At 48.0% G+C, this 57671-nt stretch carries 47 protein-coding genes and 2 pseudogenes (2 of these 49 cut by a window edge); 24 read left to right on the top strand and 25 right to left on the bottom strand.

The window, feature by feature from the left end:
• From QZ367_RS08350 to QZ367_RS08340, 3 genes are all read left to right on the top strand, one after another.
• A protein-coding gene (locus tag QZ367_RS08350; protein ID WP_291939552.1) for a hypothetical protein crosses the window boundary here: on the top strand, window positions 1-4462 show its 3' portion. It extends 1940 nt beyond the left edge of the window; the window shows 4462 of its 6402 coding nt (coding positions 1941-6402); its start codon lies beyond the left edge, outside the window; the stop codon is at window positions 4460-4462.
• A gap of 752 nt (window positions 4463-5214) precedes the next feature.
• On the top strand, window positions 5215-7011 hold the full coding sequence (gene lepA / locus QZ367_RS08345; protein ID WP_291939549.1) for a translation elongation factor 4: 1797 nt from the start codon (window positions 5215-5217) through the stop codon (window positions 7009-7011).
• Window positions 7012-7618: 607 nt separating this feature from the next.
• Window positions 7619-8323 carry a DUF6882 domain-containing protein gene (locus QZ367_RS08340; RefSeq protein WP_291939548.1) on the top strand — a complete coding sequence of 235 codons (705 nt, stop codon included), beginning with the start codon at window positions 7619-7621 and terminating at the stop codon, window positions 8321-8323.
• A gap of 68 nt (window positions 8324-8391) precedes the next feature.
• Here the strand turns inward: QZ367_RS08340 and QZ367_RS08335 are convergent, their stop codons facing one another.
• The 3 genes from QZ367_RS08335 to QZ367_RS08325 are packed head-to-tail and all read right to left on the bottom strand — an operon-like array spanning window position 8392 to window position 9279.
• Entirely contained in the window at window positions 8392-8562 is a 171-nt protein-coding gene (locus tag QZ367_RS08335; RefSeq protein WP_291939545.1) for a hypothetical protein, read from the bottom strand.
• Window positions 8537-9052 (bottom strand): hypothetical protein, encoded by a 516-nt coding sequence (locus tag QZ367_RS08330; RefSeq protein WP_291939543.1) that lies wholly within the window; start codon window positions 9050-9052, stop codon window positions 8537-8539. The genes QZ367_RS08335 and QZ367_RS08330 overlap by 26 nt, the downstream gene beginning before the upstream one ends.
• 41 nt (window positions 9053-9093) lie before the next feature.
• The gene (locus QZ367_RS08325) at window positions 9094-9279 is read right to left on the bottom strand and encodes a hypothetical protein (RefSeq protein WP_291939540.1); all 186 of its coding nucleotides are present in this window, start codon (window positions 9277-9279) and stop codon (window positions 9094-9096) included.
• A gap of 302 nt (window positions 9280-9581) precedes the next feature.
• Here QZ367_RS08325 and QZ367_RS08320 point away from each other — a divergent pair, with 302 nt between their 5' ends.
• Complete coding sequence (locus QZ367_RS08320; protein WP_291939537.1) at window positions 9582-10100, top strand: hypothetical protein; 519 nt, start codon at window positions 9582-9584, stop codon at window positions 10098-10100.
• A gap of 780 nt (window positions 10101-10880) precedes the next feature.
• Here the strand turns inward: QZ367_RS08320 and QZ367_RS08315 are convergent.
• Window positions 10881-11810, bottom strand: coding sequence for a ribose-phosphate pyrophosphokinase (locus tag QZ367_RS08315; protein ID WP_005873085.1), 930 nt, complete (start codon window positions 11808-11810; stop codon window positions 10881-10883).
• A 775-nt stretch (window positions 11811-12585) separates the two neighbouring features.
• Between QZ367_RS08315 and QZ367_RS08310 the strand changes: the two genes are divergently transcribed.
• Together QZ367_RS08310 and QZ367_RS08305 are read left to right on the top strand one after the other, a co-directional pair.
• The gene (locus QZ367_RS08310; RefSeq protein WP_291939533.1) at window positions 12586-12870 is read left to right on the top strand and encodes a hypothetical protein; all 285 of its coding nucleotides are present in this window, start codon (window positions 12586-12588) and stop codon (window positions 12868-12870) included.
• Between the two features lie 18 nt (window positions 12871-12888).
• Window positions 12889-13062 carry a hypothetical protein gene (locus QZ367_RS08305; RefSeq protein WP_291939530.1) on the top strand — a complete coding sequence of 58 codons (174 nt, stop codon included), beginning with the start codon at window positions 12889-12891 and terminating at the stop codon, window positions 13060-13062.
• A 65-nt stretch (window positions 13063-13127) separates the two neighbouring features.
• Here QZ367_RS08305 and QZ367_RS08300 read toward each other — a convergent pair whose 3' ends face one another.
• From QZ367_RS08300 to QZ367_RS08275, 6 genes are read right to left on the bottom strand one after another with little or no spacing between them, the layout of a single operon-like run.
• Window positions 13128-13925 carry a YgcG family protein gene (locus tag QZ367_RS08300; RefSeq protein ID WP_291939528.1) on the bottom strand — a complete coding sequence of 266 codons (798 nt, stop codon included), beginning with the start codon at window positions 13923-13925 and terminating at the stop codon, window positions 13128-13130.
• Window positions 13922-14515, bottom strand: a complete 594-nt coding sequence (locus QZ367_RS08295; protein ID WP_291939525.1) for a hypothetical protein — start codon at window positions 14513-14515, stop codon at window positions 13922-13924. Before QZ367_RS08295 ends, QZ367_RS08300 begins: the two co-directional genes overlap by 4 nt.
• Before the next feature lie 15 nt (window positions 14516-14530).
• On the bottom strand, window positions 14531-15244 hold the full coding sequence (locus tag QZ367_RS08290; RefSeq protein ID WP_291939523.1) for a LemA family protein: 714 nt from the start codon (window positions 15242-15244) through the stop codon (window positions 14531-14533).
• Window positions 15241-16254 carry an alanine racemase gene (locus QZ367_RS08285; protein ID WP_291939520.1) on the bottom strand — a complete coding sequence of 338 codons (1014 nt, stop codon included), beginning with the start codon at window positions 16252-16254 and terminating at the stop codon, window positions 15241-15243. The genes QZ367_RS08290 and QZ367_RS08285 overlap by 4 nt, the downstream gene beginning before the upstream one ends.
• Window positions 16247-16492, bottom strand: coding sequence for a CmeU family protein (gene cmeU / locus QZ367_RS08280; RefSeq protein WP_291939517.1), 246 nt, complete (start codon window positions 16490-16492; stop codon window positions 16247-16249). Before cmeU ends, QZ367_RS08285 begins: the two co-directional genes overlap by 8 nt.
• Window positions 16489-17859: a phosphomannomutase/phosphoglucomutase gene (locus QZ367_RS08275; protein ID WP_291939514.1), complete on the bottom strand. Its 1371-nt coding sequence runs from the start codon at window positions 17857-17859 to the stop codon at window positions 16489-16491. The genes cmeU and QZ367_RS08275 overlap by 4 nt, the downstream gene beginning before the upstream one ends.
• Before the next feature lie 98 nt (window positions 17860-17957).
• Here QZ367_RS08275 and QZ367_RS08270 point away from each other — a divergent pair, with 98 nt between their 5' ends.
• The 15 genes and pseudogenes from QZ367_RS08270 to QZ367_RS08200 all read left to right on the top strand — a co-directional run bounded on the left by QZ367_RS08270 (window position 17958) and on the right by QZ367_RS08200 (window position 36571).
• Window positions 17958-18452, top strand: a complete 495-nt coding sequence (locus QZ367_RS08270) for a CreA family protein (RefSeq protein ID WP_291939511.1) — start codon at window positions 17958-17960, stop codon at window positions 18450-18452.
• 301 nt (window positions 18453-18753) lie between these two features.
• Window positions 18754-22167, top strand: a complete 3414-nt coding sequence (gene ccsA, locus QZ367_RS08265; protein WP_291939508.1) for a cytochrome c biogenesis protein CcsA — start codon at window positions 18754-18756, stop codon at window positions 22165-22167.
• 609 nt (window positions 22168-22776) lie between these two features.
• On the top strand, window positions 22777-23283 hold the full coding sequence (gene petA, locus QZ367_RS08260) for a ubiquinol-cytochrome c reductase iron-sulfur subunit (protein ID WP_177387024.1): 507 nt from the start codon (window positions 22777-22779) through the stop codon (window positions 23281-23283).
• A gap of 9 nt (window positions 23284-23292) precedes the next feature.
• Window positions 23293-24552 (top strand): cytochrome bc complex cytochrome b subunit, encoded by a 1260-nt coding sequence (locus tag QZ367_RS08255; protein WP_291939503.1) that lies wholly within the window; start codon window positions 23293-23295, stop codon window positions 24550-24552.
• Window positions 24553-24554: 2 nt separating this feature from the next.
• Complete coding sequence (locus QZ367_RS08250; RefSeq protein ID WP_291939500.1) at window positions 24555-25658, top strand: c-type cytochrome; 1104 nt, start codon at window positions 24555-24557, stop codon at window positions 25656-25658.
• Between the two features lie 219 nt (window positions 25659-25877).
• Entirely contained in the window at window positions 25878-27809 is a 1932-nt protein-coding gene (locus tag QZ367_RS08245) for an FTR1 family protein (RefSeq protein ID WP_291939498.1), read from the top strand.
• A gap of 14 nt (window positions 27810-27823) precedes the next feature.
• Complete coding sequence (locus tag QZ367_RS08240; RefSeq protein WP_005869331.1) at window positions 27824-28345, top strand: iron transporter; 522 nt, start codon at window positions 27824-27826, stop codon at window positions 28343-28345.
• A gap of 415 nt (window positions 28346-28760) precedes the next feature.
• On the top strand, window positions 28761-30179 hold the full coding sequence (locus QZ367_RS08235; protein WP_291939489.1) for a Fe-S-containing protein: 1419 nt from the start codon (window positions 28761-28763) through the stop codon (window positions 30177-30179).
• Window positions 30179-31423 (top strand): ABC transporter permease, encoded by a 1245-nt coding sequence (locus QZ367_RS08230; RefSeq protein WP_291939486.1) that lies wholly within the window; start codon window positions 30179-30181, stop codon window positions 31421-31423. Before QZ367_RS08235 ends, QZ367_RS08230 begins: the two co-directional genes overlap by 1 nt.
• Window positions 31410-32543 carry an FtsX-like permease family protein gene (locus QZ367_RS08225; protein WP_291939483.1) on the top strand — a complete coding sequence of 378 codons (1134 nt, stop codon included), beginning with the start codon at window positions 31410-31412 and terminating at the stop codon, window positions 32541-32543. The genes QZ367_RS08230 and QZ367_RS08225 overlap by 14 nt, the downstream gene beginning before the upstream one ends.
• Window position 32544: 1 nt before the next feature.
• Window positions 32545-33183 (top strand): annotated as a pseudogene (locus tag QZ367_RS08220) (ABC transporter ATP-binding protein); the annotation flags it as partial.
• Window positions 33184-33411: 228 nt separating this feature from the next.
• Window positions 33412-33753 (top strand): hypothetical protein, encoded by a 342-nt coding sequence (locus tag QZ367_RS08215; RefSeq protein ID WP_291939480.1) that lies wholly within the window; start codon window positions 33412-33414, stop codon window positions 33751-33753.
• Window positions 33750-34244: a TlpA disulfide reductase family protein gene (locus QZ367_RS08210; protein ID WP_291939478.1), complete on the top strand. Its 495-nt coding sequence runs from the start codon at window positions 33750-33752 to the stop codon at window positions 34242-34244. Before QZ367_RS08215 ends, QZ367_RS08210 begins: the two co-directional genes overlap by 4 nt.
• A gap of 72 nt (window positions 34245-34316) precedes the next feature.
• Window positions 34317-35003: a tetratricopeptide repeat protein gene (locus QZ367_RS08205; protein ID WP_291939475.1), complete on the top strand. Its 687-nt coding sequence runs from the start codon at window positions 34317-34319 to the stop codon at window positions 35001-35003.
• The gene (locus QZ367_RS08200; RefSeq protein WP_291939472.1) at window positions 35000-36571 is read left to right on the top strand and encodes a subtype B tannase; all 1572 of its coding nucleotides are present in this window, start codon (window positions 35000-35002) and stop codon (window positions 36569-36571) included. Before QZ367_RS08205 ends, QZ367_RS08200 begins: the two co-directional genes overlap by 4 nt.
• 950 nt (window positions 36572-37521) lie before the next feature.
• Here the strand turns inward: QZ367_RS08200 and QZ367_RS08195 are convergent.
• The 7 genes from QZ367_RS08195 to QZ367_RS08165 all read right to left on the bottom strand — a co-directional run bounded on the left by QZ367_RS08195 (window position 37522) and on the right by QZ367_RS08165 (window position 45786).
• The gene (locus tag QZ367_RS08195; protein ID WP_291939471.1) at window positions 37522-38418 is read right to left on the bottom strand and encodes a radical SAM protein; all 897 of its coding nucleotides are present in this window, start codon (window positions 38416-38418) and stop codon (window positions 37522-37524) included.
• 549 nt (window positions 38419-38967) lie between these two features.
• Window positions 38968-40014: a uroporphyrinogen decarboxylase gene (gene hemE / locus QZ367_RS08190; protein WP_291939468.1), complete on the bottom strand. Its 1047-nt coding sequence runs from the start codon at window positions 40012-40014 to the stop codon at window positions 38968-38970.
• Window positions 40015-40016: 2 nt separating this feature from the next.
• Complete coding sequence (locus QZ367_RS08185) at window positions 40017-40508, bottom strand: YqhA family protein (RefSeq protein WP_291939465.1); 492 nt, start codon at window positions 40506-40508, stop codon at window positions 40017-40019.
• 304 nt (window positions 40509-40812) lie between these two features.
• Window positions 40813-41844, bottom strand: a complete 1032-nt coding sequence (locus QZ367_RS08180) for an aspartate-semialdehyde dehydrogenase (RefSeq protein ID WP_291939463.1) — start codon at window positions 41842-41844, stop codon at window positions 40813-40815.
• Window positions 41837-44569 (bottom strand): DNA gyrase subunit A, encoded by a 2733-nt coding sequence (gene gyrA, locus QZ367_RS08175; protein ID WP_291940144.1) that lies wholly within the window; start codon window positions 44567-44569, stop codon window positions 41837-41839. The genes QZ367_RS08180 and gyrA overlap by 8 nt, the downstream gene beginning before the upstream one ends.
• Window positions 44570-44619: 50 nt before the next feature.
• Window positions 44620-45237, bottom strand: a complete 618-nt coding sequence (locus QZ367_RS08170) for a ComF family protein (protein ID WP_291939460.1) — start codon at window positions 45235-45237, stop codon at window positions 44620-44622.
• A complete protein-coding gene (locus QZ367_RS08165) occupies window positions 45238-45786 on the bottom strand; it encodes a YajG family lipoprotein (RefSeq protein WP_005873082.1) in 549 nt (182 codons plus the stop codon). It abuts the gene before it with no gap.
• A gap of 93 nt (window positions 45787-45879) precedes the next feature.
• Between QZ367_RS08165 and QZ367_RS10410 the strand changes: the two are divergent.
• Window positions 45880-46917 (top strand): annotated as a pseudogene (locus QZ367_RS10410) (DNA polymerase III subunit gamma/tau); the annotation flags it as partial.
• A 2028-nt stretch (window positions 46918-48945) separates the two neighbouring features.
• Here the strand turns inward: QZ367_RS10410 and QZ367_RS08155 are convergent.
• Entirely contained in the window at window positions 48946-49842 is an 897-nt protein-coding gene (locus tag QZ367_RS08155) for a radical SAM protein (protein ID WP_291939450.1), read from the bottom strand.
• A 501-nt stretch (window positions 49843-50343) separates the two neighbouring features.
• Here QZ367_RS08155 and QZ367_RS08150 point away from each other — a divergent pair.
• Complete coding sequence (locus tag QZ367_RS08150) at window positions 50344-51402, top strand: DUF3137 domain-containing protein (RefSeq protein WP_291939447.1); 1059 nt, start codon at window positions 50344-50346, stop codon at window positions 51400-51402.
• An 88-nt stretch (window positions 51403-51490) separates the two neighbouring features.
• Here QZ367_RS08150 and QZ367_RS08145 read toward each other — a convergent pair whose 3' ends face one another.
• The 7 genes from QZ367_RS08145 to ribA all read right to left on the bottom strand — a co-directional run bounded on the left by QZ367_RS08145 (window position 51491) and on the right by ribA (window position 56844).
• Window positions 51491-52012, bottom strand: coding sequence for a hypothetical protein (locus QZ367_RS08145; protein WP_291939444.1), 522 nt, complete (start codon window positions 52010-52012; stop codon window positions 51491-51493).
• A 554-nt stretch (window positions 52013-52566) separates the two neighbouring features.
• A complete protein-coding gene (gene lysM, locus QZ367_RS08140) occupies window positions 52567-52989 on the bottom strand; it encodes a peptidoglycan-binding protein LysM (RefSeq protein ID WP_291939442.1) in 423 nt (140 codons plus the stop codon).
• A gap of 199 nt (window positions 52990-53188) precedes the next feature.
• Window positions 53189-54391 carry a chloride channel protein gene (locus QZ367_RS08135; protein WP_291939440.1) on the bottom strand — a complete coding sequence of 401 codons (1203 nt, stop codon included), beginning with the start codon at window positions 54389-54391 and terminating at the stop codon, window positions 53189-53191.
• 572 nt (window positions 54392-54963) lie between these two features.
• The gene (locus QZ367_RS08130) at window positions 54964-55506 is read right to left on the bottom strand and encodes a hypothetical protein (RefSeq protein WP_291939435.1); all 543 of its coding nucleotides are present in this window, start codon (window positions 55504-55506) and stop codon (window positions 54964-54966) included.
• Window positions 55503-55709, bottom strand: a complete 207-nt coding sequence (locus tag QZ367_RS08125) for a hypothetical protein (protein WP_291939433.1) — start codon at window positions 55707-55709, stop codon at window positions 55503-55505. The genes QZ367_RS08130 and QZ367_RS08125 overlap by 4 nt, the downstream gene beginning before the upstream one ends.
• Window positions 55709-56287 carry a 16S rRNA (guanine(527)-N(7))-methyltransferase RsmG gene (rsmG, locus tag QZ367_RS08120; protein ID WP_291939431.1) on the bottom strand — a complete coding sequence of 193 codons (579 nt, stop codon included), beginning with the start codon at window positions 56285-56287 and terminating at the stop codon, window positions 55709-55711. The genes QZ367_RS08125 and rsmG overlap by 1 nt, the downstream gene beginning before the upstream one ends.
• Window positions 56284-56844, bottom strand: coding sequence for a GTP cyclohydrolase II (gene ribA / locus QZ367_RS08115; RefSeq protein ID WP_291939429.1), 561 nt, complete (start codon window positions 56842-56844; stop codon window positions 56284-56286). Before ribA ends, rsmG begins: the two co-directional genes overlap by 4 nt.
• Window positions 56845-56907: 63 nt before the next feature.
• On the opposite strand from ribA, the gene hemB reads away from it, so the two are divergent.
• Window positions 56908-57671, top strand: partial view of a porphobilinogen synthase gene (gene hemB, locus QZ367_RS08110; RefSeq protein ID WP_291939427.1) — the 5' portion only. It continues 214 nt past the right edge of the window; 764 of the gene's 978 nt are visible here — the first part of the coding sequence; it begins with the start codon at window positions 56908-56910; its stop codon lies beyond the right edge, outside the window.

Here is a 57671-nt window from a genome sequence, read left to right as displayed (position 1 = left end):
TGAGCAGATAAAAAACGGCGTCGTAGCTGGTGAAAATATCTATTACAGAATAAGATTTGAAAATAGATATAATGGAGGTAATAGCGAAGATGCGGTAGGCTCTATAGTAAGCGTAAATTTCAATAGAGCAGGCGCCACTTATACTCCAAATAGTGCTACTATCAACAACCGTCTTGACGATAGCGAATATAGTGGCGTTACTACCAAAATAAACGCTATACCTATGAAAGCTAGTCAAAATTTAGTTTATTTGCGCGATGGACAATTGGGCGCATATCAAACTATGAAAGATGTTATTACGGATGGTAAAGCTCCAAATGTTACTGATGCAATATATAAGGATAAGCAATTCACTACTTTAGAAAATGGTCTTTTGAAAGTTTATATAGGTGAAGGCGCAGGTAAGTTGATCCCTTCTAAGAAGCCTAATGAAGATCCTAAGCCTGTAGGCGGTAGGATGGAGCCGAAAAAGGCTGTTTATGCAGAATTTAACGCCACCGTTAATACCGGTGCAAAAATTTTACAAGCTCCTGAGATGCTACTAAGCTATAAGATTAGCTTGGATGTAGGTACTGGAACTCCAGTAGAGATTAGTTTGGAAGGCGCTTCTGAGCTAGAGATATGCGATGATAAATTACTATCTGATAGCGTCAATATCCAGCCTTTGGAAGGCTTGCAGGTCGTAAATAAGAATTTTAAAAATAGCGACGATGACGATAGGCTTTATACTCAAGTATCCGAAATGCCTTTTGACGGTAAATTGATATTCAGACCGGACTACGAAAGTCATTTTTGCAAGAAATATAACTCTGCAGGTGAATGCGAGCAATATACTGCCGAAGCTGCGTCTAGAACCGACATTTTCGTTAAAGACCCTGCTACTGGTAAACTTAAGTATGTAGGTGGCAAGAAACAACTAGAAAAATTTAATTTGGATGGAAAGCTCTATCTATCTGTCGTAAGGGCAAAAAATGCTGCGATGACTGCAGCTAAAGCGGATAGAAATGGAACTAGTACCGCATATTCGTGCCGAGCGATAACCGATAATTTAAAAATTCCGTTCAGATTAAAGCAGAAAGGTGGCACCGTATCAAACTATGCTTTGGATCATGAGCTTGATTTCAGGGATAAATCCATTTTAGATCTAGAAAATATAGAGATAGGAGATGCATATCGAGGCGTAACCTTTATGCTTAGCTATCGTCCGGACGGGCAGGCGAATAAAACTACTAAAAACGACTATGCCGTGGACGAAGACGATCCGGTTAAGTATTATTTAGCGCTTAAAAAGATGGAACTTCGTGAGAAATACGGAGTGTGCTATACGGGTGATACATATGGATGGTGCAAGCCTTTAAGTGATGCGGAAAAAGCTGAAAAAGAAGAGCTGATAAAAAAAGAGCTAGCAAAGCTTGCAAATGCTATGAGCAAGGCATCCGAAACATTTGGTATTGCGATGTCCAGTGACGGTTCATTCCACGTTTGCGGTAGTGATAACTTTGTAATTCGCCCAGCATATTTTAATGTAGATACTGCTAAGTTAACGAAATACGGCAAGTTAGTAGATACTAGCGCTGATGGTGATATAACTAAGAAGGGAAGTAGTGATGCAAGCGTTGTAAGCCATCCTAAAGACTTGCGCGTAGGTGGTGATTATACTGAGAATGCGGATATCTTGGCTAAGGTAATTTCGGCTAGAAGTTATAAGGGTAACGGCGTACCTAACTATAATGCCGTAATAGGTGGCGATTTAGGAAATGAAAGATATCATATACGCGATAGCTACAAATACTCCGATGCCGATAGCGCTCAAGATATTTCAACTAAAGTTCGCGGCATCCAGACCTATTTGCGTCCATTTATATCTAATCAATGCGCAGCCGAGCTCTCTACTCAGTCATATTATATAAAAAGAGCTGGAGGCAACGCCACCTTACAAACCGGCCATAAATTAGACGGTTGCTATGGTGGTACCCAGACAGAATATAACGGCATAGAATATGATAGCAAAACCGGATCATATTCCGTTAAAAAAGGCATTAGTGATGCTGATATTAAAAAGAATACTTTTGGTAAAGGCAATACGCAGTGCAAAACGACGTCTGGTGAGATAAATTTTGACGAAACATACAGAAGAATCTGGGATAAAAATGCCATTAGTTTGTGGGCTGATTTTAATGCAAGAAATGTAAGTGTGACGGATGCAGTGGCTACATATAAGTCAAAAGGTAATGCGGAAGGTTCGTATCTATTAACTCAGTCTAGAATGAGTCCTGAACAAAAAGATAAAGTTAATGGTGTTTTATATACCGAGATGGCATATACTACTACAGAGCCTAAAATTGCTAAGCATTACTTTAATTATTATAATGTAGGTGATGTTTTAGTCAATGTGTATGATAACTCATGGACCGATGCTTACGCAGATCAGACATATTCTACGAAGTGGAAGAGCGCTAAATGTGTAATTAACTCTTCTAGCAACGTGCCTAATAATAAAGGCATGGTAGGTTGCGACGTCGGAATGAAAAATAAGAGTATCGCCGAAAGCAGTGATCCTAAAATTTCAGCTACTAATACTAATTTAGTATTGCGATACCGACCGGATCGTATCAGAGTATCACTAGTAAGCCTAGATAACGGTGTGACAATCGGCGTAGGTGATAATAATATCTCGGGTGGAATATCTGCGTATACATATTTCAACGCACCGGACATCGAAAACGATGTCGTAGTATATGCTGACGAAAATTCTAGCCAGAATCTAGCGGTAACTAATCAGCTAAGCCAACTGGCTATGCTTAAGGTTAATGCCGTAGCATATCTATCCGACAAGGTTTATAAAGATGTCATTGCTACGCTTTATGACGGATATAAAATGGAAATTGGCGACAAAGGTAAGGAGAAACTTCAAGCCGTGTGCGGATTTGCAAGCGACCTTGACTTCGCGCTAGATTTCGGATTTGATTGCGCTAAAAATATGGATGATGGGCGTTGCGGCGCCGGTTACAAGTACAAGACTGAAAAAGACGTCGATTACGTGCCGTATCCCGATAGATCTACCGTTATCTACAAGATTCCTGCCGGTACAGAATATGTTTTTGACCAATGTGAAGACTCTAGGGGATATGACAGCAGATGCTATAGGTATAATGTAAGAACTCTAGGCGCCAGTGGCGTAAACCGAGACTGGGAGGAAGCTGCTTCTAGCAGTGATGCGGGTTATGGCATGTATCTACCGCTTAGAATAGCTCTTAATTACTACTCCGATGCTTCACTAAGAGCCGGGCTTATAAATAGACCGAAGGGCGGTACGGGAATTAATTATGACTCTAAGTCGAATTTATTTAGAATTTTGGCGCAAGGATTTAGAGAGGGGCAAACTCCTGGTTCGACCGTGTATTTTAATTTCGATAGAATGCATAAAACCCCTAGTAGACCGGTACTCATTTATGCTAGCGACTTCAATATCCAAGACGGAACAGCTCTTAATACCTTTGGAGAATTTTGGCCGTCGAAATTCGATAGCTCATACAATGCTATATCAGATACTACTTCTGAGTCGTATAATGAGAAAGATATAAAGATATCTCAGGAGAATTTCAATGCTTTTATCACTAGAAAGGTTAGTGAGACCGGCGCTGCAGATAAGACTGCTTATATAGCTGCAGCCAATGCTAATAGCAAGACCTACGCGACCGGCAAGACCGTTACGGATTATAGTGATAATGTAGGTACTTACGCCCTATTTGTCTATGGTACGTCGTACGATAAAAGTTTGGGATCTATAGTGCAACAAACTACTACGGGAGTTCCAATATCCATACCTATTTACGCGCAGATCTATTGCGGTAGAACTGATAAGTGCGCGAATATGCCTGCGCCTAACGCGAATCTTGCCTATGAGGCTCCTAGTTCGAATATATTTACCGTGTTAGCGGCTCAAGATCATAGCTTAACTGACTTTACGAAGTTTGTAGTAAATACGAAAGCTACTTTAAATAACATAGACGAGGAGTTTGTGAGCGACTACGATAGTCTTACTAAGGTTGGCGACGTAAATGTGGATATCAGCAGGGCCAATGTGGTAGAAAATGGCCGAGAGAATATAACCATCAGTGGCACTGCAGCAGGTCATGCTACGATACGTATTATAACCAACCCATGGCTTATCCATACGCCCGCTTTAAACGATAAGACTATGTTTACTATAGGTGGCGGAGGAGCCTACTCTAAAAAGTATCCAGGCGTACGACAGTATTATAATCCTCTTCGTGTACATATAAAGCAGTCTAGACCTACGGTCTGGGGCGGTGAAGGTCAAGTCAAGTCCGGTACGGAAGATGACGTAGGATCGTTCGCCGGCGGTAGCTCGTCGGACAACAGTACTAGCGATACTTCGACTAAAATCCTAGATACGGGCGACACCCGCGATATCTACAATCAAAAGATCGATTGGTAGTATCTGCGTAAGCTCGTAGCACGAAGGCTAGCCTTCCGGCTAGCCTTTTTTATGGGCAGAATTTTGATTTTCTTAACGACAGATTTTTTAAAATTCTACATTTGCAAATTTTTGTATGTAAATTCCACGAGATAAAATTTTTTGAAATTTTAAATTGCGAAATTTTACTACGAAACTTGGCGATAAAATTTTACTCACAAATATTTGCACATCGTAGCGCATAGAATTTTATGCGCTAATTTTAAATAGCAAAAACCCTAAAGCGAAATTTTGTACCGAATTCTACTCTGCAAAATCTCGCCAACTATCATCATAAATGGTGTGCGCAATGCCATCGCTTAAGATTAACGCAAATTTATAGCGTGAAATTTTATACTTTAATGCAGTCGCAGAATTTCCGCTCGTAAATGTAGCGTCTAATCCTCGCCATTAATCTTGCCTCATAAAATTTAGTCTAATCCTTGCCGCTAAATTTCATTGTAGTAAAGCATACCGCTAATAATTTTTTAAAATTCTATCGCTTTGAATTGCTTACGAATTCCGCTTCTTGAAATTTTATTTAACAAATTTCGCTTGATTTGCAATAATAAATTCTGGCAAAATCTAGCTCTTTAAAATTTCATTTCGTAATTTTCTATCCGTCTAGTAGTTTATCGCATAAAATTTCATCTCATGGATTCGCCTCCTCATTTACCCGTTTTTAAATGAAATTTCGGCACAATGCGGCTTAAAATTTTATCAGGGAAAGCCACTTGAAAACAAAAAATATCAGAAATTTCAGCATCATCGCGCATATCGACCACGGCAAATCCACACTCGCAGACCGCCTGATTAGCGAGTGCAACGCCGTTGAGGCGCGCCAGATGAGCAGCCAGATCATGGATACGATGGATATCGAAAAGGAGCGCGGTATCACGATCAAGGCGCAGTCCGTGCGGCTCGAGTATGAGCTCGGCGGCGAGAAATACGTTTTAAATTTGATCGACACCCCTGGCCACGTGGATTTTAGCTACGAAGTCTCGCGCTCGCTGGCTAGCTGCGAGGGGGCGATCCTCGTCGTGGATGCGAGCCAGGGCGTGCAGGCGCAGACCATCGCAAACGTCTATATCGCGCTGCAGCACAATCTCGAAATCATCCCCGTACTTAACAAAATCGATCTGCCCGCCGCCGATCCGCAGCGCGTAAAAGAGGAGATCGAGCACGTCATCGGGCTTGATTGTAGCAGCGCGATCGAGGTCAGCGCCAAAACGGGCGCGGGCATCAAGGAGCTTTTAGAGGCGATAATCACTCGCATCCCCGCGCCCAAAACGGACGACGCTGCGCCGCTTAAGGCGCTTATCTACGACAGCTGGTTTGATAACTACCTAGGCGCGCTCGCGCTCGCGAGGCTCTACGACGGCGTGCTGAAAAAGGGCGACGAGGTCTATATCATGGGTAGCGAGAACCGCCACGAGGTACTTGATCTGATGTATCCCAACCCGCTTGCGCCCGCTAAAACCCGCGAGCTTAGCAGCGGCGAAGTGGGCATCGTAGTAATGGGGCTAAAAAACGTCGCCGACGTGCAGGTGGGCGATACGATCACGCTTTTTAAAAATCGCGCCGCCGCGCCGGTGGGCGGCTTTGAGAAGGCTAAGCCCTTCGTGTTTGCGGGCATATATCCCGTGCAGACCGATAAATTTGAAGATCTGCGCGACGCTTTGGATAAGCTCAGCCTAAACGACAGCTCGCTTAGCTACGAGCCCGAGACGTCGCTCGCGCTAGGATTCGGCTTTCGCGTCGGGTTTTTGGGGCTACTACATATGGAGGTCGTGAAGGAGCGGCTTGAGCGCGAGTTTGATCTCGATCTCATCGCCACGGCGCCGACCGTCACATACGCCGTGTATCTCACGGACGGCTCGTGCGTGCGGATACACAGCCCCAGCGAGCTTCCGGCGCCAAATTTCATCGAGCGCATCGAGGAGCCCTACGTCAGGGCGACCATCATCACTCCGAGCGAGTTTTTGGGCAATCTCATCAGCCTTTTAAATTTGCGCCGCGGCATCCAAACCAAGATGGATTACATCACGCCCGAGCGCGTCCTACTCGAATACGACGTGCCCACAAACGAGATCATAATGGACTTTTACGACAAGCTCAAATCCTGCACCAAGGGCTATGCGAGCTTTGATTACGAGCCGATCGATTACAGGCGCGGCGATCTCGTAAAGCTCGACATCCGCGTCGCTGGCGAAGCGGTCGATGCGCTCTCGATCATCGTGCCCGCCTCAAAGGCCGAATCCAAGGGGCGCGACCTCGTCAAAGCGATGAAGGAGATCGTGCCGCGGCAGCTTTTTGAGGTCGCGATCCAAGCAAGCATCGGCAACAAGATCATCGCTCGCGAAAATGTCCGCGCCATGGGCAAAAACGTGACCGCCAAGTGCTACGGCGGCGACATCACGCGCAAGCGCAAGCTGCTCGAGAAGCAAAAAGAGGGCAAAAAGCGCATGAAGGCGATCGGCAAGGTAAATCTGCCGAGCGAGGCGTTTTTGAGCGTGCTGAAGATCGATTAAATTTTATACTTACGCAGATGGTCCAAATTTCATCTTTTGCCGCGCTGTCGTAAAATTTGCTTTTAAATTTTGACGATCGCTCGGGCGCTTTAAATTTAGCGGCTCGCCGTTCGGTATGAAATTTCATCTTTAAATTTCACGATCTTAAGAGGCGATTTAAATTTTATGACTGCACGGCGTTTTAAACTCTATCGCTTGCCGTCCGAGCTGATACATTCGCTGTTGCGCGCCCATTTTGCGCCGCTTTAAGCTCTAACGCTCACTGCTCGGTCGTAGAATTCTGCCGCTTGCCGTTAGGCTAAAATTTCATCTTTCAAATTTAACATTTCGCGAGCGGTTTAAATTTTTGCCGTCCGCCGACCATTGCAGTCACGTCCGCGGCTCGGCTACAAAATTTTATCCCGACGGCGCCCGCTATGAAATTTTATCCGCCGCGGCTTTATAAAATTTGATTAAATTTTACTGCGCGCCGCGTAAAATCGTTATAGCGCAAGCGACAGCTAGAATTTATTTTGATAAATTCCATCCAAGCGCGGCGTATAAGAGGGCGCGCCGATAAATTCCACAAAAGCGCTAAATTTATCGGCGCGAGATCAAAGGAGTAAAAATGAAATTTTTAGATCGCCTAGGCGTGGATAAGAGCAGCTTTATTGATCTGTTTTCGGCGTGTTTGGGTTGCGGCGCAAGGGTGCAAGAGATGGGCTCAAAGCTGATCGTAAAGGGCAGGCGCCGCTCTGTGGATCTAAAGCGCGGCGAGATCAGTTTCGGCGATGATGCGTCGCGCGCCATCTGGTATATTGGCAGCGAAGCAAGCAGCAGCCGCACGTGGCTGTGGGGATACGAAAACATAAACCGCCTTGATGAGCGGCTGCTCACCCTTGCGCGAGATGTGCGCGACTTCGGCTTGCGGCACGGGCTAGCCGAGCTTAGCACGCCTAAGCTCGCACTAAGCGCGGAGATAAACGGCCACGCTCTAAGCGCGATCGCGTGCGGATTATCGCAGGAACCGGTATGTTACTACCGCTGTCCGCACGCAGGCGGAGCGGTGTTTGTAGCTTTTGAGGCAGGCGAGTGCGTGGCGCCAGATGGTACGATCGTAAGCAGCATGAACGCAAGCGAGCTCATCTCTTTGGCGCGCGATTACATAGGCGCGTTTCAGCTAAATCACGCCGTTTTATCGGGGGCGCTTTTGCTTAGAAACGGCACGAAATTTAGCGAAGCGTCGGGCAAGATCGTAGCGAATTTTAAAAATGATGCGCTATTTTCGTTTGATAATTTGGAGCGGCTAAGCGAGGTAAAGTTTGCCGTATAGAGCCGTAAATCTCGCGCCGTGCATTCGCGGCTTTGAAATTTACGCCGCCAAATTTTGCCCTGCAAATTTTATATCGTAGAATTTTGCGCCTTGGAATTTTGCTCGGTAGAATTTGCATCGCGGAATTCCGCCAAGTGAAATTCTGTTTTAAATTTTACGCCGTAAAATTCCGCTACTCTATCCGCGCCCAAGCCTCTAAATTTTAAACCAAAATCAGCCGCCGTCGATGTCGAAGTCAAGATGCTCTTTGAAGTAGGCGCGCAACCTGCGGCGGTCGTTGCGACCGGGCGTGATCGCAAACCACAGCACGCGGTCGTTTAGATCCTTGCCGCGGATCAGCACGGTGTCGCGCAGCAAGATGTCGTGAAAGTCGCCGTTTAGCCGCCACGACGAGAGCGCCTTGGCGAAGATAAAGATCACGACGCCCACGACCATTATCACGAACGCCATCCCCACGCGCTCGCTCATGGCGATACCGACTAGCCACAGCACGATGATCGATCCGATTCCAAATGTAAAGAACTGCTCGTGTTTTACGTAGCGGGAGTGGCTAAGCGCCGTGTAGCCGGTGCAGGTGCGCAAAAAGCCTGGCGTGAGCCTAACGTAGTCGATATTAAAGAGTAGAATTTCGCTCTTGCGCTCGTTTGAAACGAAGGTGATCGCATGGTCGCTAAATTTAAACAGCCCGCCTCCGCCGCGTCCTTGATACCAAGCTACGCCTGCGATCAAAAGTCCTAAAATCCCGCCTCCGCCGCGACCGTGACCGTCGCCTAAAAAAATTCATCTAAATCAAGGCCGGCCGACACGCCGTAAAAAAATATAAAGACCATCATCGCAATGACGAAGATCACGATGAAGGAGTTGTCGTTTTTGACGCTAAATCCACCTGCGCTCGTGGTTCGTGCGCCGCGGCTGCGAAGGGCGGCTTTGTAGTCTTTGGTAGTAAAAGTAGGCATAAAGCCTCCTTTCTTTCGGGCTTGCGAAACTCTTTTGCGCTTTCAAAGCCCGTTTAAAACGGTGAAATTTTATAAAATTTCAGATCAAATTCGGATTAAATTTTAAATTTGAAGAGGCTTTAGAATTTAAATGGGTTTCAAATTTAAAGGATTGAAATTTAGCCGCAGAGTTTCGTTAAAATTTTTTTGCTTCCTCTTAAATTTATCAAAATTTAAACGCATAGCGGCGCCGAAAGATCCTAAATTTAGCCCGGGCTAAACCCTGTTTTTGTATAATCGCACAAAATTTTAAAGGAGAAAAAATGAAAAAATTTCTAGCTTTGCTTTTTGCGGCGCTATTTTTCGCAGGTTGTGGACAGACTCAGCCGAAAGTGCCGATCGCAAGCGCGTATAAATTCAAGGGCATTACCTACCAACACTTCCAAAACCATAATCCGAAAAAATTTATCTATCAATCGCCGGAGGCGGTCGAGAAAAAGTACAACGAGCAGCTTTTAGCGGCGTTAAAAGAGGCGAACCTGCTGGATCAAAACTCTACCGATGAGCTTAAAATTACAATAAAGCACCACAGGGGCTTTACGGGCGAAGCTACTCCGTTTCCTAGCGATAGAATCGGTGGCATAGAGTTTATTTATGAGGTTAAACTAGTAAGAAACGGCCAAATTTTAAGAAGCTACGTGCAAAATGACATCGAGCATTACGATCCGGGATTTTTCGGCAATATGAAAACCATAGCGTTGCAAAATACGGATGATAGCTATGAAAATGCCGCAATTACGGCTCTTGTCAAGCATTTGATGGAGATTATAAAGAAATTTTAGCGGTCGATTTGGGCGCAACGCACGCATTGATGCCCATTTAGCTAAATCATAAATGATTTTTTGACATCTCGCGAGCTTTTAAATCGCGGAATTTTAAAAAATCGCTGCGAGTTTGAGCGGTAAAAATTTAAAGAAGCGGATTGCTTGAGGGCTACCGATATATCGATAGCCCGTCGCCAAGAAGCGGCAGAGCGCTCGATAAGTGCGGCATTTAAATCCTTGCAATGCTCTAAAGTATAAAAAATTCTACGCCAAAATTAAATGCGATCGGCGAGGTGTATTCTTGCCGGCGCGGACGGCGGATTTCGCGGCGAAATTTAAAAGCGCGATTTGTACGATTTAGAGGATGCGAGTTTTGCAGAAGCTCGGCCACACAAGACAGATGGCGAATGCGCGGCAATTATCATAAATTTAAAGCTTAGCGGTGTTGTTCGATCTCATCAAATATATGGAAAATTTTACGGCAAATTTAAAACGCAGTCTCTCGGAATTTAATACGGCCGATTAAGCGGTAAATTTACTTCGCGGTTGCAGTTAAAATTTCCGCCGCGCGGAGTAAATGTCGCGCAGAGCTAAATTTGCCGCATAGAAGCTAAATTTCGCGTCGCAGTTAAATTCACAATAGTCAAATCACAGCGAGCTCAACGCTGCAAATTTAGAGTTCACAAGCGCAAGCGCTTGACTTGCAGCTGAGCCGTGATCTCTTATTATAAGACACCTATTGTTCGCATTCCTACGGCTGTATAAAACAAATCGCGCCGCGTTTTAAATTTTAAAATTTTATTTGAATAAGCTGTTTACGCTCTCGTCGTGATATACGCGCCTGATGACCTCGCCGAAAAGCGGAGCGACGCTGATTACCTTAATGCGGTCGCTTTCCTGCTTTAGCGGGATTGTGTCGGTCACGACGAGGCCGTCTAGCGCGCCGCTTTCGATGCGCTCGTATGCCGGGCCGCTCAGCACGGCGTGCGTACAAAACGCGCTGACGCTCTTCGCGCCCTGTTCCTTAAACGCGCCCGCGGCCTTGACGATGGTGCCCGCGGTGTCGATCATATCGTCGATTAGGATCACGTCCTTGCCCGCGACGTCGCCGATGATGTTCATCACCTCGCTTTTGTTCGCCTCCTCGCGGCGCTTATCGACGATCACCAGATCGAGCGAGAGCTTTTTAGCGAAGCTTCTGGCGCGCGCGACGCCGCCAACGTCGGGGCTGGCGATGATCGGATTTTTTAAATTTTTCTCTTTCAGATAATCCAAAAATATCAGCGAGCCGTAGAGGTTATCGACCGGCACGTCGAAAAAGCCCTGTATCTGCCCCGCGTGCAGATCCATCGTGACGACGCGGTCGATGCCTGCCGTCTGCATCATATTTGCCACGAGCTTCGCGCTGATCGGCACGCGCGGGGCCGCCTTGCGGTCTTGGCGAGCGTAGCCGAAGTAGGGCACGACCGCCGTGATCGAGTTCGCGCTGGAGCGCTTCAGCGCGTCTGTTAGGATCAAAAGCTCCATCAGATTGGAGTTTGCGGGCGCGCATGTGGGCTGGATGACGAAGACGTCCTTACCGCGCACGCTCTCGCCGATCTGGACGCTGATTTCGCCGTCGCTGAAGGTTTTGATCGCGCATTCGCTAAGCGGTAGCGAGAGATATTTGGAGATTTTTTTGGCAAATTCGGGATTTGCGGTGCCGGAGAAAATTTTATATCCGCGCATTTTGATGACCTTTGGATTGAAATTTGCTCGAATTCTACACCAAAAGCGCTAAATTTTAGCTAATTCGCCCGCCGCGCTCGCGTAAAATTAATAAGCGAGCATCGCGGACCGCCGCCCGTTTGCTAGATAAATTCTTTAAAATTTCAGGACGGTTCGGTTCGCCGCGGTCTTATCCTGGCAAAATTTGGCTTTGGATTGTAGCCGATACGCGCGCGGGCCATTGGAGCCCGCGTTGTCGTACGAGTAGCCCGCAGATTGCGGGTAAAATCGTATAGCAAAGTTATATGAAAGTTTGAGAGAGCGCATTAACGGGGGCGCGGTACGGCTAAAATCGTATTGCATAGGCGTTGATGAGCGCGGAATTTTATATTTTCGATACAGACGGGCAGAATTTTATCTTTTAGAGCTGCGGAGATTGCGTGTAAATTTAGATTTGAGCTTGCACGGGACAGACTACGCGGATACTTTGCGGCGCGCTAAATTTAGACTGTCGCGGCTCATAAATTTTAGATTTCTTAGGCGGTTAAATTTAAAATGCGCTTTGCTTTGGCGAAAATTTAAAGTTCGCTTTGACGATCAAATTTAAAAGTTCGCTCTTCAGAGCTTGATTGCGTGCCGCGAAATTTTAAAATTTATCGTGCGAGCTCCATTCGCCACGTAAATTTATATATTGCCTTTACCGCTTAAATTTTAAAAACCGAAACGCTACGAGTACAAATTGCGAGGCAAGTCGCGCATATAGATTTTACTTTTAGCACAGATTACGGCGTGGGTTATGGCATACGCCTCGATAATAGATCGCAACATAAATTTCAATGCATACCGCGATATAAATTCTAGCGCGGATTACGACATAAATCTCGTCAAGGATCACGGCATAAACCAAAGTATGACTTACTACGACATACGCCCTAGTGCAGATCGCGACATAATTTCTAACGCAGATTATGATATAAATTCCAATAGGGATCGCGCCGTGAATTTTAAAATTTCAAACGCAAATTTAAAAGCGAATTTAGCAGTTTTAAAAGCAGATTTAAGGACGGATTTCAGATTATGAAATTTTTAAATTTAAAAGTTGCTGCCGCCGTGTTCGCGCTGCTGCTCGCAGGTTGCGACGGATGGAAGCGCCCATCTAAGCAGCGACGGCACCTCGCTCGCCTCCAAGTTCGACCTCTCCAAGCGCACGCTAAAGATCGAGGGCAACGACAAGCCGCTCGTGCTGTTTTTCTACGCAAGTAGCCGAATTTAGAAATTCCGCGATTTTAAAATTTATACAAAATTCTACGATTTGGAATTTTTATGAAATTCCTGCAGCTACCAGCTCCCGCTAGCACCGCCTCCGCCGAAGCTTCCGCCGCCCCCACTGAAGCCACCTCCGCGAAAACCGCCATTTCCTCCAAATCTGCCAAAATCTCCGGATGAGCCGCCTCTCATGCGCGATGAGCGCGCAATTTCGCTTATGATGTCTGCACTCGAGATTATATCCTCGTCGCTTCTTCTGAGGCGCGTCACGCGGCGGCTCAGTATCGCAAAAAGCAAGACCGCAAAAAGCACCATAAAGATCGCAAAGTCCTTGTTGCTCGGATCCTGCTGCGCGTTGGCGTTAAGGGGATCAAATTTTATATCGCCGCCTTCGATCGTGCTGATGATCGCTGAAATCCCGCTAATGACGCCACTTTCGTAATCTCCCTGCCTAAAATAGGGCAGAATTTTATTGCTGATGATACGCTTGGCGCGCATATCGGTTAGCACGCCCTCTAGCCCGTATCCGACCTCGATACGCACTTTATGCTCGTGTGGAGCGACAAGCAGCAGTACGCCGTTGTCACGCCCTTTTTGCCCGATACCAAGAGCGCGCGCCTGCTCTACGCCGATTTCCTCGATAGAGTAGCCACCGAGCGATTTTAGGCTTACGAGCATGATCTGGTTTGTGGAATTTTTATCGAAAGTCGTTAAAATTTCATTCAGGCTCTCTCTTGCGGCTGGGCGTAAAATACCAGCCTCATCAATTACGGCGGTGCCGTTTGGATGGGCTAGATACTCGCTAGGTGCGGCGACGCTTATTACAAATAGCGCCATCAGGGCAAAAGCAAATCTCCAAGCCACTCTCATCGCAGCTCCACCAAGGTCTCTTCTATCTCGTTATTTTCGCTATCTTTAGGCACTCGCATGGCTAGCTCGCACAGCGCGTCCATCGCCTTTAAAACGGCAGGCTCAAGGCCTTGCGTGCTGGGGTTAAATTCTGTCGTGATACGTTCAAACTCAACCTTAGAGATAAACTCCGCCACTCGCGCGCCGCAGATGATATGAGCGCAGCGTTCGCGGACGCATACGCAAAACATTATCGCTTCTTTTACACTACCGTAGCGCTCGTAAAATTTTAGCATCGCAAACTCGCCTGAGAGCCGAAGTCTGCGAGATTTAGGCGTGATTAGAGTTAAAAGCGCGGGACATTTAGCTAGCAGAGCTTTAATCGCTATGAAGCTGAGTGCTACGATCTGCAGTAGCTCAGCTTTGCTTATTTGCGGCACGAAGCACATAACGATGCCGATCGCAAACGCCGTCACTGCCGCCGCGCTATAGCTAGCTTCGCAGTCCTCGCTTGCTTCGCCCGCGACCACGCAGACGATCTGCGCACCGCTTGCGGCTTCGGCTTTCGTGATTAGCTCATGGATTCTTTGCTTACACTGCTCGTTTAGCATTTGCCGCCTTTAGCGTTATTTAAACGAAACGCTAGGGGCTTTTTGGCTTGAGCCATCAGCGCTAAAGCTAGGTTTGGCGCCGCCTAGTCCTACGATGCGCGCGATGATGTTTGTAGGAAAGGTCCTAATTAGCTTGTTGTATTCCTGCACCGAAGCGATGTAGTCCTTGCGCGCTACGGCGATGCGATTTTCCGTGCCTTCGAGCTGATTTTGCAGCTCGGCGAAATTCTGATTTGCCTTAAGATCCGGATAACGCTCGACTACCAGCATCAAGCGTGATAGGGCTGAGCTAAGCTCACCTTGGGCGCCGTTAAATTTCGCAAACGCTTCCGGATTTTGCGCTAAGCTTTCTGCATTGATATTGACAGCGGTTGCCTTAGCGCGGGCATTTATAACGCCTTCTAAGGTATCTTTTTCATGGCTAGCGTAGCCCTTGACGGTTTCTACGAAATTTGGAATCAAATCGGCGCGGCGCTGATATTGGTTTTGTACCTGGCTCCACGCAGCCTTAACTTCTTCATCTTTGCTTACGAGCTTGTTGTAAACCGGCACTGCAAATATCGCAAACGCAATCGCTGCAATCACTAAGACGATTAGAGCTTTGATTAAGATATGAAGCCCTCCTTTTTGGCGCGGATACTCTCCTCCGCCAAAGCTCTCGCCTCGCGCAGATAAGCCTTTATCGTCGTAACCTATACGCTCGTTATTTTCTCCTTGCAGCTCTTTCATTGAAATCTCCTTGGGATGTTGGAATTTAATTTGACTAAAATTTCATATTCAATCGTGCCGAAGCGCTTTGCCCAGGCTCGCGCGTCGTCCAGCACGCAAACTCGCTCGCCGCCGAATTCCGCGCAGAAACTATCCATCGACATTTTTCCGAGCATTCTTTGCCCGCTTGCAAGCGCTAGCTCGTCCTCGCCGTCGTAGCGAAATAGCCCGTCGGCATAGCCTAAATCGTAGGTGCCGATCCTCATATCGCGCGGCGCTTCAAATTTCGCGCCGTAGCCCACGCGCTCGCCTTTCTTTAACACGCGCGAGCTGATCAGATCGGCATAGAGCTTTAGCACGGGGCGTAAATTTAGGCTCTCGTCAAATTGCGGATAGCCGAACTGCGCCATGCCTACGCGCACATATTCGTCCTCAAAGCCCGCACTTCGCTCGATAGCTGCGGAGTTGCTCGAATGAAATTTTAAATTTTCAAAGCCCGCGGCGGCGGCTTTTTGTCCCGCGATACGCTTAAATTCTATGAAATTTTGCCTTTGTGCGAAAAAATCTGCACTTAGCTCGTCGCTTGCGCGAAAGTGTGTGAAAAAGCCACGAAGCTTAAATCCGCCCGCCTTGCATAGCCTAAGCGCCTCATCTAGCTCGTTCGCAGCGATGCCGTTTCTGTGCATAGCAGTATCTGCAGCGATATAAATTTTAAGCCCTCGTTTAAGACGCGAGAAGTAGCTCAGATCATTTACCGCGTAGCAAAAACGCTCATCCTCGTCCCCGCGCGGAATGTGCGAGAGCACTAAAATTTCATCAAATAAATCCGCGATCTGCGCAGCTTCCGCAGCACTTCGCGTTACGGCGCGTACGAAGCCTAGCTTTGCCGCTTCCTCGCAGCAAATCCTACAGCCATGACCGTATGAATTATCCTTGGCTACCAAAAATACTCGCTCCGCTCCACCTACTTTGGCGGCAATTTGCGCTAGATTGTGCGCATAAGCGTCGCGATCTAAGATGATCTCAGACATCGAAGTCTAGCCCATAAGTGCGGTATAAGTATGGCAGCAGCTTGCGCGCAGCGTAGTCGTATCCGTAGAATTTCGCATAAACTTCTTTCAAGCTAGCCTCGCCTGCGCGCTCGAAATCAAATACGTCGGTATCCGCGATTTTTGGCACGCGCTCATCTAAGAATTTAAAAAATTCCGCTCTCGCGGCCAAAAGCTCTTTTATATTTTTTTCAACCTCTTGCTTTTCAGATTCGTTCATCTCTGGTCCTTTAAATTTTCTAGTTTACCTAAAAATACGCGCTGCATTTCGTCGCGAAACTCAGGGCTAGAGGCCTCGAAGCGGGTTACGATCACGGGCGTGGTGTTGCTTGCCCGTACGAGCGCCCAGCCGTCATCAAACCGCACTCTGATGCCGTCGATCTCGATAATATCGCGGATGGGCGGTAGCTCCGCGATACCTGCGTGGATTTGAGCTTTAAGAGCCTCGATGATCTTAAATTTTGCCTCCTCGCTCGTATTAAATTTAATCTCATCGGTGCTAAAAACCCGCGGCAGCTTGTCTAGCTCGGCGTCTAAATCATATCCTTTAGCTACGAGCTCAAGCACTCGCATCATCGCATATACGCCGTCATCGAAGCCGAAATATCGCTCTTTAAAATAGATATGCCCGCTAACCTCCGCGGCAAGATCAATGCCTAGCTCCTTCATCGCCTTTTTGATATTGCTGTGGCCGGTCTTGCCCATGAAGCTTTTGCCGATCTTATCGATGGTATCATACATCGCCTGCGAGCATTTGACCTCGCCTAGGATGCGCGGGCGGTTCATGTTTAGAGCCAGTAGGCAGGCTAGCTCGTCGCCTTTGATATTGCGGCGCGGAGTTAGCACGGCGATCCTATCGGCATCTCCGTCAAAGCCGAAGCCCAAAGCCACGCCGTCTTGCTTCATCGCGACTTTAAGATCCGCTAAATTTTTCTCCTCGCTTGGGTCTGGGTGGTGGTTTGGAAAGTTGCCGTCTGGCTGCGGGAACAAAACTTTAGCGTTTAGATCCAGCCTTTCGATGATTTTAGTAGCGGTAACGCCTGCGGCTCCGTTTGCGCAGTCAATGATAAAAGGCGCGGCAAAGCCCTTAAGCGCTGCAAATTCCTTCTCAAAATATGCTAGATACTCGCTTAAGATGTCGTACCTCTGGGTGCTTGTATCGGTTGGAATTTTAAAATTTGAACTCATCAGCTCTTGCACCTGCGCGCCCAGACGTTTCAAATCCGCGCCAAAGAAGCTATCCGTGCCGATCGTTATCTTAAAGCCGTTGTAATTTTTGGGGTTGTGCGAGCCGGTGATCATTACGTTTGCGTCAAATTTATGCGTAAATACGCTAAAATAGCCCACCGGCGTCGGTAGCAAGCCGATATTATAAACCCGCAACCCGGCGAAATTTAGCCCGCTTACGAAATAGCCGAAAAGCTCATCCGCGCTAAGACGGGCGTCGTATCCCACGCTAACGCGCTCAAGCCCGAGATTTGCGATATGTTTGCCAAGAGCAAAGCCGATCGCCTTTACGCTGCGCTCGTTTAGCTCCTCGCCCACGATGCCGCGTATGTCGTATTCTCTAAAGATATCTTCGATCATAAAATTCCTTTAAATTTAAATCGCGGTATTTTATAAAAACTTGCTTAATATTTATATTATAAATGATAAAATCGCCGCTAAAATTCCAAAGGATGGTTATGAAAAAATTTATTCTAGCAGCTATTTTAGCGGCTTTTGCTTTTGCGGGCGATTACGAGCTCGTAGGTAGCGTAAATACTTCGTTTAGAATTTTTGGCAAAGACGATCGCATCGAAGTTATCGCGGTTAAAGATCCTAAGATCGACGGCGTGACCTGCTACGTCTCTTACGCCAAAAAAGGCGGTGCCAAAGAGATCATCGGCGTGGAGGAGGACCGCTCCGAAGCCTCTGTGTCGTGCGTGCAGACAGCGCCTAAAATCATCATCAAAGAGGAGCTGAAAAAAGAGGATATTTTTGAAAAACGCAGCTCGTTAATTTTCAAAAAGACCCACGTAGTTAGGCTTTACGACGCGGTGCAGGGCTCGCTAATCTATTTGGTTTATTCAGACAAAGTGATCGACGGCTCGCCCAATAACTCGATCTCGGCTATCCCATGCCGCCAAGCTGTGGGCGACGTATGCGAGCTCGCATATACCCAAGGCAAAAAACAATAAGAAGGAATTTCGCCAAGATAGAATCTTATCGCAGCGGAATTCTAAATTAGAAATTACGCGATGAGATGACGCACTTTAATAGAATTTACTAAATTTCGCAGCATTTTATAAAATTTTATCCGAGCCGTTAAATTTCTGCGCGAATGCCCAAGATGAGAATTTTACCGCTTTATCAAAGCATCTTAACGCATATTCGCGCTACGCTAGTAGGCGTGCGCTTGCAGGTCGTAAAATGAAAAATTAAGCAATTTTTGCTAAAATCTCGCGATTTTGAAAACCCTCGTAAATCTAAAGGAAATCAATGAAGACATTTTTTAGTATGGAGTGCGCGTCAGTGATGCTACTGATTTTGGCGCTAGCCTGTGCGATCGCCACTTTCGTAGAGACCGCTTACGGCACGGAAGTAGCTTGGGCAATGGTTTATTCTACTGCGTGGTTTGGCGCGCTGATGGTGCTTTTGGGAGTAAATTTAACCTACAATATCTATCGCTACCGCATGATTAAACTTCGCACGCTGCCTGCGCTAATCTTTCACGCAAGCTTTTTGTTTATGCTTGCTGGAGCGATTTTGACGAGATATTTCGGCTTTGAGGGCAATATCCATATAAGAGAGGGCGGCGAGAGCTCGATCGTAACGACTAAAGACGAGGTCGTTCAGCTTCTTACTTTAGGCAGTGACGGCGAGTTTATATCTGCTGACGAGAGCAAATTTTTAAACGGCGCAGGACGGATGAACTTCGATCTCAATCTAGACGTAGAGGGTAGGATCGCAAATTTAAAATTTAAAGAGCTCGTAGAACATGGCGAGCTAAAATGGGTGCAAGATCCGACCGGACAGGCCCCTGCGCGCGTGGAACTATTATTTTCAAACAATGTTGGCAGCCAAAATGTCTCCTTGCAATCAGGCGAAAGCATGGATATAGGCGAGCTTAGTATTACTTTTAATGCAGAGCCTAAAAGTAAGAATTTCATCTATATAAAATCCAAAGACGGCAAATTCTATCTAAACTCAAATCTTGATATAAACGCCACTAAAATGGCTGATATGAGCACTGCACCGCTTAAGAGAAACGAGGATAATCCGCTAGGCAATCTCTTGCTTTACAGCTTTGACGAAATAAATTTCGCCCCCGTTAGCCTGCTTAGCTCCGCGGTCGAGAAATTCGTCCCGATCGCTGCAAATTTACCGGGTGAGCCCGGCGTAGTAGCTACGCTAAGCTTTGCGGGGCAGAGTCGCGAAATCTACGTGCCTAGGGATTCGCATGGCGCTAGCTACAAGGTCGGAGATAAGAATTTCATCGTAGCCTTGGCGCCAAAGATGCTTCATCTGCCTTTTAAAATCGCGCTTCGCGACTTCGTGATGGATCGCTACCCAGGCACCAATTCGCCCTCCGGATATAAAAGCGAAATCACGCTAAAAGACGGCAATTCGAGCTTTGATTATGATATTTTTATGAATCACGTGCTCGATTACGGCGGATACCGATTTTTCCAAAGCTCATACGACACGGATGAGCGTGGTACCGTGCTTTCGGTCAATAAAGACCCCGGTAAAGTTCCAACTTACATCGGTTATTTTTTGCTTTGCGTAGGGATGTTTTTTAACTTTTTCAACCGGGGCTCGCGCTTTTTCAAGCTCTCGCGCTTAATCAGCGAAAATACGCATCTTGCTAGAGAAAAAGATGTAAATTCTAAAAATTCGGCGTCTAGCTCGGTGCCCGCAAGCTCCGCAGAAAACTCTGCATCAAAACGCGCCAAAAAATCGCGACGCGGCACTAAAGGTGCGGCATTAGCATTAGTAGGCGCGTTGGCTTTGAGTTTGGCCGCATTGTATCCTAGCACAGCAAATGCCGAACAAAACTCCACTACTCAAAATTCTAGTTCCGTCTCAAACACAGCTACAGAAAATTCCGCGCCACAAAGCCCGGCTAGCGTGCAAGATCCCGCTTCGCAAAATTCCGCGCAGAATTCCGCCGCTGAAAATTCCAAGCAAAGCTCCACTCCGCAAGAATCTGCAGTGGAGCAAGACTCCGTCCCACCGCATAATTTTTCTACTATGGGAGGCGAGCTAGCCGTGCCGAAATTTGATCCTAAATTTAGTGAGGATTTAGCAAGCCTCGTAATTCAGGGATTTGATGGGCGAATGGAGCCTTTTGATACAGTTTCTAGGGAGCTTTTAAATAAAATTTACCGCGCCGACAACTACAAGGCGCCAAATGGCGAAATTTTAAACCACAACGCCGCTGCGCTTTCGTTTATGCTAAATCAAAGCTACTGGAGGCGTGCGCCAATCATCAAGGTTAGCGAGCCAGAGCTTAAAAAAATTCTAGGTATGGATGAGAAGCAAAGCCACGCCAGTATGATGGATTTTTTTGAATTTAAAGGCGGCGAGAGCTACTACAAACTCGATAAAATGGTCGAGGAGATCAACCGCAAGCCTTTGGGCAATCGCGGTGTGCTAGATAAAGAGATCATCAAGGTAAATGAGCGCGTAAACGTCTTTTACTCGGCGTTTATGGGGGATTATTTTAGAATTATTCCGGTTAAGAACGCTAAAAATAACGAGTGGCTTTCGCCGCTATATCTAGGCGATGCGCTGGATCAAAACGAATCTGCTGAAGTTAAAAAGATGATGGGAATATTCGTTTCGTCCGTGGTCTATGCCCAAGAAAGCGGGGATTGGAGCGGCGCAGAAAAGATGCTAAGCTACGTCAAAAAATACCAAGCGCAAAACGGAGCAAATTTAATGCCTAGCGAGAGCGCGATAAAATATGAAATTTTATTTAATAAGGCTAAAATTTTTTCTCGCCTCTTTCCGATCTACACTATATCGGGATTTTTGCTTCTGATCTTTATCTTTTTGCGAATGATGAAGCCCACTCTTCGCTTAGGCGGCGCGTTTAAGCTCGTTTATATCGTAAATATCATTGCTTTCATCGCGCATACCGCAGGTCTTGCGCTGCGCGGCTACGTTTCGGGGCACGCGCCGTGGAGTAACTCCTACGAATCGCTCATCTACATCGCGTGGGCGCTGTCGCTAAGCGGAATATTTTTCTCGAGAAAATCCGCTATTTCGCTAGCGCTAACGTCGATAATGGCGGGCATAACGCTGATGGTGGCGCATCTTAGCGACATCGATCCGCAGATTACCAATCTTCAGCCGGTTCTAAAATCGCACTGGCTTACGATCCACGTCTCGGTAATCACCGCGAGCTACGGATTTTTAGGCCTTTGCATGCTGCTTGGAATTTTTACCCTCGTGATGTTTTTATTCGATAAGAAGAACCCCGAGATCGCGCGCAACATCACAGAGGCGACGCACATTAACGAAATGTCGATGATCCTAGGGCTTTGCTTGCTGACGGTCGGCAACTTCCTAGGCGGCGTGTGGGCAAACGAAAGCTGGGGGCGCTACTGGGGCTGGGATCCGAAGGAGACCTGGGCGCTCATTACGATTTTTATCTACGCGGTAGTAGTGCATTTTAGATTTATGCGCAAGCTCAACAATCAATTCGCCTTCGCGGTAGCCTCGATGTTTGCGTATTTTAGCGTCATAATGACCTATTTTGGCGTAAATTTCTACCTAAGCGGCATGCACTCTTACGCTAGCGGCGAGCGCATTCCGGTACCCGGCTGGGCGTACGTGATGGTTGCCTCGATGGTGGCCCTTGCGATCGCGGCGTATTTCCGCTCGGGCAAATCGGCTAGACTTTAGATAGGTGGGGCCCAAATTTCAGAATAATAATTTTGAAATTTCGCCCGGATTTCGCAGCTTGCCGAGGCTTTATGGATTTATGAAATTTATCTTTAAATTTTGGCTAGGCTTTGAAATCCCGCAGAATTTTATAGAATTTTACGATTCGCGATTACGCTAAATTTTAAAATTTTGCATCGCGACAGAATTCTTTGATGCTTGAGATTTTTAAGGCGTCGTAAAATTCTAATGATTTGGAATTTACGCCGCTATGGGGTTTTAATGTTTTAAATTTTACTTCTAGTGGAATTTTTTCATGCGACGGAAGCGCGACGTAATTTAGAATTTTAAAATTTCAGTTAGCGCGCTAGCGTAAAATTTTGCCTTACTGCTGCCATGACTGAGGAGTGAAATTTTAAAATTTTAAATTCCGCGCCATGATAGAACATGACAGAATTTGAAAATTTATAAAATTTTAAACTGCGAAAACGCCTCGCTAGGCATTAAAATTATCTTAAAATATAATTTAGCTTGCAAGGTTAAGCTAAATTTCTGCTTATAATCATATTGATTTAATCTTTATTTGGCTAAAATTGATGCTTATCAATTTTTTAATTTGAAAGGATAAAGATGTCTGATCTAAAACAGGATAGACGAGGCTTTATCGGGCTTACTTTCGGCGCAGTTGCCGCCGTGGGTGGCGTTTTCGCACTCGTGGGGATGAAGAAATCGTGGGATCCGTTACCTAGCGTGCGCGCTGCGGGCGTCACTACAGTAGATTTAAGTCCGATCAAAGAGGGCGAGCTGTATCAAACGCAGTGGCGCAAAAAGCCGATTTTCGTGCTTAAAAAGACTGCTGATATGCCTAAAAACGATGCCCGCGACGTCGTCGTAGGAGATGCTAGATATACGCTTTGCATAGGGCTTTGCACGCATTTAGGCTGTATTCCTAGCTACAAGCCATCGACGCAACAGTTCATCTGTGCATGTCACGGCGGGATTTTCGATGCTAACGGCGTAAACGTGTTCGGTCCGCCGCCGCGTCCTATGGATATACCGCCCTTTAAAATCGACGGAACGAAACTCGTTTTAGGCGAAGAGGGCCCCGAATACCAAGCCCTAAAGCAGAAAGCATAGGAGGCGCAGATGGCACATATCAGAAAAGCTACGGGAGTTTGGGATTGGTTCGACCAAAGGCTCGCCGTAACGAAATTTTTCAAGGTGATGGTAAGCGAGTATTGGATTCCTAAAAATATTAGCTTCCTTTGGGCGATGGGCGTTATTTTGATGACGCTATTTATAGTTTTGTTCGTTAGTGGACTAATGCTCGTGATGTATTATAAGCCAGATGTCAATTTGGCATTCGATAGCGTAAATTTCACGATTATGAAAGAGGTCGAATACGGCTGGCTATGGCGACATATCCACGCAGTATCGGCATCAGTCGTATTTTTGATCCTATACATTCATACTTTAGTAGCTATATATTACCGCTCGTATAAGCAAGGGCGAGAGATGATTTGGGTAAGCGGAATGCTGCTTTTCATCATCTTTTCGGCTGAGGCTTTTAGCGGATATATGCTTCCGTGGGGGCAGATGAGCTACTGGGCAGCGATGGTTATTACTAATCTTTTTGGAGGAATTCCAGTAGTTGGCGATGCGATAGTCGAATGGATTCGCGGCGATTATGCTGTTAGTGATCCAACGCTGACGCGATTTTTTATGCTTCATGTCTGTTTGCTGCCTATTGTGGTGGTTGCGGTGCTGGCAGTGCATTTTTATTCGCTTAGATTTCCGCATGTAAATAACCTAGACGGCGAGGAGATTGACTTTGAGCTCGAGGGTGAGAAGTATTTGGAAGGAAAAACTAGCGAAAGTAAGGTAATTCCGTTTTGGCCGGGCTTTTTGGCGAAGGATTTTTTCTATGTCAGTATCTTTATGATATTTTTCTTTTATCTAGTGGGCTTTCACTTCGATTTTGCGATGGATCCGATAAATTTCGAGCCGGCAAACAGCCTCAAAACCCCAACGCATATCTATCCGGAATGGTACTTTCTCTGGGAGTATGAAATTCTGCGCGGATTTTACTTCGACGTAGGGCCGCTTAAGGCTGCCGACATCGGACTTATCGCCTTTGCCTTCGCTGGAGTTTCGCTGTTTTTTATCCCACTATTTGATCGCAGCAGCGTAGTAGCCCCCGCGCACAAAAACAAGGCGTTTTTCATTTGGTTTTGGGTTTTGGTAATCGACATGATCCTGCTTAGCCTTTTCGGCAAGCTCCCTGCAGACGGCGCGGAGCTCGGTATCGAAAACAAATACTGGGGCTTTGCTTTATCGATCATATATATCGGATTGCTCGTCGTAGTGCTTCCGCTAATTACAATTGCAGAAAGGAAGAGGGTCTAGCCATGAAAGAGATAAGAACCCTAATCTTGGTGCTTTTTTGTGTGGGAATTTTATACTGGTTTATCGAGCCTTATGCTCATACTAAGCTCAGTCCGCACACCGATCCGGTAAATTACGATTTTGCAGCAGGCGATACGGCTTTAGCCGCGCATAACGTAGCCGCAGAAGAAAGCGCTTTAGCCGCAGCTGAAAAAGGCGGGGATGAGACGATGATAAAAAATTCTAAAAAAGCCCTAGCCAGCGCGAAAGAGCAACAAGACAAAACGGTGCTTTTTTGGGACGAGATAAATAAAATCGATCTTAGCAAAGGCGATGCCGTGCGCGGCGCTGAAACCTTTACAAATGCAGGCTGCACCGCATGTCATGGAGTAAAAAGTGCAAATATCCCCGCCCCTATGGACGCGGCAAGCGCTAGTGCCGCATACGGCGTCAATCCTCCGGATCTTAGCAGCGCAGGCTATCTATACACCGATAAATTCTTAGCTGCACTCATCAAAGATCCGATCATGGCTCTTAAGCTAGATCAGAAATTTGGCGACGAAAAACCTTTTCCGATGCCTGGATTTTTCGGTGCGGGCGGTGATCTAAATCAAGAGATCGCCGATATCGTAGCCTATCTAAAATCGCTCGCTCCTAGCGAGGATAAACTAATCGCCTCTGAGGCTGCTGCTAGCGGCATCAAACAAGGCACCGAACTAGACGAAGCGCAGAAAAAATTCCTTTTAAACAAGGCGGTTTTTGAGGATGCTTGTCTAAGATGCCACGACGTCAAATATGATAAGCTATTTGCATCCAGTGACAAGGCTAGCTTGGCTGCGTATATGGGCTCGACGCCTCCTGATCTTTCGATGATGATCCGTTCTAAGGGCGCCAACTATCTGCACGAGTTTATCAACGATACGCAAAAGAAGCTTCCAGGCACCTCGATGCCGCGCGTAGGCTTGAACGAAAACGCTGAAGCCAAGGTCGTGGAGTATCTGGCTGACGTAGGCGACAGCAAAAAAGCCGAGCGTGAAGCTACAACCATAAATATTATGATTTATTTCTTGATCCTTTCTGTTTTTGCAGGTCTTTGGAAAAGTAAAATTTGGTCGAAACTTCACTAAAATTTTAGCAGTCGGAATAAAATCCGACTGCCGTTTAAAATTCCGCCATATCCTAAATTCTATTAAATTATATCTATCAAAAAGCTCTCGCAATTGAGAATTTAGCCGCTTTCGTGCTTTATGATAACCGCTTTTTTTATTACTTTTTAAGATTTTTCTACATATAATTGCTACTTAATTTTGAAATTTAATGTATAAATTTAACTTAAGAAGGTTCAGATGAAATTTTTTAAATTTGCGATTTTGGCTCTTATTTTTCCATTTTGCATGTTGCTGGCGCAGACCGATTATCGCGCCGAAGCGGCGGCGATTAAAGAAAAATTTGCCCAGGCGGTTAAATTTTATGTAGACGGCAATAACTCGGAGGCCAGAAAGATAACCCAAGAGGCGTATTTCGGGCATTTTGAAAATTTAGAAGCCGGCATTCGCATAAATTTAAGTCAGAAAAAATCCTACGATATGGAGAAGCAATTCGGCGATATCCGTAAAGCGATCAAAGCTGAAAAGCCTCTAAATGAGATCCAAGCAATGATCGATAATCTAAATCGCGAGATTGACGAGGTTCTGCCTGTGATTGAATCTGGTCATCGTCTCGTAGCCGAGTATCAAGACGGAGGCGATGGCAGCACTTCTGTGCCAGCCTCAGGCGGGAATTCCGCAGCATCCGGTACAACTTCGCCGTGGATGAGCGTCTATACGGAATTTAAAACTGAGCTGGATAATGCTAAAGCTGCGTTTGATAAAAAAGACACTGCTGCGCTAAAAGCTGCGCTAAATCGCGCTAAATTTGATATCTACCGCAACGAACGTCTAGAGGAGGCAGTGCGAAAATATGTCTCATCTCAGACCGATCAATCGATTCAGCAGATCATCGGAAATCTCTTGCGCGAGGATGCAGATACGGACAAATCAAAATTTGACGAAGCGATAAACGCCCTAGATAATCTAGCATTAAAAGCCGTAAATGATTTGCCGCAAGAAAGCTACTCCATAGCGCCGCAGACTGCGTTAGCACAAAGCGATACTAGCGAGGATGAGGGCAAGGATTTTACGCCGATTGTGCAAAATATCAAAGACAAAATGGCTAAGGTTTTGCAGCTTTACGAAAGCGGCAAGGTTGATGATGCGATCGACGAGAGCGGTAATATCTACTTTGATGAATACGAAGAGAGCGGCATGGAGAATATCGTCGGTGCTAAAAATACTCAGCTTAAGCTAGACACCGAAGCAAGCTTTAATAAAATTTCGGCTCTTATGCGCGCGGGTGCTTCCAAAGAGCAGATTGTAGCGGCGCAAAACAAGCTATTTGATCAGCTCACCCAAAGCCTAGAGCTAACGAAGAAATCAAGCAATTGGGATCTATTCTTATACGCGTTTATCATCATCTTGCGTGAAGGATTTGAAGCGCTCATCATCGTAGCCGCAGTCATCGCTCTACTTATAAAATCCGGCAACTCAAGGCACCTAAATATCGTTTACAGCGCTCTTGGCGTCGCGGTTGTGCTAAGTATCGCTACAGCTTACGGGCTGAATTATATCTTTGGTAGCGAAAATGCAGGACAAACGCGCGAAGTGATGGAGGGCGCGGTGATGTTAATCGCCGTAGTTCTGCTATTTTATGTGGGCTTTTGGCTTCTTTCAAATGCAAGCTCCAAAAAGTGGAGCGCCTATATCCAAGGTCAAATTTCAAACAGCCTAAGTTCTGGCGATAGCAAGATGCTTTGGTGGACGGTATTTTTAGCGGTTTATCGCGAGGGCGCAGAGACGGTGCTATTTTACCTGGCACTACTTTTCGATGCTAAAAGTCCGGCTGCTACCAGCATGGTAGCAGCAGGCTTTGTAGCGGGTCTGGCGGCTCTTATTATAGTTTATATCGTCATCAAAAAATTCTCGCTTAAAATCGCCATCAAGCCATTTTTCATCGCTACATCAGTCATTATCTTTTATATGTCCGTCGTATTCGTGGGCAAGGGCGTGATGGAGCTAGTCGAGGGCAAGGTATTCGTGCCTACGGTAATAGACGGGCTTCCTACGATTACGTGGATCGGATTTTATCCTTACGTCCAGAGCCTCGTGCCGCAAGCGGTGATGATCGTACTTTTGATCGTAGGAATTTTAATCTTAAAAAATAAGCAAAAAAACAAATCTTAATAAGGAGAGAAAAGATGAAAAAGATTTTTTCAGGTATGTTGGCGCTAAGCCTAGCCTCTGTTATAGCAATGGCGGGAGAGCATCCAATCGGCGAGCCGATTGAGCAAAATGGAATGGAGATCGCGGCAGTTTATCTTCAGCCTATCGATATGGAGCCTAAAGGCATTGATCTAGCTCCTAGCAAGGCGGACATCCACCTTGAGGCGGATATCCACGCCATCAAAGGCAATGCAAACGGATTCGGCGAGGGCGAGTGGATCCCTTACCTAAAGATCGCTTACGTGCTTAAAAACCTAGATACCGGCAAGATCCAAAAGGGAAATTTCATGCCGATGGTAGCTAGCGACGGCCCTCACTACGGTGCTAATATCAAGATGGTAAACGGCGTAGGCAACTACGAGCTAACCTATAACATCGAAAATCCAAGCGCCAACGGATTCGGCCGCCACGCGGACAAAGCGACCGGTGTAGGCAAATGGTGGGAGCCGTTCTCGGTTAAATACACTTTCCAATACACAGGCGCTCCTAAAGAGTAAATCATAGATGGCTCCGCCGAGTTCGTTTTCGGCGGAGTCCTAGCGGTATTGGGTTTAGCCGCATGCTTTAAATTTAAGGCGGTTAAATTTAGCCCGTTTAAATTTAACCGCTACGCCGTAGCTAAAACGTATCGTTTTGCTTCAATGCGTTTAAGCTTACGAATCTTTTTAGCTGCGGCAAAATTTTAAAATTTCAAGAGAATTAAAATTTTAAAATTTAGCGCGCTGCAAGGACGAGATAAAACCAAAGCAAGAGCGTGGCGAAATTTCTCTTTGCGGGTGGCTCTTGCCGTTGCGAACTTTTTTGCAAGCGGATTTGAAATTTTAAAATTTACAAAATGGCGTAGGTTTTAAAATTTTAAAATTTAAGCAATTATAGGCGATTTACGCGCATTAGACTCGATGAGGATTTTTAATGACGATATTTTTTTATCACGTTAGCTTGGCTCTATTTCCGCTCGCGTTTTTAAGCGCGTATCTGGGCGGCAGGCGCTTTATCAGCGCATCGTTTTTGCCCGCGCTTTTTGGAGCTGCATTCGGGGCGCTGTGCTTTAGCGCATTTGCGCGCTCGGCAAACGCCGATACGGGCAAGATCGTATTTGATGCGCTCGCACTTTTAGCGCTGCTCGCGCTACTGCTTGCGTTTAAGTTTAAGCGATTCTATCTTACCGCTATAGTTATTTTTGCTCTTGGTTGCGCGTATGGATTTGAATACCGCTTCATAGGGATGAATTTTAAAATTTTCTCCGGCGAGCTACTGGATAGCTTCAGCCTAACCAACCTCTTTATGGCGGTTTTAGGTGCGCTGGCGCTAATTTTATTCTATTTTATTTATCGCTCAGCTCTAGCGCGCGCGAGCAGAGGCACAAAGCTAGTGTCGTTCGCTCTTGCGTGGGTGTTTGCCTTTATTGCTAAAATCGGCTTTTTAGGTCTTGATCTGCGCCAGGCAGACGCGCCCAAAGCTCTAGCTGCGAAGGGTTTTGAAGGGCTTTCAAACGCGATTGGCTCGTCCGAGTTTCTAAGCGTCATCGCTAAAATCATCCATTACAACAACTCCTATCTGACGCTAGCTCTTTGCCTTATAGCCGCGCTAATTGCGCTACTTACGGCATTTCGTGCGCCAAGACGTCTGCCTCGCGAAGCGGACATTATAAAATTTAGAGAGGTTAAGGCGGGCAGATTCGCCATTTTTAGAGATTTTAGCCTGATCTTGTCGCTTGGGGTTTTAATCAGCTTTTTGGGGCTTTATTATATCTTGGTCGCTTCAAAACCACCTACGATCGATGAGCCTAAGATCATCGAGCCGCAAGGCGCGGAATTCATAATCGATGCAAACATCGTAAAGGACGGCAAGCTGCACCGCTTTGCCTACGTCACCGACGACGGGCATAAGGTCAGGTTTTTTCTACTAAACCGCTTCACGGACAAATTTGCCCCGGTCGCGGTTTTTGACGCGTGCTCGATCTGCGGCGATATGGGCTACATCAAAAAAGGCGACGAGCTCATCTGCATCGCTTGCAACGTGCGTATCTTTTTGCCGAGCGTCGGCAAGCTTGGCGGCTGCAACCCAATCCCGCTAGATTATAAGCTAGAGGGGCAAAATATCGTCATCGCACTTAAGACGATTGAAGATGGCGCGTCCTATTTCTCGGAGATCGTGGATAAAAAGGTGATCGATCCGGTCAGTAGAAAAGAGATTTTAAACACCTCTAAATTTAGCTATCTTTACTACGGACGCACCTACTTTTTCGAAAGCGAAGCGAATGCAAACGCCTTTACCGCACACCCCGAGCGCTATGTAGATGAAAACGGCACGCTAAAGGAGCTTAAATAATGTTTTTACGCATCATCAAATCCTCCATTTTAAACTCCAGGGATAGCAAAATTCTAGCGTTTTTGACCATATTTTTATCGGTCTCGCTGATCGCTTGCATGCTAAATATCACGCTAAAAATCGGCGATCAGGTCGCTAAGGAGCTACGCAGCTACGGCTCAAATATCGTAGTGCTACCGCGCTCGCAAAGCCTAAGCATCGAGATCGGCGGGCGCGAATACTCGCCGCTTAAGAATGACGATTTCTTAAAAGAGAGCGAGCTGCATAAGATCAAAGAAATTTTTTGGCGCAATAATATCACCGCCTTTGCGCCCTTTTTAACTACCCGCGCGGGAGATTACGACGTCGTGGGAACCTACTTCGAAAAGGACGTAGGCGTTAGCGATGAGCCTGATTTCAGATCGGGCGTGCGCTCGCTCTATCCGTTTTGGAGCGTAGAGGGACAGTGGGTAAAAGACGGTGCCGATGACGAGGTGCTTGCAGGAGACGGGCTTGGGCTAAAGATCGGCGATACGGTTAAGCTTGGAGATTATGAGGTTAAGGTCGTAGGAATTTTGCACGGCGCGGAGGATGAAGCCAAAAAGCTGATAGCAAATTTATCGCTAGTGCAAAAGCTAACGCACAAAGAGGGCCTCATCGCCAAGGCAGAAGTTAGCGCCATGACGATCCCCGAAGACGATCTGTCCGTAAAGGCAAGAAGAAGCCTCGATAACCTGGACGCCGTCGAATACGACACATGGTACTGCTCGGCATACGTAAGCTCCATCGCGTATCAGATCACCGAGGAGTATCCAAACGCAACTGCTAAGGCGGTCCTTAGCGTCAGCGAAGCTCAAAGCGGCATCACGAAGAAGATTCAAAATTTAATGGGCGTCGTAAGCATTCTATCGCTGCTAATCTCAAGCATCTGCATCACGAGCCTGCTAAGCAGCGAAATTTACAAGCGCAAAAAGGAGATCGGCTTGCTTAAGGCGCTGGGAGCGAGCAATTTTATGATCTATATCCAGTTCGCCGCCGAAATTTTCGTCATCTGCATACTTAGCTCGCTCGTGGGCGCAGTTGTGGGCTACGCGCTTAGCTGGGCGATCGCGTATCAAATTTTTGGCTCCTTTATCGGCGTATCGCTGATGGTCTTTCCGCTTAGCATCGTCTTTGGACTTCTTATTTGCATTATCGGCTCGATTTTGCCGCTACGCGGAGTGATCAAGCTGCTGCCTGCGGAGGTGCTTTATGGTAGGAAATAACGGAGCGTTTTTCAGAGGCGCGATCTTTAAAAGTATCATCAACAGCGGCATTCGCAGCTTCGTGATTTTCGTCGCGATCATGCTAGGCAGCGCGGTTTGCGCGGCGTTCGTAAATATCTACGCCGACATCGATAAAAAGGTCGCCAGCGAGTTAAACAGCTACGGCGCAAATTTAATCGTAAGCCCCGCAAATTTAGAAAATTCCCATATGGACGAAGCGGCACTCGATGCAAAATTTGCCAAAATTCCAGCTCTAAAAAGCGCGAATAAATACCTTTTCGGTAGCGCAAATTTAGGCGTAAACTCAGGCATCATCATGGGAGTAAATTTCTCCTCTCTGCGCGATACGATGCCGTTTTTGGATCTCAAAGAGGGCTCGTTTATCGGCGTGGATTTCGACGATAAAAACGCGCTCATCGGCCAAGATCTCGCCAAGCTTTTGGGCGCGAAGCTCGGCGACAGTATCGAGATCACGCCGCTCGGCTCAAACGAAACGAGCAAAGTTAAGATAAAAGGCATCGTCTATGACGGGCAGAAAGAGGACGGCATGCTGCTAATCTCGCTGCCGCTGGCGCAAAAAATTTTAAATCAGCCTGCGCAGGTAAATTACGCCGAAGCGATCGTAAGCGGCGATTTTAAGCAGCTAAGCGAAATTTCAAAAAGCCTAAGCGATGCGCAGATGAGCTTCGCGCCGATCGGCAAGGTATCCAAGACCCAGGGCATCATCTTAAACAAAATCAAGCTTTTGATGCTTCTTATCGGCATTACGATCCTTCTAATCACCTCGGTCTGCATCAACACGAGCCTTAGCTCGATCCTGCTTTCGCGTATCAAAGAGTTCGCGCTCATCCGCGCAATCGGCGCGAGCAAACAAAATTTGCTCCACCTGATCCTGAGCGAAATTTTAACCGTCTGCGTCGCAGGCTCGCTAGCTGGAGTATTCGTGGGATACCTGCTCGCGATCTTGCTGGGGCATCTGATATTTTCAAGCAGCGTGGATTTTAGGCTAATTAGCCTCTTTGCAGCGGTCGCGCTGAGCCTGATTTTTGCGCTCGCGGCAAGCTACTATCCGATCAAAAAGGCGCTGAATCCGAATTTAGCGAATCTATTAAGGGAATGACATGGAAATTTTAAAATTTGAAGGCATCTGCAAATACTTCGGCGAGGTCAAGGCTCTCGATAATATCAGCTTCGACGTTTTAAGCGGCGAGTGGGTCAGCATAATGGGCCCAAGCGGCAGCGGCAAAAGTACGCTGGTAAATATCCTAAGCCTGATGGACACCCCCACCGCGGGCAGATATATCCTAGGCGGAGCCGACGCGAGCGCGCTAAACGACGAGCAAATTTTAGAATTTCGCCGCAAAAAGATCGGCCTCGTGTTTCAGCAGTTTCATTTAATCCCCTATCTAACGGCCGTCGAAAACGTCATGTTAAATCAATACTACCACAGCTGCGTGGACGAGGGCAGCGCCAAGGCAGCACTTGAGAAAGTAGGGCTCGGGCACCGCATCACGCACCGCCCTAGCGAGCTTAGCGGCGGCGAGCAGCAGCGTGTCTGCATCGCTCGCGCACTCATCAATGACCCCGACATCATCATCGCGGATGAGCCTACGGGCAACCTCGACGAGGCCAACGAGCGCGTGGTTTTGCAGCTCTTTCAGACGCTTCGCAGCGAGGGCAAGACGCTGCTTTTAGTCACGCACAACGAAGAGCTCGGCAAATTTGCCGACAAGGTGGTGCGCCTAAGACACGGCAAGCTCGATCGAATAGAACTTTTGGATCAAAGCACGATGAAGCATAATCTCGGCTCGCAAGATAAAATTTCAGATCGCGATCCAAACGAAAGCGCTTCGCAAAGCTCTAGCGCCGAAACTGCGAGTGAGCAAAATTCTGCCTCGCAAAGCTCTGGCGTCGAAGATCAGGGCGCCAAAAATTTAAGCGGCGAAAATTCGGGCGCACAGAATTCCGGTGCATAAAATTTAACTCGCATGACGAAAAATAAAGCTACGTTAAAATTTAAAAATTTCACCGCCCGCCCGCGCTATTTTCGGGTTCGCTTAAGGCTCGCGCAAGCAGGCGCGGCTCTTTGCTGCGCACGTCCCGCCGAAGCTGCTTGCCTAGAAAGATCAAGCACCGTCGCAAAACCGAGCGGAGTGGGTAAAAATTTTAAAAGCCGAAACGCTACGAGCGCGGATTGCGACGCGGATCGTAACATACGCCTAGGCGCGGGTCGCGATATAAATTTCCGCCCGGATCGCGCCGTAAATTTTAAAATTTCAAACGCAAATTTAAAGGCCGATTTAGCGCGCCCGAAGGCGGGTTTTAGATGATAAAATTTTTAAATTTAAAAGTTGCTGCCGCCGTGTTCGCGCTACTGCTCGCGGGCTGCGACGGATGGAAGCACCATCTAAGCAGTGACGGCGCCTCACTCGCCTCCAAGTTCGACCCCTCCGAGCGCACACTAAAGATCGAGGGCAACGACAAGCCGTTCGTGCTGTTTTTCTACACCAGCAGCTGCGGCGCGTGCAAAGCTCAAGTACCCGTGCTAAACGAGCTGCAAGCTAGCGGCGATGCGCTGATCATCGGCATTTTGGGCGACGGCAAAGGCCTGGAAGCTGATGCGGCAGTCGCTCGCGAAAAGGGGATAAAATTCCCAAGCGTCAGCGGCGCGAGCTCGGTGAAATACTTTGAAACCATCGTAGGCGGTATTTTTGGCACCCCCACGTCGGTGATCTACGATAAAAACGGCAAAGCGGTTAAAAAGCTCATCGGCCTCTATCCCAAATCCGCCTTCGAAACCCAACTCAAACTCGTAAATTAGCCTGCCCAAAGAGGCCTAGCGTTTGGTAAATTTCGCTAAAATCGGCTTAAAATTTCATCTTAAGGAAACGATATGTTTGCAAAAACCGCATTAGCAGCCGCTCTAGCCCTTAGTTGCGCACTCGCAGCGCCTTATGAGCCCTACGATCACGACGCGATGATAAAGACGGCGCCGGACGGCTCGCGCGCCCTGGATATCGGCGGCATTTACCGCTCCGTGGATTATCTCTGCGCCCACGCATGCGAGTATCCGCTAAACTTCGACAGCGGGAAGGACGCCGAGATCGCCTACCAGGATGCGCGAGCGTTTGAAGAAATTTTTAAATTTTTAAATCAGGAGCTGTTTAAAAAGGATATCGACGCCAAAGACCGCTACGAGTTTGAGCATAAATTTGCCAGAATTTACGTCATTCGGCACAACTTTGATATCAAAGGCGCCGCAGAGAAGGCGGACGCGCTCTACGATAAGCTAGTGCAAGAAGAGCCCAAAAACGGCGAGATCCGCACGGAATACGGCGAGTTTTTGCTAAACTCCTCCCGCGATCAAAAGGCGCAGCAGATGCTTTCTAGCGCGCTTGAGCTCGGTTCGATGCGCGCGCACCACGCCCTTGCGCTGTTTAGCTTGATGCATGACGACAAAGAGGGCGCGATTAAGCACTTGCAGGCATACCTTGAGGCCTATCCGAAAAATAGCTCCGCCGCGCAGCTGCTCGAGGGGCTAAAGAGCGGGAATATCAAGATCGAAAAGAAGCAGCAGTGAGTAAAAAATCCCTTGCCTTAGGCGCTGCTGCGATACTTTGCGGCGCGCTAAGCCTAAACGCAGAGGCTGCGGCGCAGAGCGCGCAAATAGATCTGAAATTTAACGCCGCAAATTTTACGCAAGAAAGCGTGATAGTAGGCGGCAAAAAGATAAAATTTCGCGCCTACAAAAACATAATCTACGTCGCAAAACCCGTAAGCACGCACTATCAGAGCATGAATATCTTCATCCCACAGCAGTATTTTAAGGGGCGCAAGAGCGGTAAATTTGACGCCGCGAGCGCGCCGATATTTTTGCCAAACGGCGTGGGCGGATACTTGCCGGGCGAAGCGGGCGAGGTCAAAATAGACGAAAGCGGCAAGCCAAACGCGATCGCTACGGCGCTTTCGCGCGGTTACGTCGTAGCCGCTCCCGCAGCGCGCGGACGCACACTAAAGGACGCAAACGGCGATTATATCGGCAAGGCGCCCGCGGCGATCGTCGATCTAAAGGCGGCCGTGCGGTATCTGAAATTTAACGACGCGGCGATGCCCGGGGACGCGAACAAGATCATCTCAAACGGCACGAGCGCAGGCGGAGCGCTCTCGGCGCTTTTAGGCACGAGCGGGGACGAGGCCGCGTACGAGCCGTATCTGCAAGAGCTGGGCGCTGCGAAGGCTAGTGATAAAATTTACGCGGCGTCGCTATACTGCCCGATCACCAATCTAAAGCACGCGGACGCGGCGTATGAGTGGATGTTCGGCGCGCAGAGTGAATATGAAAAGATGGATTTTAGCGGCTTTGATGCGGCGGGATTTAACGAGCGCGGCGAAAATTCTAGCGGCGCTGAAAAAAATTCCAAAAAAGGCGCGGATCAAAGCGCCGCAAAGCTCGCGCGCAAGATGCTAAGCGGCAAACTAAGCGCAGCGCAGATTAAAATTTCAGACGAGCTAAAGGCGCAATTCCCCGCCTATCTGAACTCGCTAAGCTTAAAGGATGGGGGCGGTCGCGCGCTAAGCCTGGATAAAAACGGCGACGGCAGCTTCAAAGATTACATAAACGCGCTCATATCGGCCTCGTTTGCTAATTTTGCGGCGAAAAATCCGCGCGCAAAGGCGCCCCTATACCTCGCTGCAAAGATCAAGGACGACGCGTCGCAATCGCATATGCTCTTTTGGGGCTACGCGACCTCCAAGCCGCGCACCAAGACCCCGCCCGCATTCGACGGCTTCGCGCTTGAAAATCCCGAAAACGAGCTGTTCGGCGGCGCTAAATTTAACGCGGCGCATTTTACGGATTTTAGTGCGATGAATGACCCCGCCAAAGGGGTGCTAATCGCAGATGTCCAGCTCGTGGAGATGATGGATGCGATGAGCTTCGTGCGCAACGAAAACGGCGCGAAGCATTACCGCATCCGCCACGGCGCGAGCGATCGCGATACGGCGCTTGCGATCCCCGCTATTTTGGCTCTTAGCTTGCAAAACGCGGGCAAAAACGTCGATTTTGCAGTGCCTTGGGGACAAGGACACGCCGGCGATTACGATCTGGATGAGCTTTTTAGCTGGATCGACGAAATAGTCGCGCAGTAGGTTTAACGGGCAAAATTTTACTTTGGAATTTAGAATTTTGCCCGCAGTTTCGCCGTAAAATTTTATCGTCTAAAGCTCTCTCTAGCAAATATATCCGAGCAGCGTAAAATTTCGCTGCGAAATTATATCGCGGCAGAATTTCGGCATCGCCGCAAAGCGCGCAACGGCTTGAAATTTTGCGGCTAGCATTCAAAAAATTCCATAGAATTTTATCACGGCAATACGGCGCGAATTGAATTTTATCGGCCGCGACGATTTATGTTGAAGCCTTTAGCGCGATCTGCGCTAAAATTTCGGCGCAATCAAATTCTGCAGGCTAAAATAAAAACCGAAGTATGCGATAAAATTTCACGGCGTTTATGCACTTCCGATCGCAGATATTTGAGCACGCAGGTATCGCGTAATGAGCGCGTATTCGGCATGCAGGCGATTAAAATTCGCCAAAATAAACGCAAAAACCCAAGCAAGCGCGGCAAGCAGGCTAAATTTAAGGCGCGCTTCGCGATCTCTCGCGGAGCCCAAGCCCGCTTTTGCTATCCTATTATTCGACTTACTTCAATAATCCGCTGACACACAAAAAGCGCCGCTTGGGGTCTGTATTTTTGCGCCGTGTGCATAAATTTCATAATTTAATGGCGCTTTTAAGCACCGTTTAGCCTATTAAAGATCACCGCACGGCGGCAGCATCGTTTCCTAAACCTGATGCGCCGGTATCTTTGCGGCGACGCAACTCGGCGCTAAATTTAACGCTAGCTAGCATTGCGCTACCTTTAGCTCGCGTGCGACAAGCGCTCTATCTATGGCAACGCAGCTTCGGCATTAAATTTAAACGCGCTGTCTTTGCGCCGCCTCTCTAGCTCGCATGCGGCGGGCACCGCTTGCAACGACGCCAAAATGCAAACCGCTTTTTGCTGCGCTGCACCGCAAAAGAGCTTTTAAAATTTAACGCCCTAGCCTTTCGCGATCTCGTAAAAACCGTCTTTAAAAACGACTTTGCCCGCACCCACAAGACGCTTTAAAAGCTGCGCGCTCGCTTCGTCAAACATCGCCTCCACGTCGCTCGTGCGCTGCGGACGACGTACCAAAGTATGCAATATCTCATCCTCGCTAAAGCTCAGTCGCTCGCTTGCGTATTTGGGTGCGGCGATTATATTTACGTTTTGATTTTCGATGAAAGTAGCCAGATAGCGCAGCTGTGCCTCGCTCACACCCTGCACGCGGTATGCAGGCGGACGATCTATAGTGCCAAGATCTACGCGGTGCGGGTTGATGCGAGCTAAAGCCGCATTCAGCGCCGCAAAGTCCTCTTGTGTGTCATTTAGCCCGCGCACGACTAGGATTTCGATATCAAGCTCGCCGCGAAACTTGCGCGCGAAATCTGCGATCGCGCTTACGATATCCTCGGCGCTAATGCCTGCGTGCGGGCCGTCCACCTTGCGAAAGCTTTTCGCAAGCGCGCTATCTAGTGAAAATTTGCAGATATCAAGTTTCATTAAAGTAGCGCTGTTTTCGCGCACGAGCGAGCCGTTTGAGAGCACAAGCAGCTTCTGCGGCAGGTTCAGCGCCTTTAGCGCGCCCACGAGCTCTGCAAAGCGCGGATGTAGCGTAGGCTCGCCGTTTGCCGTGATCGTGATGACGTCAATGCCCGCGTGGTTTTGCAGCGCGGTTTTCAGCTCGGCGATGACCGGGCCGATCTCACAGGGCTCGCTCATTGCGCTTACCGGCTTGCCCGCGCCCAGCTCGCAATAGACGCAGTTGAAGTTGCACTGCTTGCGCTGCGGGCTCAGGTCGATGCCGAGGCTGCGCCCGAACCTACGCGAGGCGACGGGCCCGAAAATATATCTCATTTTTGCTCCATGATTTGATTTGCGGGAATTTGCTCGCGCACAGAATTTTGCTTTGAATTGCGCTTTAAATTTTGCTTCCGCGCGCTGAAATTCGGCGCCGCTTTTATGTGAAATTCCACTTCCACGCTCCGCCCCGCTACGGTAAAATTTTAAACTTAGAGCTTTAAATTTATCCTTAAATTTAGGGCGTGCGAGCTATAAATTTAAAGCGCGAGTTAAATTTAAACTCGCAAGACGCGATATTTTTACGCCACCGCATACACAGCGCGTAAAATTTTAAGCCCCGCTCGGCATAAAATTTCAAACTGCGGCTAAATTTTAAAATTTGCGATACTGCCGCGCCAAAACGGCGCAAAATTTTAAAATTTAGAGTTTTGCGTTCCGCGAGCTGTTTTAGCGGCATGAAAACGGTGCAAAATTTAAAAATTTATGGACAGCGGAAAGATCGCGCGGAAGCAAAGCAAGCGACCCGAGCGAGCGAAATTTTAAATTACGGCTCCATAAAATTTACAGCGACGCGCCGCAAACAGGCTATCGCAAAATAAGGTTTTAGCGCGCGCTTAGCTCGTGTACCAGATCCACCAGATATTTGGCGTTTTGCACGCTTACGTCGGGCAAAATTCCATGGCCTAGATTAAATATATGCGCCGTACCCTTCATCGCCGCTAAAATCTCGCGCACGCCCGATTCTATCGCGCCGCGATCGTATAGCCGCATCGGCTCCAGGTTGCCCTGAAGCGCAAATTTACCCCCGAGCTGCTCGCGCGCAAGCCCGATCGGAGTGCTCCAATCCACACCCCATACGTCAAAGCTCGCTGCGCCGCGATACGCCGCGATACGGCTCAGCTGCGAGATCTGCGCGCCCGTGCCCTTGGCAAAGACGATGAGTGGGATATGCGGGAATTTCGCCTTTAAAAATTCCGTGATCTCTAAGATGTATCGCCAGCCGAACTCCTCGTATGCGCTCGGCTCCAGCGCGCCCGCCCAGCTGTCGAAGATCTGCACCGCATCGACGCCCGAGCCGATCTGGCGCGCCAGATAAAGCTTCGTCGCTTCCGTAACGAGGCGCAAAATTTCATGCAGAAGCTGCGGATTTTCGTAGAGCATCCTTTTGCAAACGGCGTAATTTTTACTGCTGCCGCCCTCGATCATATAGGTAGCGATCGTCCACGGCGCGCCGCAAAAGCCGATGAGAGCTTTATCCGCGGCAAGGCGTGAGCGAGTAAGCGAGATCGTATCATAAACGTATCCAAGCTCCGCCGCGGCCTTTTGCGGATCAAGGCGCGCCAGATCGCCCTGGGAGCGGATCGGACCTCTAAAGCGCGGCCCCTCGCCCGCTTCGAAGCGCAGATCCATACCCATCTGCATCGGCACGACCAAAATATCGCTAAAAAGTATCGCCGCATCGACGCCCAAAATCTCCACGGGCTGGATCGTTACCTCGCTAGCAGCGCGGTAGTCGCGGCACAGGCTCAAAAAATCGCCCGCCCTCTCGCGCACCGCCATGTATTGCGGCAGGTAGCGCCCCGCCTGGCGCATCATCCAAATGGGCGTGTATGGGGTCTCTTTGCCGAAGCATGCGTCGATGAAAACCATTTTTATCCTTTAAATTTACTCAAAATATACAAAGCCAAACAAACCGCAAAGATAGCCCCTGCGAGCAAAAGCATATCCAAAGGGGTAGTAAAGTCGGTGTGCAAAATTCGCTTGAAAAAATCCACTACCAGCACCATTATGATGACGCTGCCGAGTTTATATTTTAGCTCATCCAGCGAGGCGATCTTTAAAACTTGTAAATTTAGATCCACAAACTCGTCGATAAACAGCTCATAAATTCCAAATATGAAGATTAGCAGCACGATGGCGACCAGATACAGATCGATCGCCGTTATTATCTCGCTTAAAATATCGACGTAAAGCGCTCGCTTGCTCTGCGCCGTTAGAAAAAATTCCACGATTTTATAAAGCGCCGAGCCTATTTCATAACTTGCCATCACAAATATCGTCGCACTAGCCGCAACACAAAAAATAACAGGCAGAAGCGTTAGAGATTTACTACAAAGCAAAAATTTTTCAAATATAGCTTTCATTTCTTCCTTAAATTTTAATTCGGGATTAGCCGCTCCGCAAGCGGATATATAAATTTAAAAGCCACTCTATGCCGAAGTGTTCGTTTAAATTTACGCTCGTTTGCAATCGCGTAAATTTATCTCTTTTAAGCGCGCCCGTTTGAGTCTTTAAAATTTTGCGCCAGGTTAAAGGCGCAAAATTTCAGCTCGCGGCGTTAAATTTTAACTAAGTTGATTTGCAAATTTATTCGCGCGGCCTCGGCGCCGAAACCGCGCACGCGACAGCATCCGCGCGCAAAGGCTCGGCAACTATGCTAAATTTATCCTACTTGTCTTGCTGCATATCGATCCAGCGAAGCGCGATGCGCACGGCGTTTGTCGCCGCTCCTACGCGGATCTGATCGGCGCTGCACCAAAGATGCAGAATTTTATCGTCGAAATTGTCCCTGCGGAGCCTGCCGACGTAGGTTTCGTTCGTGTCGCTCGAAAGCAGCGGCATCGGGTATTCGTTTTTGCTCGGATCGTCTACAAGCACGATACTAGGCGCGTTTCTTAAAATTTCGCGCACGCGACCAATCTCAAAATCCTTTTTAAATTTTATCGTGATCGCCTCGCTGTGGCTGCGTAGCACCGGCACGCGCACGCAGGTAGCCGAAACGGCGAAGTTTTTATGCAAAATTTTCTGCGTTTCGTTCACCATCTTCATCTCTTCTTTGGTGTAGTCGTTGTCCAAAAAGACGTCGATGTGTGGGATGACATTCATCGCGATCTGATGCGCGAAAACTTTAGGTTTGCACTCGTCAAGCTTAAATTCAAAAAATTTCTGCAGCTGAAACACAAGCTCCTCCATGCCCTCTTTGCCTGCGCCGCTGGCGGCTTGATAGGTACTTACGTCCACGCGCTCTATTTCAAATGCATCGTCAAGCGGCTTTAAAATTTGAACCATCTGGATGGTAGAGCAGTTCGGATTAGCGATGATGCCCGTCTCTTTCCACAGCTTTATATCCTGAGGATTACACTCGGGCACTACGAGCGGGACATTTTCTTGCATGCGAAAGTGACTAGTGTTGTCGATCACCACCGCGCCGCTTGCCGCAGCAAAAGGCACGTAATGCGCCGAAATGGAGCCGCCCGCGCTAAAAAACGCGATGTCGATCTCGTTTTCATCGAAGGTACTGTCCGTTAGCTCCCTCACGACGTATTCTTTGCCGCGGAATTCCACCTTCTCGCCCGCGCTCTTTGCGCTCGCAAGCGGCAGTATGTCCTTCACGGGGAAGTTCATCTCGTCTAAGACGCGCAAAATCTCCTCGCCTACGGCGCCGGTAGCGCCTACGATGGCGATATTGTAACTACTCATCCTCTCCTCCTTTTAAAATTTCATCGCTAGAGCCGTCGCTCTGCGAATCTTTGCTATCTAAATTTGAATTTAATAAATTTTCATCCTGCGCAAGCTCGTCCGCTTCGCCCTCGTCGCCCTCCTCGGCTTTCGGGCAGGTCGCAATGCTCACGACGTCGTCGCCCTCGACATTTACGACGATGACGCCGCTGGTGTTGCGGCCCGCTTTGCGGATGCTTTGCATATCAACGCGGATCATCTTGCCACTCGTAGTAAGCGCCATAAGATCCATCTCCTCATCGACCATCACAACGCCGATGAGCTCGCCCGTGCGGTTGGTGAGCTTCATGCAGATGACGCCCTTGCCGCCGCGATTTGTGAGACGATACTCGCTCGCGGTCGTGCGCTTGCCGATACCCTTTTGGCTCACGCTTAAAATTTCTTGCATGTCGTTTAAAATGAACGCGGCGCCGATGACCTCGTCGCCTTTTTCTTTAAATTTAATCCCCTTTACGCCGCGAGCTATGCGCCCCATCTGGCGAATTTTATTTAGATTAAATTTAAGGCACATTCCCTTTTTCGTAGCGATGAAGAGCATATTTTCGTTAGCGCTTTGCGGCTCGCCGTCTTGAGCGCCCTCGTCTTGCGAAATTTCATCTGAAATTTCATCCTCGCTTCCCTCCAAAATATCCTGCTCGGTCTGCTCTAAAACTTCCTCGGCCTCGCCGCCGTCCAGATCGTCGCCGCTTAGAGCGCCTCCTTTGTAGTCTTGCATCTCCTCGGCGCTGTTTGGAGCGATGAGAGCGGTTACTAGCGTATCGTCCTCATCTAGGCTGATAGCGCGGATGCCAAGCGATCGGATGTTTTTAAACTCGCTTAAATTCGTACGTTTTACGATGCCGTTGCGAGTGAAAAATACGAGCGACTTGCTCGGATCAAAATCGGTCGTAGGGATGATCGCCATGATCTTTTCGTCCGCGCCGAGCTGGATTAAATTTACGACCGCCTTGCCCTTTGCGGTGCGCGAGCCCTCCGGAATTTTATAGACCTTAAGCCAGTAGAGCTGCCCGCGGTCGGTGATAAACATAAGCGTGTCGTGGGTATTGGACGTAAAAAAGCTCTCGATGAAGTCATCGTCGTATGTCGTGACCGCCACGCGCCCCTTGCCACCGCGCTTTTGCTTCTCGTAAGTCTTGCTAGGCACGCGCTTGATGTAGCCGCGGTGAGTGATCGTAACGACCATATTTTCATTCGCGATAAGATCTTCGATGTCGATATCCTCGTAGTCATCGACGATTTCGGTGATGCGCGGACATTTAAATTTATCCTTGATCTCCAAAAGCTCATCTTTGATGATGCCCTCGATTAGCTCCTCGCTTTTTAGGATAGCGTCAAGCCGCTTTATCTCGGCTAAAATTTCTTTTAGCTCCTCCTCGATCTTTTCGCGCTCAAGCCCCGTTAAACGGCTTAGCCTCATATCCAAAATCGCGCCCGATTGTGCTTCGCTAAGGCCGAATCTGCTCATTAAATTTTCGCGCGCGACGTTGGTATCGGCAGAGTTTCTAATTACGTCGATCACTTCGTCGATATTATCTAGCGCGATCTTTAAGCCCTCTAAGATGTGCGCTCTAGCACGGGCTTTTTGAAGCTCAAAAATTGTGCGGCGGATGATGACGGTTTTTCTGTGGTTCAAAAACAGCTTCAAAAGCTCTATCAGCGTGAAAATCTTCGGCTCCTTGCCGTCGATTGCGAGCATTATCACGCCGAAGGTCGCCTCCATCGTAGTTTGCTTAAATAGATTATTCAGCACGATCTCGCTCATCGCGTCGCGTTTAAGCTCGATTACTACGCGAATTCCGTCGCGATCGCTCTCGTCACGCACCTCGGAGATGCCTTCGATCTGCTTTTCTTTTACGAGATCTGCGATCTGCTCGATCAAGCGCGCCTTATTGGTCTGATACGGCAGCTCGTCGATTACGATGACGTCTTTATTTGATTTTTTTTCGATATGGGTTTTAGCGCGAATTTTAACGCGCCCTCTGCCCGTTTTATACGCCTCGATGATCCCCTTTTTGCCATAGATAATGCCGCCGGTCGGAAAATCGGGACCCTTGATCTCGCCCATGATCTCCTCTAAGCTTGCGTTTTTATTCTCAAGCAGTATCAAAAGACCGCCCACGAGCTCATCTAGGCTATGCGGCGGGATATTCGTCGCCATTCCCACGGCGATTCCGCTCGAGCCGTTAAGCAGCAAATTCGGCACGCGCGTCGGCAAAACATCGGGCTCGCTTAGGCTCTCGTCGTAGTTCGGCACGAAATCGACTGTCTCTTTATCTAGGTCTTTTAGCAGCTCCTCGGCTAGCGGCGTCATACGCGCTTCGGTGTACCTCATCGCCGCCGCTCCGTCGCCGTCGATCGATCCGAAGTTGCCCTGCCCGTCCACGGAAGGAATTCTCATCGAAAAGCTCTGCGCCATTCGCACGAGCGCATCATAAACGGCGGTATCGCCGTGCGGATGGTATTTACCGATGACGTCGCCTACGATACGAGCGGATTTTTTGTAAGGCTGGCGAGAGCCCACGCCAAGATCGTTCATCGCATATAAAATTCGCCTATGCACCGGCTTTAGGCCGTCTCTGGCATCCGGCAGCGCACGACCGATGATAACGCTCATCGAGTAATCAAGATAACTCGTCTTGATCGATTCCTCGACGTCTATATCGATAATCTCCTGATTTTCAAACATATTTGATTGCATAAATATCCTTTTAAATTTTAAAGCGCGATTATAGCGAATTATTCTTTTGCATTAGCTAAAACCAAGCCGCACACGGGCATAAAGCCGCCATCGATCAAGCTCTCGCGCGCTTGCAGCATGCTAAGGCCCGAGGTGATGATGTCGTCTACTAGGATTACGGGAAATTGCGGCGGGGTTAAAATTTTAAAATTTCGCTTGTGTTTTAGGCGAAATTCCAAACTCTGTCCGGTGTATTTGACGCGGTTTTGCGCACGCAGGCAGTGAAATTTTGGCTCAATTAGCTTGCTTTTTAGCGCGCGGGCTAAGATCGCCGTGTGCGAATAGCCACTGCGTATGTCATCATCAAGCGGCACGGCGTTAAATTTAAAAATTCCGTCCGTTTTAAACGTTTCGTAGTTTTGCGGATTTACAGAAATTTCGCGCTGCAGATGAAGCGGGAATTTCGCTAGGCTTAAAGAAGCTATGCGCGCAAGCACCGCAGCGCCGTATTCATGATGTTTAGAAAGTATAAGCTCGCGAATTTCGGAGTAGCCGTAGTAGTAAAACACGCTAAAGCCCTCCACCTGCCGCATACTTAGGCGGCATTCGGCTAAATTTGCGGCGCAGGCGGCGCAGATCATGCGCAGGCTAAACGCGCCGCAATTTACGCAGCGCATCTAAAGCGTCAAGATGATTTGATCGGCGGATTTTTTGACGATGTCGCCAAGCAAGCTTTGCACGAAAGGATTAAGCGATCTAGCCGTGCGAAGCGCGGTAAATTGGCTCTGATCCTGTGAAACGCGCTTGGTCGTAGTTTTGTTGCCCTGCACGATAGAAATCGCGATCTCGCCTCTTGCGCTCATATTTTCCTTCGAGTAGCCGTTGATCGCTGCCGAGATGCTTCTAATATTTACGGTTACGATATTCGGGCTTGCCGGATCGATCCTTACGCCGCGAGCCTCAAGCTCCGCGCGCAAAGCCTTGTCGAACCACGCCGAGAGATTGTTTTTTAAAAGCACTTCATCGACCAATTTGCCGTCGTTGTCGTTTATAACGGCGATTACCATCTGATTTTCGCGCTGATCGTTGATCGCGTTGATATTTACCGACTTGCCGCTTACGGTCTGATCGGCCTTAGAAAGATACGGATTTAGGCTAATGACGCTGCTGGTTTGCGAGCAAGCGACAAAAAATAGCGCAAAGACGCCGAGTAAAAATTTTTTCATTTCGATCCTTTTTTCTGAAATTCGGGTGCATTTTAGCACTAAATTTAAAATTTATAGATTTTTTTGTATCATTGTAAGATCAAAGGAGAAATTTTGCAAACACTCGCTTTAAAATACAGACCCAAAAGCTTCGAGCAGCTCATCGGTCAAGACGCCGTCGCCAAAAGCCTTGCGCACGCGCTGGATTCGGGCAGGCTGAGCCACGCATATCTTTTCAGCGGACTTCGCGGCAGCGGCAAAACCTCGACGGCTAGGATTTTTGCCAAAGCGCTTTTATGCGATAAAGGCCCTACCGGCAAGCCGTGCGAGGTCTGCGATAACTGCGTAATGGCAAACGAGGGGCGCCACATCGACATTATCGAGATGGACGCCGCCAGCCACCGCAAGATCGACGATATCCGCGAGCTTATCGAGCAGACGAAGTATCATCCCGCAAGCGCGCGCTTTAAAATTTTCATCATCGACGAGGTGCATATGCTCACCAAAGAGGCCTCCAACGCGCTTTTAAAGACACTTGAGGAGCCGCCTAATTACGTAAAATTTATCCTTGCGACTACCGATCCGCTCAAGCTTCCCGTCACGGTGCTATCGCGCACGCAGCACTTTCGCTTTAAACCAATCGCCAAAAGCGCCGTCGTAGCGCACCTGGCGCAAATTTTAAAAACCGAAAACATCGCTTACGAAGAGGGCGCGCTTGAAATTTTGGCGCGCAGCGGCTCGGGCTCGCTACGAGATACACTCACGCTTCTCGATCAGGCGATTATCTTTAGCCGCGAAGGCATCACACAGCGCGCGATCGCCGATATGCTGGGCTTGCTCGATCCCGCTAAAATCGGCGAAATTTTAGACGTCGTGCTACGCCAGGACCGCGCGGGCGCGATCGAGATCATTAAAGAGGTCGAAAACTACAACGCCGAGACAATAATCGACGAGATGATCGCAAATTTAAAGGATAAATTCCTGCGCCGAGACGCGAAATTTAGCCTGCTGATGTACGAGCGGTTTTTCCGCATTTTAGCGGGCGCTAAGAGCATGCTCGCCATCAGCCCGGACAACACCTACGCAATTTCTATGATGATTTTTATGATGATGGAGGCGGTCAATCTGCGCGAGATCGACGAGCTGATCGAGATCGGAAGATCGCTGGATCAAGGCACTGGCGCGATGGGCTCTTTTGCGAACGATCGCTTTTCGGCTGAACCAAATTTCTCCGGCGACGGAAATTTTAGATCAAGCCCAAGCTTTGCGGTGGGCTCTCGAGCGGGCATAGACTCTAGGGCGAGCGCAAACTCCACGCCAAATTTTAATCAAGGCGCCGAGCAAGGCACGGACCGCGTTCTCACGCCGAGCGGCGCGGCGAAAGCGCATGGCGGCGATTCAAATACGGCGGCGGGCAGTGTGGCTGCCGATAAATTAAACGGCACATCTAGCGATGCAAGCAAGCGCAGCGATACACCTGATACCGCAGAAAGTGAGCGAAGCCTTGCGGCGCGAAACGACGCCAAAAGCGGCGCCGCACAGCAAGATGCAGCCGTCGCCGCAGGCACCAAGACGGCGCGGAACGGCGTAAGTTCCGCCATCAAAACGGGCGCTCAAAATGAAATTTACGAGAATTTTTTAGCCAAAATTTACGACCGCGATTACGATCTGGGCGAGAAATTTAGCAAATGCATAGAATTTTTAAAGTTCGAGCGCGGCACGCTGCATCTGCTCTCGCGCGCGCAGGGACAGGACAGAGAGTACCTACGCAAGGGCTCGCGAGCGGTAAATAGCGTACTAAAATCGCTTTTCGGCGAGAACGCAAAAATCAAAATCGAGCAAAGCGCGCCGCAAAACGGCGATGATCCCACCCAGAGCGAACGCGATCGAAATTCCACACGCGGCGCAACCGCTACGCAAAGCACGAATTATACGCAAGGCGCGGATTCCGAATCCGGCGCCGATACTACACGCCCGAGAAATTCGACCTCGCAAAGCCCTGTAAATTCCGCGGCACAAAATTTTACTGAAAGCCCCACCTCTAGTAGCGTGCAAGAAAATCCCGAATCTACGCAAGTAGGCGAGCAAGATCATAGGAATTTAACCGGCGCGCAAGCGAGCGAGCAGAGCTGTGCGTCGCAAATAAATTCTGCCGCAAATGAGGCGCAAGCCGCAAAGTTGCAAATGGATGCGGCAAGAAATTCCGAGCGGCAAAATTCGGAAAATTCTACGACGCAAAATTCTGAGCAGCGAAATTCCACTTCAAATTCCAAGCTGCAAAATTCCGAAATTTCTGCAGGAGATGACGACGGAGAGAAGGATGATCTGTTAAGATCCACCGATCCGCAAAACTACGCCGCAAAGCCTCGCGATACAAGTAAGAGCGTGCGCGCCGCCAAGGCAGGTCTTGCCGAGCTCGCAAACGGCGCGCAGGACGGCAAGGAAATTTTGATCTCCGAGATGAATAGGCTATTCGGCGAGCCCACCAAAATCACAGAATAACGCTCGCTGCGGACTAAATTTATCTCCGTGCGATTTTAAAATTTAAACGTGCAAAAGCGACTCCGAAATTTACGCGGCAAAGCAAGCCTGCATGATTTTAAAATTTCGGCTTTTTAAATTTTTACCCACTTCGCTCGGTTTTGCGACGATGCTTGATCTTTCGAGGCAAATAGCTTCGGCGGGACATGCGCAGCAAAGAGCCGCACCTGCTCGCGCAAACTGCAAGCGAACCCAAAAAAAGCGCGGGTGGGCAGTGAAATTTTTAAATTTTAACGCAGCTTTATTTTTTATCATGCGAGCTAAATTTTATGCACCGGAATTTTACGCACCCGAATTTTTGGCACCTTGATTTTCGCTGTTAGAATTTTCGGCACTCTGATCTTCGCCGCCAGAGCTTTGCGAGGCGGAATTTCTAAAATTATATTTTTTGATATTGGAATTTTCTGTAGCCGAAGCATTTGCGCCCGCATTTTTGCCATTAGAATTTTCGTCGATTAAATTTATTCTTTGCAGAATTTTAAATCTGGATTACGCGCCCTATTATTTCATAACATCATCGCGGGTTATTTACGTAAAATTTCACCTATTAAAAATTTGGACGCAAAATTCAACCTGCGAAATCTCGATAAAATTTTGTTATTAAATTACGAAACGAAATTCTACCTCGTAATTCCGCCGCTATTTCTTGGCGATTTTATAGTAGCCGTCCTTAAAAACAACCTTACCCGCACCCACAAGACGCTTTAAAAGCTGCGCGCTCGCTTCGTCAAACATCGCCTCCACGTCGCTCGTGCGCTGCGGACGACGTACCAAAGTATGCAATATCTCATCCTCGCTAAAGCTCAGTCGCTCGCTTGCGTATTTGGGTGCGGCGATTATATTTACGTTTTGATTTTCGATGAAAGTAGCCAGATAGCGCAGCTGTGCCTCGCTCACACCCTGCACGCGGTATGCAGGCGGACGATCTATAGTGCCAAGATCTACGCGGTGCGGGTTGATGCGAGCTAAAGCCGCATTCAGCGCCGCAAAGTCCTCTTGTGTGTCATTTAGCCCGCGCACGACTAGGATTTCGATATCAAGCTCGCCGCGAAACTCGTGCGCAAAATCCGCGATCGCGCTTATGATATTCTCGGCGTTAATACCTGCGTGCGGGCCGTCCACCTTGCGAAAGCTTTTTGCAAGCGCGCTATCTAGCGAAAATTTGCAAATATCAAGCTTCATTAGTGCCGCGCTGTTTTCGCGCACGAGCGAGCCGTTTGAGAGCACAAGCAGCTTCTGCGGTAGGTTCAGCGCCTTTAGCGCGTCCACGAGCTCTGCAAAGCGCGGATGCAGCGTAGGCTCGCCGTTTGCCGTGATCGTGATGACGTCTATGTTATGATGCATCGCCAGCGCAGTTTTCAGCTCGGCGATGACCGGGCCGATCTCACAGGGCCCGCTCATCGCGCTTACCGGCTTGCCCGCGCCCAGCTCGCAATATACGCAGTTGAAGTTGCACTGCTTGCGCTGCGGGCTCAGATCGATGCCGAGGCTGCGCCCGAACCTACGCGAGGCGACGGGCCCGAAAATATATCTCATTTTTGCTCCATGATTTGATTTGCGAATGACGACATTTTTAGCGCAAGATTTCGCTTTAAAACTTTACTTTGCGGAATTTAATTTGCAAAATTTTAATTTGAAATTCTGCCTCGTGAAATTTTACTGAAATTTGCTTTTAAAAAATTTAGCTAGGAAATCCCGCTTTTAAATTTTACGTAGCAAGTTTATACCGATCTTAAGCCTCGCGCCAATAACGCTTTGAATCGAGCCTTGAAAATTCTACGTAGCAAATTTATGCCTTGTAATTTAACTTCCGCGTGCCGAAATTTGGCGCCGCTTTTATTTGAAATTCCGCTTCTGCGCACCGCCCCCGCTAGGACGGAATTTTAAGCTTAGAGCTTTGAATTTATCCTTAAATTTAGGGTGCTGTGTAAAATTCATATAAAAAATTCGCCTTATGTGCGGACGAGCAAGCTTTGAAATTCCAAAATTCCTAGAATTTTGCTAAAATTGCGAGCAAATTGAAAGAAGGGTGAAATTTTGACTATTTACGATTTGGAGCGCCTGAGGCTGGACGCGAAAAAGCACGTGGAACAGCTAAAGTTCATCATCGTCGTAAGCACGATCGTCTTGTTTGCGGTGTTCGGCGCTATCGCGTATTTTGCAGATAGGCAGGGCGCGCAGAGCTTTAGCACGATGATGCTTATGCTGCTGGCGGTCGCCTCGCTCGCCGTAAGCCTTAAAGAGGTGCACTTAAACGGCTGGCAAAAGGATCTCATCGGCACGGAAAATATCTTAAAGTTCGGCTCGGTCGCGATTTCGTTTTTGATCTTCAAATACTCCGCAGCCTTGCCGCAGGCGTTGATAAGCTTGGCTGCGCTCGCGCTTGCGGTGTGGTTAGCGGCGCGGCTTTACGCGCTCGGCGTAAAAAGCGCGCAAGATATCTTTACCGGGCGGTACCGCCAAAGCTACAAGCAGCACTATCTGGCGCCTTTCGTGCGCGAGCTCGGCTACGAATACGTCTCCTACGGCAGCGTGCCGTTTTGGCGCGTGGTGCAGAGCGATCTGTTCGAGTTTATCGAAAATCTGCACGGCAACGACCGCGTGGGCGGCGCGTGGCAGGGAGTGAGCTTCGAGTTTAGCGACGTGAGCTTTTTCCATCAAAATTTACAGCACGAGCTCGTGGGGGCGTTTTTCGTAGCGGAATTTAACAAACGCATCATCGCGCCCGTTTTCATCTATCCGCGCGAGATACAAAACAAACAGCACGTAGGCCTAAAGCCCGTTGCGATGGATAACGTGGAGTTTGCCGCGCGCTACAAGGTGCTTAGCGATGAGCCGCAAAACGCGATGTACGTGCTGACGCCTGCATTTATGGAGCGATTTTTGGCGGTGGGCGACGCGCTCGGGGCGCAGATCTGGGCGAGCATCAGAGAGCGGCGGATCCATATTTTCGTGCACACCGGGCGCGATAATTTCGAGCCTAGCGTCTATGAAAGCGTGCTGCGCCGCGATCCCGCAAGCGAGATAAAGAGCGAAATTTTAAACTTTTTGAGTATCGTTAAAATTTTAAAACTGAATGTGAGGATTTGGATTTAGACAAACGCAGTTGATTAGATAAAATTTTATAGATTTTTACGCAAACCGAGTGTCGATTATTTGGGCTTATACTTGCGGTTTTATGGTTTTAGGCAAACAGATAATTCTTCTTGATGTAGTCGATATCTATATTTTTCTGCAAAAAATACTCTTTGATATCGTTGTAAATTTTATCGTTGTAGATATAGATAAGATAATATCTTGGTAAAATATTGTGATATCCTGGGTTGGTCGTAGGTTCAGCGACCCTTATAAATGGCAGAGCTCTAAAGCCTTTGAGGTTTTTATTCACCGATAGATAAAATATAAAATTTAAGAAAAATCCCCATAGATAGATAAAAAATATTATCTCTAAAAGCTCCCATTTTAGAGCTATGAGTCCCAGTATCGTAAGAGATAAATTGCAGATATACTGTAAAATTTCTGAGCTAATAAATACGTCAATCGAAAAGCTCCTTCGCAGTTCGTCGAATTCTACTTTGCAAAATCTCTTAACGACGCCGTTTTCGATAAATTCTATATATCTATCCGTGAATCTTATTTGTTGCTTGCTGCGAATTAACTTAAAGATGCATATCGCAATAAGAATTCCTAACATTACCAAATTCATAACTACGCCTTTTGGTGAACATAAAGATCCGCATTCCATAAAATCCTTTATTATAGCTATCGTTAAGACGGAAAATAACAATACTAAATACCAAGCGATCGCAAAAAATTTTTCGTAGCCGTTTATGACTAGCGGCTCTTTATCGTAATCTCTAGGTGAAATTTTAAAATTTTCAGGCATCTTTATATCTCAATCAAAGCGCGATATGTTTGGCTGGTGCGATGGAATCTATCGTAAATCCGTTAGAGCGGTATGCAGGCATATATCGGCACACAGGCGATACGGCAAATAATCCACTATCCACCGCAGTGCGTCTCGCAAAACCGCGCTACGACTTAAAATCAAAACCCATCTCGCAAAAGCAGACCATAGCCTTAAAGTTGCAGCTCGCAAAATTTACAGTCTGCAAATCCACGGCTAGCAAAATACATAGCTCGCCAAAATCTCGCTGCGGCGCAGATTTATAAAATCGCGGCTCGCGCAAACGCAGCGCAGTACGCGCAAAAGTAAAATCCGCGGCTTGCAAAATCAAGCCGCAGTATTCAAAAGCGAGCTTAAGCTTTTGGAATTCTGATCTTCTGCCCCGGATAGATGAGGTTTGCGTCCTTAATAACCTCGCGGTTGGCGTCGAAAATAATCTTGTATTTATTCGCGTCGCCGTAGAATTTCTTCGCGATTTTAGATAGGTTATCGCCCTTTACGATGGTGTAGTAGTTCTCGGCGCTATCCTCTCTGATGCCCTCGATCTGCACGTTTTTAATGCCTGCTGTGTTGCCCGCGATGAGGGCTGCTTTTTCGAGAGTTTCCTTATCGGCGTTGCCGCTGATTTTGACGGTGTCGCCCTGCACCTCGACCTCTAGCCCTTCTACCGGCGTAGAGCTGAGATTGGTGGCGATCTCGTCTTTTACGTGCTTGGCGTCATCGCCTAGACCTAGTAGTTTCTTGCCTGCTTCGGCTACGAATGAAAGTAAACCCATTGTTTTCTCCTTTGGTTAAAGTGGCGCAATTTTATCTTAAATTTACCAACGATCAGCTTAGGCGCATATCCTTACGGCTCCGACCTAGCCCAATGATGCGACCTACTGCGCTCACTCTATGCGCGACGGCAGGTTCTTGGACCATCATTGCCGCGCCCATCTATTCAGATTTGCAGCGTATGAATTATCAGCGTCGCGACTACGCTAAATTTTTCGTCAGTAAATTTCTAGCGATCACGGCGCATACGATGCTAAAAACGACGACTGAATATGAGTTGAGATTTAGCCCGCAAAATCCTGCGCTTAGGGCAAAGGCGCAAAGCGGCGCGTTTAGATTGATCGCTAAAAATGCAGCCCCTCCGCAAACCCCCGCTGCGCTTAGGCTAATAGGTAGAATTTCGCCGATCGCAAATCCAACGCATAGCCCCAAAACTGCGCCCAGCGCGAAGCTTGGCGTTAGCGTGCCGCCATATCCGCCGCAGCGAAAGATCATCAAAATGCAAAATGCCTTGCAAAGCAAGATCGCAAGCAAATAGGGGCTGAAGGACGCGGAGTTAAAAGCAAACTGCGCTGCGGAGCGCCCGTTACCTAAAATTTCAGGCACGTATGCGCTGACCGCCGCGGTAAGTAAAAACGCAAGCGGCAGTGTAAGTGCGATTTTAAGGCTTTTTATGCGCCGTTTTTCGCACAAGCGCACCCCGTCTTGGAAATATTTCGCCGCAACCCCCGTGACAAGCCCGATTAGAGCCGCTGCGAGTAAATTCTGTGGGGTAGGGGCGAAGTTTGAAACTGCGTAATAAATTTCTTTTGAAGCTCCGAATTCTGCTGTAGCTGTAGCCACCGCACTAGTAGCAAAGGCGCATAAAATCGCTCGAGTATCAAAGCTTTTGAGTAAAATTTCTAGGCTAAAAAGCGCGCCCGCTAGCGGGACGTTATATGCAGCGCCCAGTCCCGCTCCCGCACCGCATGCGACAAATAGCCGAAGCTCATCTCCGCCGATATTTAAGGCGCGGCAAATTTTAGCCGCAAACAAGCCACCTAGCTCGCGCGGAGCAGCCTCACTGCCTACCGGTGCGCCCAGAGCGATGGCTACTAGCTGCAAAACCGAGTGGATTAAATTTTGCCAAAACGGCGGATTTCGCCCATCCATCATCGAAGCTACGTTTAAAAAAGGTTTCAGTCTTATTAGCAGAATTCTAATTAAAGTTACGATTGCGCCGGCTGCGAGGACGCTAAGAAAGCGCCTAAGCGCAGTGGTTTGCTCCGTGATAATGTGAAATTCCTCATCATTATGCCCGAAAGCAAAAGTTTCAATTTCGTTGATGCCGAAGTTTAAGAACCCTGCGCAAAGCCCCATTATAACGCCTATCGCAAGGATCGCTAGAAAGAATTTAGTACTCAAAATATGCCTTTTTGAAACGCATAATTATATAAAATTTTAGCTTTAAAAAATCCTTACCGCGCGCATAAAATCAGCTAAAACGCGAGTAAATTTTAAAATAATGGCTAGGAATTTATATCATCTCTGCGAGTAAATTTTGCGCAAAATTCTATGAAGCGTAGGCAGAGGCAGAATTTTATTTACGTTAATTGCGCGAGTAAAAATTTAAGTAGATTTTATATAGCGCGTAGAAAATTTAGTAAAATTTCGCATCGCGCTGGAGGATAAAATTCTATTTGAAATTTCTTGCCGCGAGGACAGGCGAAATTCTACGTAAAATTTAAATCTATCCGAGCGGGTAAAATTTTAAATTAAGTAAGCGAGAGAATTTCGCAGAGGACGCGTGGGATTTCGCGCAGAATTCTAATTTAAGAAAGAGGGCAAAATTCCGCGTAGAATTCCGATCCGCGTAAGCGGGCGAAATCTCGCGTGAAATTCCAAGTTGCGTGACTGGGCAAAATTTTGCGCGAAATTTTAATTTGTGTGAGTCATAGAAATTTTGCACTCCGCGAATAAATTCGTTTAGGATTTTGCTATTTTTTCCAGATATCGTCGTTTTTACCGGCTGCGGGCGCGCTTAGCTTTTTATCCAGAGCTGAAATTTTATCCGCGAGCTTTTGCGCACCGCCGAAAATTTCATCTTTTTTCGGAAATCCGAAGTGAAATTTAGAGCCCACGCTGTCTCCGATGCTTGCAAGTAGCGATTTGGGCGCGTTTGCGATCGCGTCTTTAAAGATCGCCGCATCGATTCCGAGCTCGGCTAGGCCTTTTAACGCCCGCGCAGAGCCGATAAACATCGCGATCTTGGCGTCGAATAAATAATCGTTTGCTAGCTTTTGCGCGTGCGCGGCTGATTTTTTATCCACGATGATAAAGCGCGCGCCTGCGCCGTTTGCGAGTAAAATTTCATTTATATCATTCGTAATAACGCTAAATTTTTTCTGCGCCTTTTGCGCTGCGGCGATGAGCCTGTCGTTAAACTTAAAGAGCAGATTGTCGTATTTGAAAACTTCGTCGCCGTTTTTGATGAGATACAGCGGCTCGTATGGCACGAGCGCGTGGCCTAGGATGATCATTTGCCGCCCCTTAGTTTGGCTTCGCAGGATTTGCAAAGGCGCTTTTTGTCACGCAGAGCAAGCTCGTCGCTGCTAAAGTACGTCCCGCACTCGTCGCACGCCAAAAGCTCGGTCGCATCGTCCTTTTTCTTTACGCGAAATCTAGGCACTATCAAAAAATATATGAGCGCCGCGATAACGGCGACGGCTAGAATTTTTCCCATTATTTCACCCCTTTGATCACTAAAAATTTTCTATTTTTCAAAGCGTTTTCGCCGCTAAAAATTTCGCAGCGCGCGCTTGCAAATTCCTTGCGGAATTCTGCTGCTTCCGCCTCTGCGCCCGAGCCTTTGTAGAGCAAAAACGTCGTGTTTTCGTCGTAAAAGCCGCGGCAAATTTCAACTAAGCTTCGCGCACTCATTAGCGCTCGAGAGCTTATAAGATCGGCGCGCAGCTTTGCGCCGTCTTGCACGCGCTCGGCGTGGATTTTTACGTTAGCTAGAGCGAGGCTAACCTTCGCGTAGGTTAGAAATGCCGCTTTTTTTTGATTTGGTTCAAACAGATGCCACTCGCACAGCGGCAGCGCGAGCGCCAAAAATAGCCCGGGAAAGCCCGCTCCCGAGCCGATGTCGCATGCGATGCGCGGATAGCGCGGTATGAACTCCGCTCCGCTTAGGCTGTCGCGCACCACCGCGTCCAAATCGTCGTAATTCGTGAGGCTATGGACGCGGTTAAATTTTTGCAGACAGGCTTTAAATTTGGCGACCTGCTCGCCAAAGCTCTCGCCGGGCGCAAGCTTCACAGCAGATGCCCCATCTGCTCTTTTTTGACGCGTAGATAATTTTCGTTAAATTTATTAGGCGTGATGATTATCGGCACGCGCGCGACCACTTCGACTTTTAGATCGTGCAGCTTTTGCGGGTTGTTCGTAAGCAGATTTATACGAGAAATTCCAAAATGAGCGAGTATGAAATCCACGATCTCGTAGGTGCGCTCGTCCGCTTTGAAGCCGAGTTGATGGTTTGCTTCGATCGTATCGAGGCCCTGATCTTGCAGCGCGTAGGCATTGATTTTATTAAAAAGCCCGATATTTCGCCCCTCTTGACGCAGATAGATCACCATACCGCCGTGTTCTTCGATATATTTTAGGCTCGCTTCGAGTTGGTCGCGGCAGTCGCACTTTAGGCTGCCGATCGCATCGCCGGTAAGGCACTCCGAGTGGATCCGCACGTTTACGACGCCCTCCAAAGGTTGCTTAAATATCGCCAAATGCTCTTTGTTCCCTTGCTTGAACGACTGAACGCGGAAGCTTCCGAAGCGGGAGGGGAGATTTGCGACCTCTGAAATTTTTATATCCATGCTTAAATTTACTCCAATTGTGATATTATGAATCCCGCAATTCTAGCTAAAAAAGGAAAAATAATGTTTAAACGATTTAGACGGCTACGAATAAACCCTGCGCTTAGGGATCTGGTGCGACAAACCGATCTGCAAACCCGCTCGCTGATCTATCCGCTTTTTGTCGTGGAAGGAAGCGGTATCAAAAAGGAGATCGCCTCGATGCCCGGCGTATTTCAGATGAGCTTGGATGAAATTTTAAAAGAGTGCGAGGCTCTTTTGCCGCTCGGTTTGGATAAAATTTTACTTTTCGGAATTCCGTCGCTAAAGGACAGTATCGGCTCGGACGCACTAAGCGAGGACGGCATCATCGCGACTTCGCTGCGCGCGATAAAGGCTAAATTTCCAAATTTATTAGTAATCACCGATCTGTGCTTTTGCGAATACACCGACCACGGGCACTGCGGCATCATCGATCATGTGCATCAGACGGTGGATAACGACGCGACGCTTGAAATTTCGGCGCAGCAAGCGCTCATCCACGCCAAAGCGGGCGCGGATATGATCGCTCCAAGCGGCATGATGGACGGTATTATCGCTACCTTGCGAGAGACACTCGATCGCAGCGGATTTGAAAATTTACCGATTATGGCGTATTCGAGCAAGTTCGCCAGCGGCTACTACGGGCCGTTTCGCGACGTGGCAGAATCAGCGCCTAGTTTTGGCGATCGCAGCAGCTACCAGATGGATCCTGCAAATAGATTTGAGGCGATCAACGAAAGCCTGCAGGACGAGGCGCAGGGAGCGGACATCTTGATGATAAAGCCCGCGCTTGCGTATCTGGATCT

The sequence above is a fragment of the Campylobacter sp. genome, from assembly GCF_019423325.1.
Classification (GTDB): domain Bacteria; phylum Campylobacterota; class Campylobacteria; order Campylobacterales; family Campylobacteraceae; genus Campylobacter_B.
Note: the sequence above shows the minus strand (reverse complement) of the source record. Positions and strands in the feature narration are given on the sequence as shown.

Coding starts and splice junctions, on each gene's coding strand:
- QZ367_RS08340 (WP_291939548.1), top strand. CDS start 7,619: ATGAAATTTTTAGATCGCCTAGGCGTGGATAAGAGCAGCTTTATTGAT.
- QZ367_RS08325 (WP_291939540.1), bottom strand. CDS start 9,279: ATGCCTACTTTTACTACCAAAGACTACAAAGCCGCCCTTCGCAGCCGC.
- QZ367_RS08320 (WP_291939537.1), top strand. CDS start 9,582: ATGAAAAAATTTCTAGCTTTGCTTTTTGCGGCGCTATTTTTCGCAGGT.
- QZ367_RS08315 (WP_005873085.1), bottom strand. CDS start 11,810: ATGCGCGGATATAAAATTTTCTCCGGCACCGCAAATCCCGAATTTGCC.
- QZ367_RS08310 (WP_291939533.1), top strand. CDS start 12,586: ATGGCATACGCCTCGATAATAGATCGCAACATAAATTTCAATGCATAC.
- QZ367_RS08300 (WP_291939528.1), bottom strand. CDS start 13,925: ATGAGAGTGGCTTGGAGATTTGCTTTTGCCCTGATGGCGCTATTTGTA.
- QZ367_RS08295 (WP_291939525.1), bottom strand. CDS start 14,515: ATGCTAAACGAGCAGTGTAAGCAAAGAATCCATGAGCTAATCACGAAA.
- QZ367_RS08290 (WP_291939523.1), bottom strand. CDS start 15,244: ATGAAAGAGCTGCAAGGAGAAAATAACGAGCGTATAGGTTACGACGAT.
- QZ367_RS08285 (WP_291939520.1), bottom strand. CDS start 16,254: ATGTCTGAGATCATCTTAGATCGCGACGCTTATGCGCACAATCTAGCG.
- cmeU (WP_291939517.1), bottom strand. CDS start 16,492: ATGAACGAATCTGAAAAGCAAGAGGTTGAAAAAAATATAAAAGAGCTT.
- QZ367_RS08275 (WP_291939514.1), bottom strand. CDS start 17,859: ATGATCGAAGATATCTTTAGAGAATACGACATACGCGGCATCGTGGGC.
- QZ367_RS08270 (WP_291939511.1), top strand. CDS start 17,958: ATGAAAAAATTTATTCTAGCAGCTATTTTAGCGGCTTTTGCTTTTGCG.
- ccsA (WP_291939508.1), top strand. CDS start 18,754: ATGAAGACATTTTTTAGTATGGAGTGCGCGTCAGTGATGCTACTGATT.
- petA (WP_177387024.1), top strand. CDS start 22,777: ATGTCTGATCTAAAACAGGATAGACGAGGCTTTATCGGGCTTACTTTC.
- QZ367_RS08255 (WP_291939503.1), top strand. CDS start 23,293: ATGGCACATATCAGAAAAGCTACGGGAGTTTGGGATTGGTTCGACCAA.
- QZ367_RS08250 (WP_291939500.1), top strand. CDS start 24,555: ATGAAAGAGATAAGAACCCTAATCTTGGTGCTTTTTTGTGTGGGAATT.
- QZ367_RS08245 (WP_291939498.1), top strand. CDS start 25,878: ATGAAATTTTTTAAATTTGCGATTTTGGCTCTTATTTTTCCATTTTGC.
- QZ367_RS08240 (WP_005869331.1), top strand. CDS start 27,824: ATGAAAAAGATTTTTTCAGGTATGTTGGCGCTAAGCCTAGCCTCTGTT.
- QZ367_RS08235 (WP_291939489.1), top strand. CDS start 28,761: ATGACGATATTTTTTTATCACGTTAGCTTGGCTCTATTTCCGCTCGCG.
- QZ367_RS08230 (WP_291939486.1), top strand. CDS start 30,179: ATGTTTTTACGCATCATCAAATCCTCCATTTTAAACTCCAGGGATAGC.
- QZ367_RS08225 (WP_291939483.1), top strand. CDS start 31,410: ATGGTAGGAAATAACGGAGCGTTTTTCAGAGGCGCGATCTTTAAAAGT.
- QZ367_RS08215 (WP_291939480.1), top strand. CDS start 33,412: ATGACGAAAAATAAAGCTACGTTAAAATTTAAAAATTTCACCGCCCGC.
- QZ367_RS08210 (WP_291939478.1), top strand. CDS start 33,750: ATGATAAAATTTTTAAATTTAAAAGTTGCTGCCGCCGTGTTCGCGCTA.
- QZ367_RS08205 (WP_291939475.1), top strand. CDS start 34,317: ATGTTTGCAAAAACCGCATTAGCAGCCGCTCTAGCCCTTAGTTGCGCA.
- QZ367_RS08195 (WP_291939471.1), bottom strand. CDS start 38,418: ATGAGATATATTTTCGGGCCCGTCGCCTCGCGTAGGTTCGGGCGCAGC.
- hemE (WP_291939468.1), bottom strand. CDS start 40,014: ATGGTTTTCATCGACGCATGCTTCGGCAAAGAGACCCCATACACGCCC.
- QZ367_RS08185 (WP_291939465.1), bottom strand. CDS start 40,508: ATGAAAGCTATATTTGAAAAATTTTTGCTTTGTAGTAAATCTCTAACG.
- QZ367_RS08180 (WP_291939463.1), bottom strand. CDS start 41,844: ATGAGTAGTTACAATATCGCCATCGTAGGCGCTACCGGCGCCGTAGGC.
- gyrA (WP_291940144.1), bottom strand. CDS start 44,569: ATGTTTGAAAATCAGGAGATTATCGATATAGACGTCGAGGAATCGATC.
- QZ367_RS08170 (WP_291939460.1), bottom strand. CDS start 45,237: ATGCGCTGCGTAAATTGCGGCGCGTTTAGCCTGCGCATGATCTGCGCC.
- QZ367_RS08165 (WP_005873082.1), bottom strand. CDS start 45,786: ATGAAAAAATTTTTACTCGGCGTCTTTGCGCTATTTTTTGTCGCTTGC.
- QZ367_RS08155 (WP_291939450.1), bottom strand. CDS start 49,842: ATGAGATATATTTTCGGGCCCGTCGCCTCGCGTAGGTTCGGGCGCAGC.
- QZ367_RS08145 (WP_291939444.1), bottom strand. CDS start 52,012: ATGAATTTGGTAATGTTAGGAATTCTTATTGCGATATGCATCTTTAAG.
- lysM (WP_291939442.1), bottom strand. CDS start 52,989: ATGGGTTTACTTTCATTCGTAGCCGAAGCAGGCAAGAAACTACTAGGT.
- QZ367_RS08130 (WP_291939435.1), bottom strand. CDS start 55,506: ATGATCATCCTAGGCCACGCGCTCGTGCCATACGAGCCGCTGTATCTC.
- QZ367_RS08125 (WP_291939433.1), bottom strand. CDS start 55,709: ATGGGAAAAATTCTAGCCGTCGCCGTTATCGCGGCGCTCATATATTTT.
- ribA (WP_291939429.1), bottom strand. CDS start 56,844: ATGGATATAAAAATTTCAGAGGTCGCAAATCTCCCCTCCCGCTTCGGA.